Origin of the sequence: Streptomyces sp. NPDC014733, from assembly GCF_043083385.1 — a bacterium.
Taxonomy (GTDB): Bacteria; Actinomycetota; Actinomycetes; order Streptomycetales; family Streptomycetaceae; genus Streptomyces.
The window spans coordinates 569716-626393 of sequence record NZ_JBIBYO010000003.1 but is presented as its reverse complement, the minus strand read 5'-3'; the positions used below and the strand labels follow the sequence as shown (position 1 = coordinate 626393).

At 73.8% G+C, this 56678-nt stretch carries 48 protein-coding genes and 1 pseudogene (1 of these 49 running past the window's edge); 27 read left to right on the top strand and 22 right to left on the bottom strand.

What is annotated here, in order from left to right; genetic code table 11:
• The 7 genes in view from ACF1BH_RS11005 to glyA are tightly spaced (at most 40 nt apart) and all read left to right on the top strand, a layout consistent with a single transcriptional unit that may run on beyond the window.
• On the top strand, positions 1–2456 hold the 3' portion of the coding sequence (locus ACF1BH_RS11005; RefSeq protein WP_391642109.1) for a condensation domain-containing protein. 1489 nt of this gene lie to the left of the window's left edge; only the last 2456 of its 3945 coding nucleotides appear in the window; its start codon lies beyond the left edge, outside the window; the stop codon is at positions 2454–2456.
• A gap of 35 nt (positions 2457–2491) precedes the next feature.
• Complete coding sequence (locus ACF1BH_RS11000; protein ID WP_391642108.1) at positions 2492–6427, top strand: amino acid adenylation domain-containing protein; 3936 nt, start codon at positions 2492–2494, stop codon at positions 6425–6427.
• Entirely contained in the window at positions 6424–6603 is a 180-nt protein-coding gene (locus tag ACF1BH_RS10995; RefSeq protein WP_391642107.1) for an MbtH family protein, read from the top strand. The genes ACF1BH_RS11000 and ACF1BH_RS10995 overlap by 4 nt, the downstream gene beginning before the upstream one ends.
• Positions 6600–7370 carry a thioesterase II family protein gene (locus tag ACF1BH_RS10990; protein ID WP_391642106.1) on the top strand — a complete coding sequence of 257 codons (771 nt, stop codon included), beginning with the start codon at positions 6600–6602 and terminating at the stop codon, positions 7368–7370. The genes ACF1BH_RS10995 and ACF1BH_RS10990 overlap by 4 nt, the downstream gene beginning before the upstream one ends.
• Positions 7367–8644 (top strand): acetyl-CoA carboxylase biotin carboxylase subunit family protein, encoded by a 1278-nt coding sequence (locus ACF1BH_RS10985; protein ID WP_391642105.1) that lies wholly within the window; start codon positions 7367–7369, stop codon positions 8642–8644. The genes ACF1BH_RS10990 and ACF1BH_RS10985 overlap by 4 nt, the downstream gene beginning before the upstream one ends.
• Positions 8645–8684: 40 nt before the next feature.
• A complete protein-coding gene (locus tag ACF1BH_RS10980; RefSeq protein WP_391642104.1) occupies positions 8685–10283 on the top strand; it encodes a condensation domain-containing protein in 1599 nt (532 codons plus the stop codon).
• Between the two features lie 16 nt (positions 10284–10299).
• Positions 10300–11652 carry a serine hydroxymethyltransferase gene (gene glyA / locus ACF1BH_RS10975; protein ID WP_391642103.1) on the top strand — a complete coding sequence of 451 codons (1353 nt, stop codon included), beginning with the start codon at positions 10300–10302 and terminating at the stop codon, positions 11650–11652.
• 121 nt (positions 11653–11773) lie between these two features.
• On the opposite strand, the gene ACF1BH_RS10970 is transcribed toward glyA, so the two are convergent.
• The 3 genes from ACF1BH_RS10970 to ACF1BH_RS10960 all read right to left on the bottom strand — a co-directional run bounded on the left by ACF1BH_RS10970 (position 11774) and on the right by ACF1BH_RS10960 (position 13814).
• A complete protein-coding gene (locus ACF1BH_RS10970) occupies positions 11774–12265 on the bottom strand; it encodes an NUDIX domain-containing protein (RefSeq protein WP_391642102.1) in 492 nt (163 codons plus the stop codon).
• Positions 12266–12319: 54 nt separating this feature from the next.
• Positions 12320–12925 (bottom strand): hypothetical protein, encoded by a 606-nt coding sequence (locus ACF1BH_RS10965; protein ID WP_391642101.1) that lies wholly within the window; start codon positions 12923–12925, stop codon positions 12320–12322.
• Positions 12926–13016: 91 nt separating this feature from the next.
• A complete protein-coding gene (locus tag ACF1BH_RS10960; protein ID WP_391642100.1) occupies positions 13017–13814 on the bottom strand; it encodes a glutamate racemase in 798 nt (265 codons plus the stop codon).
• 138 nt (positions 13815–13952) lie between these two features.
• Here ACF1BH_RS10960 and ACF1BH_RS10955 point away from each other — a divergent pair, with 138 nt between their 5' ends.
• On the top strand, positions 13953–15101 hold the full coding sequence (locus ACF1BH_RS10955) for a glycosyltransferase (RefSeq protein WP_391642205.1): 1149 nt from the start codon (positions 13953–13955) through the stop codon (positions 15099–15101).
• An 18-nt stretch (positions 15102–15119) separates the two neighbouring features.
• Here ACF1BH_RS10955 and ACF1BH_RS10950 read toward each other — a convergent pair whose 3' ends face one another.
• Positions 15120–16502, bottom strand: coding sequence for a TerD family protein (locus ACF1BH_RS10950; protein ID WP_391642099.1), 1383 nt, complete (start codon positions 16500–16502; stop codon positions 15120–15122).
• A 287-nt stretch (positions 16503–16789) separates the two neighbouring features.
• Between ACF1BH_RS10950 and ACF1BH_RS10945 the strand changes: the two genes are divergently transcribed.
• From ACF1BH_RS10945 to ACF1BH_RS10930, 4 genes are all read left to right on the top strand, one after another.
• Complete coding sequence (locus tag ACF1BH_RS10945; protein WP_391642098.1) at positions 16790–17233, top strand: DUF6643 family protein; 444 nt, start codon at positions 16790–16792, stop codon at positions 17231–17233.
• A 66-nt stretch (positions 17234–17299) separates the two neighbouring features.
• On the top strand, positions 17300–18124 hold the full coding sequence (locus ACF1BH_RS10940) for an MOSC domain-containing protein (RefSeq protein ID WP_391642097.1): 825 nt from the start codon (positions 17300–17302) through the stop codon (positions 18122–18124).
• Positions 18125–18331: 207 nt separating this feature from the next.
• The gene (locus tag ACF1BH_RS10935) at positions 18332–18937 is read left to right on the top strand and encodes a hypothetical protein (RefSeq protein ID WP_391642096.1); all 606 of its coding nucleotides are present in this window, start codon (positions 18332–18334) and stop codon (positions 18935–18937) included.
• 231 nt (positions 18938–19168) lie between these two features.
• Positions 19169–21610 (top strand): right-handed parallel beta-helix repeat-containing protein, encoded by a 2442-nt coding sequence (locus tag ACF1BH_RS10930; protein WP_391642095.1) that lies wholly within the window; start codon positions 19169–19171, stop codon positions 21608–21610.
• On the opposite strand, the gene ACF1BH_RS10925 is transcribed toward ACF1BH_RS10930, so the two are convergent.
• On the bottom strand, positions 21580–24021 hold the full coding sequence (locus ACF1BH_RS10925; protein ID WP_391642094.1) for a hypothetical protein: 2442 nt from the start codon (positions 24019–24021) through the stop codon (positions 21580–21582). The genes ACF1BH_RS10930 and ACF1BH_RS10925 overlap by 31 nt on opposite strands.
• A gap of 264 nt (positions 24022–24285) precedes the next feature.
• Between ACF1BH_RS10925 and ACF1BH_RS10920 the strand changes: the two genes are divergently transcribed.
• From ACF1BH_RS10920 to ACF1BH_RS10910, 3 genes are all read left to right on the top strand, one after another.
• On the top strand, positions 24286–24918 hold the full coding sequence (locus ACF1BH_RS10920; protein ID WP_391642093.1) for an AAA family ATPase: 633 nt from the start codon (positions 24286–24288) through the stop codon (positions 24916–24918).
• 178 nt (positions 24919–25096) lie between these two features.
• Positions 25097–25948 (top strand): DeoR/GlpR family DNA-binding transcription regulator, encoded by an 852-nt coding sequence (locus ACF1BH_RS10915; protein ID WP_391642092.1) that lies wholly within the window; start codon positions 25097–25099, stop codon positions 25946–25948.
• Between the two features lie 263 nt (positions 25949–26211).
• Positions 26212–26694, top strand: coding sequence for an SRPBCC family protein (locus tag ACF1BH_RS10910; protein WP_391642091.1), 483 nt, complete (start codon positions 26212–26214; stop codon positions 26692–26694).
• A 32-nt stretch (positions 26695–26726) separates the two neighbouring features.
• Here ACF1BH_RS10910 and ACF1BH_RS10905 read toward each other — a convergent pair whose 3' ends face one another.
• On the bottom strand, positions 26727–27902 hold the full coding sequence (locus tag ACF1BH_RS10905; RefSeq protein ID WP_391642090.1) for a PLP-dependent cysteine synthase family protein: 1176 nt from the start codon (positions 27900–27902) through the stop codon (positions 26727–26729).
• Positions 27903–28142: 240 nt separating this feature from the next.
• On the opposite strand from ACF1BH_RS10905, the gene ACF1BH_RS10900 reads away from it, so the two are divergent.
• The gene (locus ACF1BH_RS10900; protein ID WP_391642089.1) at positions 28143–28430 is read left to right on the top strand and encodes a hypothetical protein; all 288 of its coding nucleotides are present in this window, start codon (positions 28143–28145) and stop codon (positions 28428–28430) included.
• Positions 28431–28797: 367 nt separating this feature from the next.
• A complete protein-coding gene (locus tag ACF1BH_RS10895; protein ID WP_391642088.1) occupies positions 28798–29304 on the top strand; it encodes an ATP-binding protein in 507 nt (168 codons plus the stop codon).
• Between the two features lie 379 nt (positions 29305–29683).
• On the opposite strand, the gene ACF1BH_RS10890 is transcribed toward ACF1BH_RS10895, so the two are convergent.
• Positions 29684–30073, bottom strand: a complete 390-nt coding sequence (locus ACF1BH_RS10890; protein WP_391642087.1) for a PPOX class F420-dependent oxidoreductase — start codon at positions 30071–30073, stop codon at positions 29684–29686.
• Positions 30074–30258: 185 nt separating this feature from the next.
• Positions 30259–31488, bottom strand: coding sequence for an ROK family protein (locus ACF1BH_RS10885; protein ID WP_391642086.1), 1230 nt, complete (start codon positions 31486–31488; stop codon positions 30259–30261).
• 302 nt (positions 31489–31790) lie between these two features.
• On the opposite strand from ACF1BH_RS10885, the gene ACF1BH_RS10880 reads away from it, so the two are divergent.
• Together ACF1BH_RS10880 and ACF1BH_RS10875 are read left to right on the top strand one after the other, a co-directional pair.
• Positions 31791–32552 carry a maleylpyruvate isomerase family mycothiol-dependent enzyme gene (locus ACF1BH_RS10880; protein ID WP_391642085.1) on the top strand — a complete coding sequence of 254 codons (762 nt, stop codon included), beginning with the start codon at positions 31791–31793 and terminating at the stop codon, positions 32550–32552.
• 201 nt (positions 32553–32753) lie between these two features.
• Positions 32754–33356, top strand: a complete 603-nt coding sequence (locus tag ACF1BH_RS10875; RefSeq protein ID WP_391642084.1) for a LysE family translocator — start codon at positions 32754–32756, stop codon at positions 33354–33356.
• 35 nt (positions 33357–33391) lie between these two features.
• On the opposite strand, the gene ACF1BH_RS10870 is transcribed toward ACF1BH_RS10875, so the two are convergent.
• Complete coding sequence (locus ACF1BH_RS10870) at positions 33392–34150, bottom strand: TetR/AcrR family transcriptional regulator (protein WP_391642083.1); 759 nt, start codon at positions 34148–34150, stop codon at positions 33392–33394.
• 199 nt (positions 34151–34349) lie between these two features.
• On the opposite strand from ACF1BH_RS10870, the gene ACF1BH_RS10865 reads away from it, so the two are divergent.
• Together ACF1BH_RS10865 and ACF1BH_RS10860 are read left to right on the top strand one after the other, a co-directional pair.
• Positions 34350–34790, top strand: coding sequence for a nitroreductase family deazaflavin-dependent oxidoreductase (locus tag ACF1BH_RS10865; protein WP_391642082.1), 441 nt, complete (start codon positions 34350–34352; stop codon positions 34788–34790).
• A gap of 184 nt (positions 34791–34974) precedes the next feature.
• A complete protein-coding gene (locus tag ACF1BH_RS10860) occupies positions 34975–35613 on the top strand; it encodes a class I SAM-dependent methyltransferase (RefSeq protein WP_391642081.1) in 639 nt (212 codons plus the stop codon).
• Positions 35614–35646: 33 nt separating this feature from the next.
• Here the strand turns inward: ACF1BH_RS10860 and ACF1BH_RS10855 are convergent, their stop codons facing one another.
• Complete coding sequence (locus tag ACF1BH_RS10855) at positions 35647–36870, bottom strand: geranylgeranyl reductase family protein (protein WP_391642080.1); 1224 nt, start codon at positions 36868–36870, stop codon at positions 35647–35649.
• A 183-nt stretch (positions 36871–37053) separates the two neighbouring features.
• Between ACF1BH_RS10855 and ACF1BH_RS10850 the strand changes: the two genes are divergently transcribed.
• Positions 37054–38415 carry a dipeptidase gene (locus ACF1BH_RS10850; RefSeq protein WP_391642079.1) on the top strand — a complete coding sequence of 454 codons (1362 nt, stop codon included), beginning with the start codon at positions 37054–37056 and terminating at the stop codon, positions 38413–38415.
• Positions 38416–38498: 83 nt separating this feature from the next.
• On the opposite strand, the gene ACF1BH_RS10845 is transcribed toward ACF1BH_RS10850, so the two are convergent.
• Complete coding sequence (locus ACF1BH_RS10845) at positions 38499–39536, bottom strand: NUDIX domain-containing protein (RefSeq protein ID WP_391642078.1); 1038 nt, start codon at positions 39534–39536, stop codon at positions 38499–38501.
• Positions 39537–40187: 651 nt separating this feature from the next.
• Here ACF1BH_RS10845 and ACF1BH_RS10840 point away from each other — a divergent pair.
• Positions 40188–41429 (top strand): annotated as a pseudogene (locus ACF1BH_RS10840) (glycoside hydrolase family 27 protein); the annotation flags it as partial.
• Positions 41430–41486: 57 nt separating this feature from the next.
• Here ACF1BH_RS10840 and ACF1BH_RS10835 read toward each other — a convergent pair.
• On the bottom strand, positions 41487–43310 hold the full coding sequence (locus tag ACF1BH_RS10835; RefSeq protein WP_391642204.1) for a protein kinase: 1824 nt from the start codon (positions 43308–43310) through the stop codon (positions 41487–41489).
• Between the two features lie 351 nt (positions 43311–43661).
• Entirely contained in the window at positions 43662–44618 is a 957-nt protein-coding gene (locus ACF1BH_RS10830; RefSeq protein ID WP_391642077.1) for an ROK family protein, read from the bottom strand.
• 140 nt (positions 44619–44758) lie between these two features.
• Here ACF1BH_RS10830 and ACF1BH_RS10825 point away from each other — a divergent pair, with 140 nt between their 5' ends.
• Together ACF1BH_RS10825 and ACF1BH_RS10820 are read left to right on the top strand one after the other, a co-directional pair.
• Positions 44759–45799, top strand: a complete 1041-nt coding sequence (locus ACF1BH_RS10825; RefSeq protein WP_391642076.1) for a LacI family DNA-binding transcriptional regulator — start codon at positions 44759–44761, stop codon at positions 45797–45799.
• Positions 45800–45859: 60 nt separating this feature from the next.
• The gene (locus ACF1BH_RS10820) at positions 45860–46090 is read left to right on the top strand and encodes a hypothetical protein (protein ID WP_391642075.1); all 231 of its coding nucleotides are present in this window, start codon (positions 45860–45862) and stop codon (positions 46088–46090) included.
• Between the two features lie 42 nt (positions 46091–46132).
• Here ACF1BH_RS10820 and ACF1BH_RS10815 read toward each other — a convergent pair whose 3' ends face one another.
• Positions 46133–47416, bottom strand: a complete 1284-nt coding sequence (locus tag ACF1BH_RS10815) for a DUF6986 family protein (RefSeq protein WP_391642074.1) — start codon at positions 47414–47416, stop codon at positions 46133–46135.
• Between the two features lie 196 nt (positions 47417–47612).
• Between ACF1BH_RS10815 and ACF1BH_RS10810 the strand changes: the two genes are divergently transcribed.
• On the top strand, positions 47613–48134 hold the full coding sequence (locus ACF1BH_RS10810; RefSeq protein WP_391642073.1) for a DinB family protein: 522 nt from the start codon (positions 47613–47615) through the stop codon (positions 48132–48134).
• A gap of 77 nt (positions 48135–48211) precedes the next feature.
• Here ACF1BH_RS10810 and ACF1BH_RS10805 read toward each other — a convergent pair whose 3' ends face one another.
• The 4 genes from ACF1BH_RS10805 to ACF1BH_RS10790 form a co-directional block, all read right to left on the bottom strand.
• On the bottom strand, positions 48212–49174 hold the full coding sequence (locus ACF1BH_RS10805; RefSeq protein ID WP_391642072.1) for an electron transfer flavoprotein subunit alpha/FixB family protein: 963 nt from the start codon (positions 49172–49174) through the stop codon (positions 48212–48214).
• 72 nt (positions 49175–49246) lie between these two features.
• Positions 49247–50032 (bottom strand): electron transfer flavoprotein subunit beta/FixA family protein, encoded by a 786-nt coding sequence (locus tag ACF1BH_RS10800; protein ID WP_391642071.1) that lies wholly within the window; start codon positions 50030–50032, stop codon positions 49247–49249.
• A 212-nt stretch (positions 50033–50244) separates the two neighbouring features.
• Entirely contained in the window at positions 50245–50751 is a 507-nt protein-coding gene (locus ACF1BH_RS10795; protein ID WP_391642070.1) for a flavin reductase family protein, read from the bottom strand.
• 229 nt (positions 50752–50980) lie between these two features.
• Positions 50981–51310 carry a TlpA family protein disulfide reductase gene (locus ACF1BH_RS10790; protein WP_391642069.1) on the bottom strand — a complete coding sequence of 110 codons (330 nt, stop codon included), beginning with the start codon at positions 51308–51310 and terminating at the stop codon, positions 50981–50983.
• 300 nt (positions 51311–51610) lie between these two features.
• Here ACF1BH_RS10790 and ACF1BH_RS10785 point away from each other — a divergent pair, with 300 nt between their 5' ends.
• Positions 51611–52327, top strand: a complete 717-nt coding sequence (locus tag ACF1BH_RS10785) for a lysophospholipid acyltransferase family protein (RefSeq protein ID WP_391642068.1) — start codon at positions 51611–51613, stop codon at positions 52325–52327.
• Between the two features lie 52 nt (positions 52328–52379).
• Here the strand turns inward: ACF1BH_RS10785 and ACF1BH_RS10780 are convergent, their stop codons facing one another.
• From ACF1BH_RS10780 to ACF1BH_RS10765, 4 genes are all read right to left on the bottom strand, one after another.
• On the bottom strand, positions 52380–52955 hold the full coding sequence (locus tag ACF1BH_RS10780) for a transglutaminase domain-containing protein (RefSeq protein ID WP_391642067.1): 576 nt from the start codon (positions 52953–52955) through the stop codon (positions 52380–52382).
• A gap of 84 nt (positions 52956–53039) precedes the next feature.
• On the bottom strand, positions 53040–54131 hold the full coding sequence (locus ACF1BH_RS10775) for a threonine aldolase family protein (protein WP_391642066.1): 1092 nt from the start codon (positions 54129–54131) through the stop codon (positions 53040–53042).
• Complete coding sequence (locus tag ACF1BH_RS10770) at positions 54110–54871, bottom strand: SDR family NAD(P)-dependent oxidoreductase (protein ID WP_391642065.1); 762 nt, start codon at positions 54869–54871, stop codon at positions 54110–54112. Before ACF1BH_RS10770 ends, ACF1BH_RS10775 begins: the two co-directional genes overlap by 22 nt.
• A gap of 68 nt (positions 54872–54939) precedes the next feature.
• Complete coding sequence (locus tag ACF1BH_RS10765) at positions 54940–56337, bottom strand: DUF6421 family protein (protein ID WP_391642064.1); 1398 nt, start codon at positions 56335–56337, stop codon at positions 54940–54942.
• Between the last annotated feature and the right edge of the window lie 341 nt (positions 56338–56678).

Sequence of the window (56678 nt, the reverse complement as noted above, 5' to 3'; positions counted from 1 at the left end):
TGGCCGTGGGCCGCGAGCACCCGGCGCACTTCGCCCACCGGCAGGCGTGGACGGTGCACGACACGGCCGGGCTCCTCACCGCACTGGACTCGTTCCTGTCCACCCCGTCCGCCGGCGGCCCCGCGGCCCCCGTCGGGGAGGGCGGCCCCCGTCCTCTCGTCCTGGCCCTCGGCTCCCCCACCGACGCGTACCCGACGCCCTCGGCCGCCCACCTGCGGACGCTGGCGGGCCGGTATCCGGGCTTCGCCCGCGTACGGGACGAGGCCCTGGGCCGGCTCCCGGCGGAGCGCTGGAGCCCGGTGCAGCGGCAGTTGCTCCACCTCGCCGGGGTGCGGGCGCTCCTCGCCGACCTCGGGGTCACCCCGGACCTCGTCCTGGCGCACGGCGTCGGCGCGGTCGTGGCCCGGTACGCGCGCGGCGCGGTGGAGCTGCCGGCCGCCTTGGAGCAGGCGGCCACCGAGGCGCGCGCCGCGGCTCCCGACGCGGAGCGGCTGGAGGCGGCGCTCGCCGCGTTCACCGAGGGGGCGGTCCTGCTCGACCTGGCACCCGGCAGCGCCCTGTCGGCGCTGCTGCCGGACCGGCGCGCCCCCCGCGTCGAGACGCTCACCGCCGTCTCCCCCGCCGAACTGCTCGGCGTCTGCCATCGCCACGGCTTCCCCCTGGACCGGCGTACGGCCCTGGGGCGGGTCCCCCGGCGCCGCGTGGAGCTGCCGCTCGCACCGTTCGCCGAGGAGCACTGCTGGCCGGACACCGCGTCCGCGCCGCGGGCGGTGGCGGCGGAAGCCGAAGGGGCGGCGCCGGCCGACGCGGCGCCGCCGGTCACCGCCGGCGCCCCGACCCCGGAGGCAGCGGTGCTGGAGGTGGCCGGGGAGGTGCTCAAGGAGCCCGGGATCGGCCTGGACGACGACTTCTTCGAGCTGGGCGGCAACTCCCTCAACGGCGTCCAGCTGGTCACCCGGCTGAACGCGCTCCTGGGCACCGAGATCGAGGTGCTGGACCTCTTCGACTTCGGCTCCCTGCGCGACCTGGCGGCATCGCTCACCACCGCGGCGCCCGCCCCGGCCCGGGCAAAGGCCCCGGCCGACGCGGAGCCCGAGGCCGCCGAAGGTCCGCTCTCCGGGCAGCAGGCCGCGATCTGGGCCGCCGCGCAACTCGCCCCCGAATCCGCCGCGTACAACGTGCCGGGCGCCTTCCTCTTCGACGGTCCGGTGGACGCCGACTGGCTCACCGGGCGGCTGGCGGCGGTCGTGCGCCGCCACCCGATGCTCCGGGTCGGTCTGCGCGACGGCCACGACGGCCCCGTCCAGGTGATCACGCCCCCCGAGAAGGCCCGGGTCGCCCTGGAGCGCCTCGACGCCGATCTCCGGCCGCACACCGTCGCCGACGGCCGCGAACCCCTGCTCGCCCGGCTCAAGGAACTGGTCGACAGGCCGCTGGACCTGTACGCCCCGAACCCTTCCCGCTACCAGCTCCTCCGCGCCCGCTTCGCCGACGGTGACCGGTACGTCCTCGTGATCACCCTCCACCATCTCTTCTTCGACGGCTGGTCCTGGCGCGTCCTGATGGACGACCTGGGCGGGGCCGGCGACCGTGCGGCGCCCGGGAAGACGTATCTGGACTTCGTCCGGGAACAGCGGGAGATGCTGGCGGGCGAACGCGGCCGGCAGCTGGTCGCCTTCTGGACCGAGCGGCTCGCCGGGGTGCCGACCGTGGCGCTGCCCGCCGACCGCGCGGACGCCGACTTCCGCGAACCGCCCGGCCGCGGCGCGGACCTGCCCCTGACGATCGAGGCCGAACTCGCCACGGAATTGCGGGAGATCGCCCGCCGGGAGCGCGGCACGCTCAACATGGTGCTGCTCGCCGGGTGGATGGCGCTGCTGTGGAAGCTCGGCGGCAACCGCGATCTGGCCGTCGCCGGGCCGGTCACCGGCCGGGTGCCGGGCCATGAGGAGGTCCTCGGCTGCTACGCCAACACCATCGTGGTCAGGGCCGCGCTGGACCCCGGCGAACCCTTCGCCGTGCTGCTCTCGGCGGTCCGCGACGCCCAGTTGTCGGCGCTGTCGCACGGCGATCTGCCCGCGGACCGGATCATCCGGATCGCCCGCCCGCACTCGGCCGAGCCGGTGGCCACGACCAACTTCGGTTTCCAGAACGAGGTCGAGCCGATCAGGACGCTGGGCCCCGGCGGTCCCGGCGTCGAGCTGCTCGACGTCGACCCCGAGGCACCCACGTTCGCGCTCAGTGTGTCGGTCCTGGAGTACGGCGACGCGCTGTGGGCCCGGCTGAAGTACGCCACGGACCTGTTCCGCGAGGAGACGGCCGCCGCGTGGCTGGCGGAGTACCGCGCCCTCCTGGCACGTCTGGCGGAACTCGGCCCCGGCGCCACCTTGTTCGAGCTGTTCGGCTCCCCGCCCGCACGGGTCGGCCCGCCGGCGATGCCGGACTTCACCTTTTGAGCGCCCGCACGCCCGCGAAGAGGAGAAACCTGCCCGTGGACACCACCACCGACCAGATCAGCCTCGCCTCCCGCGAGTTCTGGCGGCAACGCCGGGACGCGCTGCGCGAGGGGGCGCTCGCGACGGCGGAAGCCCTGGGTGGCTCGCCGGACACCGTCAGCGGCGGCCCGACGACCGCCCGGGCGGCCCTCACCCCCGCCGCCCGCGCACACCTGGACCGGATCACCGGCGGCGAACCCCTGCTCCGCTGGACGGCCGCCGCGGCCGCCGCCGCCCTCGTGCTGCGCCGCTTCGGCGCCGAGGACGCGGTCACCCTGCTGGCCGGTGCCCCCCTCGGCGACGGCCTGCCCGTACTCCTCCGGCCGGACCCCGCGGCGACCTTCCGCCAGTGGCTGGGGACCGTGCGGAACGCGGCCGCCGAGACCCGCGCGCACGGCGATGTCGACGAGACCACCCTCAAGGACCTCCTGGAAGGACACCCGGCGCTCGGCGTCGAGGTGTCCCCGCAGGACGCTCCGGCGCAGGAGGCCGCGCCGGGGCCCGGGACACCGGCGGCCGTCTCCCTCGGCATCGGCGCCACGGAGATCACGGTGACCTCCGGGCTGCTGTCCGCCGCCCGGCTCCGGGCGCTGGCATCCGGTGTGTCCGCGGCCCTGGAGGCAGGGCTGGCCGAACCGGACCGCCACCTCGCGGAGATCGGTGTCCTGGACGACGCCACCCGCCAGCAGGTGCTGGTCACGTTCAACGACACCGCGGAGCTGGACAGCACCACGCCCTACCGGGAACTGCTCCTGGCCCAGCTGGCGACGCGTCCGGACGCGCTCGCCCTCCACGACGGCGAGAGCGCGTTCACCTACCGCCGGCTGTGCGCCCACGCCACCGCCGTCGCGCTGCGGCTGCGGCGCGCGGGCGTCACCCGCGAGAGCCAGGTGGCGCTGGTCGCCCCGCGCAGCGCCTGGTTCCTCGTCATGGCCGTCGGGGTCCTCTTCGCCGGTGGCGTGTACGTCCCGCTGGACCCCACGATGCCGGCCGAGCGCCGCGACAAGCTGCTGCGCGGCGCCCGCGTCGTGGTGGCGCAGGACGGGGTGGAGGTGCCGCGGGACCTCGACGCGACGCTGCTGAGCCCCGAGGAGCTGCGCGCGGAGGCCGAAGCGGCTCCCGGGACGTACGACCCCGGGACCGTACGGAACCTGCTCGGCCCACCGGCGGCGCCCACCGACCTCGCCTACATCATCTTCACCTCGGGCTCGACGGGCACGCCCAAGGGCGCCGGGGTGGAGCACCATTCGTTCCTCAACCTGCTGGCGACCCGGGTACCGGACTACGGTCTGCGGCCCGGCGTGGAGGTCCCGCAGACCGCGCCGCTCACCTTCGACCTGTCCATCTGGCAGATGTTCGCCGGCCTCACGTCGGGCTCGACGGTCTGTGTGGTCCCCGACGACGTGGTGCGTGACCCCGCGGCGCTCGCCGCGATGGCGGTCGGCCACCGCTTCGGCTGCCTCGCCCTGGTGCCCACCTACATCGATGTCCTCCTCGGTCACTTCGAGGACGACCCGGCCGCCGCGGCCGCCGTGCGGACGACCCTGCAACGCCTGATCGCCACCGGCGAACCGCTCAGCGGCGAACTGGCCCGGCGCTGGCACACCGTCATGCCCGGGGTGGAACTGCTCAACGCCTACGGCCCCGCGGAGGTGGCCGACGACAGTACGGGCGGGCCGGTCACCGCCGACGAGGGCGGGTACACCTCCGTCGGGAAGGTGCTGCCCCGCGTCCGGGTCCACATCCTGGACGCGGATCTGCAGCCGGTACCGCCCGGCGTCACCGGTCAGGTGTACATCGGCGGCGAGAGCGTGGGCCGCGGCTACATCGGGCAACCCGCCCTGACCGCCGCCGCGTTCCTGCCCGACCCGTTCGCCGCCGAGCCCGGACGGCGCATGTACCGCACGGGAGACCTCGGCCGGTGGCGGGCGGACGGCGGTGTCGAACTGCTCGGCCGGGCCGACAACCAGGTCAAGATCCGCGGCCGCCGGGTGGAGATCGGCGAGATCGAGCACGCCGTGGAGGGCCACCCCGACGTGGCACGCGGCGTCGTCGAACTGCTCAAGGACGACGGTCCGGAGCGGCTCGTCGCCTTCGTCACCGCACAGCCCGGTGGCGCACCGGACGCCACCGCGGTCAAGGAGTACGTCGCCGGCCGGCTGCCCGCGTACATGGTCCCCCAGGAGGTGCTGCTCCTCCCCGTACTGCCGCGCAACCCCAACGGCAAGATCGACCGCAGGGCGCTGCGGGCACGCGCCGCCGACCGGCGCGTGGACACCCTCGCGTACACCGCACCGCGCACCCCGCTCGAAACCGCGCTCTGCGAGCTGTGGCAGAGCTGTCTGCGCCGTGCGCCCGTCGGCGTCACGGACGACTTCTTCGCGCTCGGCGGCGACTCCATCACCGGTATCCGTATCGTCCAGGCGGCCGGACGCCGCGGCATCGAGCTGCGCCCCCGGCACCTGCTGGAGCACCGGACCGTCGAGGCGCTGGCGAGGGTCGCCCGGTGGCGCGGGCCCGGGACCGGCGCGGCCGACCCCGGCGAGCGGCACGCCGCCGCGCCCCCGCCCGCGGAAGCCGAGTCGGCCCCGCTCACCCCCGCCCAGCTGGCGTTCTTCGCCCGCGGCGTGCCCCGGCCGGACTACTGGAACCACGGGGTGCTGTACGCCGTGCGGCGGCCGGTGACCACCGAGGAGACCGCACGCGCCGTGCGGCTGCTCGCCGAACGGCACCCCATGCTGCGCGCCCGGACGGCGGCGGCGGACGGCGAGCTGACCCAGACCATCGCCCAGGAGGCGCCCCCCGTCACCGAGTTCGACCTGCGGGAGGTGGCGGCGGACGCGCTGGAGGGCCGGATGCACGCCGCGGCGACCGAGCTGCACGCGGCCCTCGATCTGCGGACCGGGCCGGTCTGCCGCGCCGGTCTGCTGCGGCTGCCGGACGGACGGCACGACCGGCTGGTGCTGATCGTCCACCACGCGGTGGTCGACCTCTACTCCTGGAACGTGATCACCGAGGAGCTGTCGGCGATCCTGCGCGACGGCGGCACCCGGTCCCTCGCCCCGGCCGGTACCCCGTACACCGAATGGGCCCGCCGCCTGCACGAACTCGTCCGGTCCCGGCCGGAGCGGCTGGACGCGGAGTACTGGCTCTCCCGCGACTGGGACGCCTGCACCCCGGTGGCGCGGAGCGCGCCGCAGGGCCTCGAAGGCAACACCGAGGAGATCACCTTCACCTTCGACCGGGACTGGACCCGCCGGTTCACCGGCGGGGCGACCGACGCCGGGCTGACGGTGTACGAGCGCCTGCTGGCCTGCCTCGGCACCGGGTTCAAGGACTGGCTCGGCCTCGGCGGCGGCACCCTGCAGGTCCAGCTCGGCGGGCACGGCCGGGAGGACCTGTTCGACGGTGTCGACCTCGGCCGTACGGTCGGCTTCTTCAACACCGCCTACCCCTTCGCCCTGCCGATGCTCGCCGACCCCGCCGACGCCGTACAGGCACGGTCGGTCGCCGGCCTGATCAGGGAGATACCGGGCCGCGGCCTCGACCACGACCTGCTGCGGTACCTCCACCCCGACCCTGAGGTGCGCGCCCGGCTCGCCGCCGTCCCGGTCCCCCAGGTGCTCTTCAACTACTGGGGCGAGCCCGCCTATCTGCACACGGACGACGGGGCGGCCGACGCCGCGCCGGGCCCGCTCGGCGAGGTCCGTATCGACATCTCCGGCGACGACCGGCCCGCGGACATGCCGCGGCCGTTCCCGATCGAGATCTACCCCAGCATCGTCGCCGGCCGGCTGTCGATCCTGTGGCGCTTCAGCGGTGAGGTCTTCACCGCGTCCCGGATGCGCGCACTGGTGGACGCCTACGCCGCGGCGCTGCGCTCCAGCTGCCCCCGTACCGATCCGTCCGACTCCGAGGAGATGTCCCGATGACCTACGCCGTCGTGGTGAACGCCGAAGCACAGCACTCCGTCTGGCCGGAGGCCAAGGCCCTGCCCAGCGGCTGGGAGCGCACCGGGTTCACCGGCTCCCGGGAGGAGTGCCTGGCCCACATCGCGGAGGTGTGGACCGACATCCGCCCCCGTTCCGTGGTGAGCGGCGCCTCGTGAAGCGCTCCGAACCCACCCCCCTGGTCTGGCGCTACGGCGCCGAGCGGGCCACCCGCACCTACGTCCTGGCCCCGTTCGCCGGCGGCAGCGCGTACGCCATGGGCGACTGGCCCCGCCGGCTGCTGCGCGGGAACGAGTCCGCCCTGGTCCTCCAGTACCCCGGGCGCGGGCCGCGCGCCGCGGAGCCACCGGCCACGTCCCTCTCGGCGCTCGCCGCCGAGGCGGCGGAGGCCGTCCTGAAGCACTCCACCGGCCCGGTCGTGCCGGTCGGCCACAGTCTCGGCGGGGTCCTCGCCCACACCCTGGCGCTGCGTCTGGAGGACGCCGGGCGCCCGGTCGAGCTGCTGGTCGCCTCCGCGGCCCGGCCGCCGGCCTCGGTCCGCCTCGACGCCGGCCAGGTCCTCGCGATGACGGACGCCCAGTGGCTGGCCGAGCTCACCCGCTTCAGCAGCTACGATCCCCGGCTGCTGGAGGACCCCGACGTCCTGGACCTGATCGTGCCGGTCCTGCGGGCCGACTACCTGATGCTCGCCCGGCACGTCCCCGAGAACCGCCGGGTGTCCTGCCCGGTGGTCGCCGTGGGCGGCGCGGACGACACCTGGGTCGGCGCCGGTCACCTGGCCGCCTGGGGCAGGTGGACCGCGGCCGGTCTCACCACCCGCACCCTGCCGGGGGGCCACTTCTACTACCGGGACGGCCTGACGGCCCTGACCGGCCTGATCCACGACGCGCTGGACGGCGTCCACGGGCGAAAGGTGTACCGGTGAAACCCCTCATCGTGGTGTACGACTTCGGTGCCGCACAGCCGGGAGACATCGCGGTGGGCCTGGGCGACTGGGCCACCTGGGTCTTCGCCGCCGAGCGCAACGAACACACCCGTCGCATGGCACCGCTGCTGGAACAGTTCGCCCCCGTCGTGTGGATCGACTCCCTCGACGACGCGGTACGCGAGCTCGGCGGCCACCACCCCGGCGGCATCGTGACGTTCAGCGAGAAGGCCCTGCGGCTCACCGGCGAACTGGCCGACCGGCTGGGGCTGGTCCAGCACAGCCCGGCCACCACCGCCCTGCTGACGGACAAGTGGAAGCAGCGCGGTGCGCTGCGGGCGGCGGGCGTCGACTCGGTGCGTTTCCGCCGTGTCGACTCCGTGCACGACTGGGCGGACGCCGTCGCGCACGTCGGGCTGCCCGCGGTCCTCAAGCCCGCGTTCGGGGGCGCCAGCCGCAACACCTTCTTCGTGTCCGACGAGGCGGACGGGCGCTCCCTCGTCGGGCGTCTGCTGGCCGACGGCGCGCCCGGATACGGCTCCGACCGCTCCCTGGTGCTGGAGGAGTACCTGGTCGGGCGGGACTGCGCGCCGTTCGGGGACTACGTCTCGATCGAACAGCTCGTGCAGGGCGGCGAGATCACCGATATCGCCGTCACCGGCAAGTTCCCCATGGTGCCACCCTTCCGGGAGACCGGGAGGTTCTGGCCCGCGCCGCTGGACCCCGAGGAGACCGCGCGGGTCTTCACGCTGGCCCGGCGGGCCGTGGCGGCACTCGGCATCACCACCGGCCTGACCCACACCGAGGTCAAACTCACCCCCGCCGGGCCCCGGTTCATCGAGGTCAACGGGCGGCTGGGCGGCGGCATCAACGAGCTCGCCGGACGGGCCGTCGGCCGCAACCTCATCGAGCTGGCCGGCCGGGTCGCCCTCGGCGAGCGGGTCACCGTGCCCGCGCTCCCGGCCGGCCGCCTCGTCTACCAGATCACCCACCCCGCCCCCCGCGAGGCGTGCGAACTGCTCGACGTGACGGGTGTCGACGAGATCCGCGCACTGCCCGGAGTGACCCTGCACCGCCCGTACACCCGGCCGGGTGCCCGGCTGCCGGGGGGCGTACAGACCCAGGATCTGGACGTCGTCATCGGTGAGACCACGGGTCCGGAGGAGCTCGCGGTGGTCGTCAAGGAGGTGGAGTCACGGCTGCGGTTCACCTTCGCCTTCCCCGGCCGACCCGGCCCGCAGACGGTCACCGGGGCCGAGCTGGGCCGGCTGTGACACCGGCCCGGACGCCACGACAACACGAAGGAGCGGATACGTGAGCGGCACATCCACCGACGGGCCGGCCCGCCAGGAGCAGCTGTCCGACGCGGGCGTCCTGGCCCGCATCTGGGAGGAGGTCCTCGGCGTCGGCCCGGTCGGCCCCGACGACGACTTCTTCTCCCTGGGCGGGGACTCGCTCCTCGCCGCGCAGGTCATCGGCGTGGCCAAGGAACGCGGCCTGCGCCTGACCCTCCTGGACCTGTTCAAGAACCCCACCCCGCGGGGCACCTGCGCCGGCTCCGCCGCCGCGGCCGGCCCGGAGGCGGGCGACCCGGAGGACGGGCTGCTCCGCGCCGAGGACCGGGCCCTGGTCCCCGAGGGCGCCGAGGCGGTACACCCCGCCACCCGCCTCCAGCTCGGTCTGATCTACGAGAACCTGATCAGCGGCGGCGAGCTCTACATCGATGCCGTCTCCCGCACGGTCACCCTCCCCCTCGACGTGTCCGTGCTGCGGCGGGCCGTCGACCGCGTCGCCCGTCGCCACCCGGTGCTGCGCTCCCGTTTCGACCTCACGACGTTCAGCGAGCCCATGCAGGTGGTGGAGCGGGAGGTGGAGGTGCCGCTGGAGACGGCGGACCGCTCCGGCCCGGACGCGGCCGAGCAGCACGAGAAGGTCATGCAGACGCTGCTGACGCCCTTCGACCCCGAGCAGGCCCCCCTGTGGCGCGTGCACGCCGCGCCCGTCGGCGACGCGGCGTTCCGGCTCTCCTACGCCTTCCACCACGCCGCGCTGGACGGGTGGAGCGAATCGGTCCTCAGCAGCGAACTGATCCGCCTGTACGCGGGTCTGCTGCGCGGCGAGCCGGTCGAACTCGCCGCGCCCGCCCCCGCGCAGGAGTACGTCCGCCTGGAGCGGGCGGCGCTGCGCAGCGAGGAGTCACGGCGCCACTTCGAGCGGCTGGGCGCCGACCGGGGTGCGGTGCCGCCGGAGCGGGGCGACGGGTCCGGCGACCCGTTCCGGAAGGTGTGCGCCCCGATTCCCACGGCGGACATCGAGCGGCTCCGCCGGCTCGGCGCCGACTGGGGCCTGCCGGTCAAGAGCCTCCTGCTGGCGGCGGACTGCACGGCGCAGGCGGCGCTGGCCGGCGGCTCCGCGGTCACGGTCGGGCTGACCGTGAGCGGCCGGCCGGAGCGGGTGGGCAGCGAGCTGACGCTGGGGTTGTTCCTGAACACCCTGCCGCTGCGCCTGGACGTGGCCGGGGTGTCCTGGCGCACCGCGGCCCGGCGCGCCTTCGATGCGGAGAACGCGCTGCTGGCGCACCGCCGGTTCCCCGATGCCGAGGTGCGGTCCCTGCTCGGGGGCCCGCCCTTCGCCACCGTCTTCAACTATGTGCACTTCCACGCCCGCGACCGGCTGCTGGACGCCGGGCTGGTCACCGCCGACGAGGACCTGCGGGACCGTTCCAGCTTCCCGGTCCGCGTCGAGGTGATCGACGATCCGCGTGGCCGGGGCCCTCTCCTGGAGGTCACGGTCGACGAGGCCCGGTACGGCGCGGGGACCGCCGAAAAGCTGCTGCGGTACGTACTCTCCGCGCTGCATCTGATGGCCGAAGGTCCCGACGAACCGGCCCTCGCCGGTCTCCCGCACGCCTAGAGAGTGGATGCCCCTCATGCCTTCCAGCCCCCTGGCCTCCTACGCGCAGCTCGGCATACGTGAACTGCACGATCAGGACCCCGAGTTGTACGAGCTGTTGGACCTGGAGCACCGGCGCCAGTCCGGGACGCTCGCCATGATCGCGGCCGCCGGTGTCGCCCCCGCCTCCGTGACCGCCTGCGAGGGCACGGTGCTCGGCAACGTCACGGCCGAGGGCTACCCCGGCGCCCGGTTCCACGCGGGCTGCGAGGTGGTGGACGAGGTGGAGCGCCTGGCGGTGCGCCGGGCGAAGGCCGTCTTCGGCGCGCGGTACGCCAACGTGCAGCCGCATTCCGGCAGTACGGCCAACCAGGCCGTCCTCTTCAGCCTCCTCAAGCCCGGCGATGTGCTGCTCGGGATGGAGCTGAGCGCGGGCGGCCACCTCACCCACGGTTCGCGTGCCTCGGTCTCCGGGCGCTACTTCACCTCGGTGGGGTACGGCACCGACGCCTCGGGGCTGATCGACTTCCACGAGGTCGAACGCCTCGCCGAGGAGCACCGGCCGAAGCTGATCGTCTGCGGGGCGAGCGCCTACCCGCGCACGCTCGACTTCGCCCGCTTCCGCGCGGTGGCGGACAAGGTGGGCGCGGTCCTCCTCGCCGACATCTCCCACATCTCCGGCCTGGTCGCGGCCGGACTCCACCCGAGCCCCATCGACCTCGCCCATGTGACCACGACCAGCACCTACAAGCAGCTCTACGGGCCTCGCGGCGGTCTCATCCTGATGGGCCGGGACGCCGACCTGCCCGTACCCGGCTCCCGCCGTACCTTCGCGGAAACCCTCCAGAGCGCGGTCTTCCCCTTCGTCCAGGGCACCCCGCAGATCCAGGCGATCGCGGCCAAGGGCAGGGCGCTGGCGCTGGCGGCGGAGCCCGGGTTCAAGGAGCTGGCCACCCGCATCCTCGACGGGGCCGCCACCCTGGCCGCGGCGCTGACCGCCGCGGGCCACCGCGTCCTGACCGGCGGTACCGACAACCACATGGTGCTCATCGACGTCAGCCACAAGGGGCTGACCGGTGTCATCGCCGAGCAGGCGCTGGAGTCCTGCGGGATCATCGTGAACAAGAACAAGATCCCCGACGACCCGCACGGCCCGCACATCACCAGTGGGCTGCGCCTGGGCACCAACATCCTGGCCGCCCGCGGTATGGAGGGCGACGCCATCCGCCGGTGCGCGGCCCTCGTCGACCGGGTCCTGACGTCCGTACGGGCGCTCGGCGCGGACACCTGGCACCTCGACGACGCGACGCGGGCCGCCGCCCGGGCCGAGGTCGCCGAGGTGTGCGCCCGCCACCCCCTCCCCCACGGGGGACTCGGCCCCGCGGTGTGAGAGCCGCGTTCCGGACAAGCGGCGCGCGGTGGCTCCCGGGGCGCGCCCCGGGCGGCTGCCGCGCGCGGCCCGCCCCCGGGCGCCGAGCGTCACGGCCCCGCGAGGAGCGGGAAGACACCCCCTAGGACAGCGCCGGCACCTCGCCCCGCCCCTCGAACCACGCCTCGCCCTCCTCCGCCGCGCGGCGGATCCGGGTCAGCGCGAACTCCTCCAGCTCAGGGAGCGCGTCCAGTGCGAACCACGCGACGTCCAGCGACTCGTCGTCGTTGACGCGCGCCTCACCGCCGACCGCCCGGCAGCGCAGCGTGGTGTCCATGAACTGGCAGATGTCGCCGTTCGGGTAGGTCAGCGGGGGCAGCGCCTCGACGAGGACGACGCGCTCGGGGACGACCCGGACCGCCGTCTCCTCGAAGACCTCGCGCACCGCGACGGCCGCCGGCTGCTCGCCGGGCTCGGCGATGCCGCCGATCACCGACCAGCCGCCGGTGTCCGCCCGGCGGCCCAGCAGCACCCGGCCGTCGTCGTCGAAGACCACGGCGGTCACCCCGGGCAGCCACAGCAGCCGGTGTCCGATGGTGGAGCGCAGGTCACGGATGAAGTCGGGGGTTGCCATGTCTGCACTGTAGAGGACCGGCGACCGTCCCCAGGGGTGGCCGTGGGGGTGTCCCTAGGGTGTGGCCGTGGGGGCCGGGATGCGGCTGCGGATGCAGCGGGCCGCGCCCTCGGCGTCGTCGACGGTGACCGTGAAGGTCCGGCCGTCGCGGAGGGTGAGGACCACCGCCTCGCCGCGCCGGACCACGATGGCCATGCCCTGCTCGGGACGCCAGCGGTAGCCCCAGCCGCCCCAGTGGCGCGGTGTGACCCAGGGGGCCGTCTCGACGCCGACGACCCCGGAGAGCGGGATACGGCGGCGCGGCACCCCGATGTGCCCGCAGCGCACCTCCATGGACTCCCCGTCGACCTGTACGTCGACATGGACGAAGGCGAGCGTGCCGAAGAGCACCAGCAGACCGGCCGCGACACAGCCGACCACCGCCATCACCAGCGGCACCACCGAGGAGGCCCACCGGCTGTCGACGGCCAGCTGCACGCCGAGCGCCAGACAGGCCACCCCGATCGCGGCAAGCAGCCACTGGACGCGGTTGGTGGCGCTGCCGCGCCACACCTCGGGGAGTTGCGCGTGCGCGCCGGACAGGTGGGCGTCGTCGCCGGTGCCGGAGGGGTGGGGGTGCGCGTCGGGGGCGGCTGCCCCGTCGTGGGGGTGGTCCCTCATGCCACGCAGCGTACGCGCCTTCCCGCCCACGGGCAGCGTGTCGCCCGCCACGTCAGCGGGGACCGGCGGACGGCGCCGGGCTCCGGTGCGGTCAGCCGCGCCCGGCCGTCGCGGCGGCGCCGGAGGCGAGCAGGCGGCCCTCGGCGTACGCCAGGGCGAAGGACGGCAGTACGCCGGGGCGGCCGCTCTCGATCATGTGCAGGCCGCCGGTCGGCGCGGCGTCCGGCGCGGGCTCGGCGCCGATCCGCCGCAGCGCCTGGGCGGCGACCGCGTCGGCCGAGCCGTACAGCACGAGGGCGGGCGCGCCGGGCTGCTGGAGGGCGTCGCGGATGGCGTCGGCGACCAGTTCGTAGTGGGTGCAGCCGAGGACGACGGCGCGGACGCCGCGCGGGGTGCGGGCGGCGGCGGCCGCGACCGCCTCGGCGACGGCCCGCTCGTCGGCCGCCTCGACGGCGTCGGCGAGGCCGGGGCAGGGCACCGCGGTGACGTCCACGCCCGCGGCGAACCGCTCGATCAGCCCGCGCTGGTACGGGCTGCCGGTGGTGGCCGGGGTCGCCCAGATGGCGACCGGGCCGCCGGAGGCCGCGGCGGGCTTGACCGCCGGGACGGTGCCGATGACCGGGATGCCGGGCTCCAGCTCGGCGCGGAGCGCGGGCAGGGCGCTCACGGAGGCGGTGTTGCAGGCGACGATCAGCGCGTCCGGACGGTGCTCGGCGGCGGCGCGGGCGCAGGCCAGCGCGTGCGCCACGATGTCGTCGGGGGTACGCGGCCCCCAGGGCATGCCGTCGGGGTCGGTGGAGAGGACGAGATCGGCGTCCGGCCGGAGCCGGCGCACCGCGGCGGCCGCGGGAAGCAGGCCGGTACCGGAGTCCATCAGCGCGATCTTCACCCGGGCACCCTACTCGGCCGGTGCCCGACTTGTCATACCGCACCGGGCGCTCCGGACGGGCGCGCCCCCGCCCCGCCGGGCGCCCGGAACACCCCGCCACCGCGCCCGCCGTGCGGCAGACTGCGGCCCGTGGGAGCGATGGAGTGGATCGGTGCCGGGTCGCTGGCGGCCTGGGTGTGGCTGCTGCTGGGGCAGGGTTTCTTCTGGCGTACGGACGTCCGGCTGCCCGCCCGTACGGAGCCGGAGCGGTGGCCGTCGGTGGCCGTGGTGGTGCCCGCCCGGGACGAGGCCGGGGTGTTGCCGGAGAGCCTGCCGTCGCTGCTGGCGCAGAAGTATCCGGGCCGGGCCGCGATCTTCCTCGTCGACGACGGCAGCACGGACGGCACCGGCGCACTGGCCCGCGCGCTCGCCGCCGAGCGGGGCGGGCTCCCTCTGACCGTCGTCTCCCCCGGCGCGCCGGAGCCCGGCTGGACCGGCAAGCTGTGGGCGGTGCGCCACGGGATCGCGCTGGCGCGGGAGCGGACGGACGCGGAGTATCTGCTGCTGACCGATGCCGACATCGCCCATGAGCCGGACGGTCTGCGGGAGTTGGTGGCGGCGGCGCGGTCGGCGCGGCTGGATCTCGTGTCGCAGATGGCCCGGCTGCGGGTGGCCACCTTCTGGGAGCAGCTGATCGTTCCGGCGTTCGTGTACTTCTTCGCGCAGCTCTACCCGTTCCGGTGGGTGAACCGGCCGGGCGCCCGGACCGCGGCGGCGGCCGGCGGCTGTGTGCTGCTGCGCGCGGACGCGGCGGAACGGGCGGGCGTCCCGGAGTCGATCCGGGGCGCGGTGATCGACGATGTGACGCTGGCCCGTGCGGTCAAGGCGTCCGGCGGGCGGATCTGGCTGGGGCTGGCGGAGCGGGTGGACAGCGTGCGGCCGTACCCGCGACTCGCCGAGCTGTGGCAGATGGTCGCCCGCAGCGCCTACGCCCAGCTGCGCCACCAGCCGCTGCTGCTGCTCGGGACGGTGCTGGGGCTCACGCTGGTGTACCTGGCGCCGCCCGCCGTGCTGCTGGCGGGAGCGGTGGCGGGCAGCGCCGTGGCGGCCGGGTGCGGGGGCGCGGCGTGGGCGGTGATGTGCGGGACGTTCCTGCCGATGGTGCGGTACTACCGCCAACCGTGGTGGACGGCGCCGCTGCTGCCGTTCACCGCTCTGCTGTACCTGCTGATGACGGTGGACTCGGCGGTACGCCACCACCGGGGCCGCGGGGCGGCGTGGAAGGGCCGGACGTACGGCGCGCCGTGAGGGCCGCGCCGCCGCCGGTCACTTCCTCGCGGGCGACCACTTCAGCCCCCAGCCGTACGCCTGGTCGACGGTGCGCTGCGGGCTGACGCCGGGCTCCGGGACGAGGTAGCGGGCCTCGCGCCGGACGACGAGTTCGCCGCCGGTGTTGGTGATCAGGGCGAGGGCGCAGACCGTCGAGGGCACCGTGCAGGCGTCGAGGGTGAACTCGACGGGCGCGCCGTGCTGCGGCTGAAGGGTGACGGACGCGGTCAGCCCCTCGAAGCTGCGGGCGCCCGCGTAGACGGTGACGAAGAGCAGGATGCGGCGGATGTGGCTCTGGTGGTCGAGGTTGACGGTGAGGTTCTCGCCGGTCGCGACGGCGCCGGTGCGGTCGTCACCGTCGAGCTGGATGTAGGGCGGGGAGTGCAGCGCGCCGAAGCTGTTGCCGAGCGGGTGGACCACTCCGGCGCTGCCGTCGGTGAGTTCGTAGAGGGCGCACAGGTCGAGATCGAGGTCACCGCCGGGCGGCAGCAGCGCGCCGCGCGCGCCGAGCGCCTCCATGGCCTTGCGCCCGAGCTTCCTGCCGAACCGCTTGGCGGCCCCGGCGCCGGTCCAGTTGAGGTTGACCCGCATCGCCCCGCCGGTACCGCCCTGCTTGGTGAGCGAGACCGACGGCGCCTCCTTCGTCAGCGTGACCTTGGTGAGGCTGACGGGGGCCGGGGTCACGGGAGGTGCGGGCGGCGGGCCCACGGGGGCGGCCGCCGGTGCCGGGGGCGGGCCGCCCGGGGCCGCACCGTACGCACCGTCCGGTGCGGGGCGCGCGGGCACCGGCGGGGCCACCGGAGGCACCGGCGCGACCGGCTCCGACGGCTCCGACGGCTGCGACGGCTCCGACGACTGCGCCTCGATGCTGATGCCGAAGTCGGTGGCGAGGCCCGCGAGGCCGGTGGCGTACCCCTGGCCCACGGCGCGGAACTTCCACCCGCCCTGGCGGCGGTAGAGCTCGCCCAGGACGAAAGCGGTCTCGGCGGTGGCGTCGGCGCTGTCGAAGCGGGCCAGTTCGGCACCGTCCGCCGCGTCCAGCACCCGGATGTACAGGCCGGGAACCTGCCCGAAGGTGCCGCCGTCGGCGGAGGCGGCGAGCACCACGGCGTCCACCGCGCCGTCGAGGGCCGCGAGGTCGACGGCGAGGGTGTCGGTCCGTACGTCACCGGAGCCGTTCCCGCCCTCGTACCGGACGGCGCCCGAGGCGTGAACCGGTTGGTTGTAGAAGACGAAGTCGCCGTCGTCGCGCACCCGTCCGGAGACCAGGAGGAGGGCGGAGGCATCGACATCCGGCACCCCCGGCGCGGCCCGCCAGCCCAGCTCGACCCGCACGGCCCCCGCCGCCACCGGAACGTTCCCGCCCTTGAGCATCGCCATCTCGGCACCCTTCTCGCGCTTCCCGCACCCCACCGACCTCACGGAACACTCCCGTCCCGCCAGTCACCCCGTCAGTCACGGCTGTACCCAACCTACTTGGCCGGAACGAGGTGTGAACGTCCCCTGTTCACTTGCGAGAAGCGAGGTCTTTACGCATTTTCTACGGGTGATCTCGACCGATTTTCACCATTTAGCCACCATTACGGGCAGGAGGTCACCACCGCCCCGCGAAACAACCCGCATTCCAGGCTCCCCAATCGGCACATCGTGGGCTTAACTTAAGAGGTATGACCTCCCCCCGCTCTACCTACGGCGGCGGCTACTACGCTTCGCCGTCCTTCCCGGACACCCCCATCTACGACAGTCTCGTCGCCGAACGCGGGACGCCGCAGATCGCCCCGATCCGGGTCAACCCGGCGCCGTACGACACCGGCTCGTCGTACCTTCCGGCGCTCCCGGCGGCGCTGCCCGCCGCCCCGTCGTATCCGTCGCCCGGAGTGGGCCACCCCGGTGCCGCGGCGCCGGTCGCCCCGCTCCAGCACACGCCCGCGCCGTACATCCCGCAGCAGGCGGTCACCCGCAGCCACCCGGCCGCCCCGCAGCCGCCGCGCCCGCCCATGGGCACCGGCTACGAGGCGATGCGCCCGGCCGCCCCCGTCGCCCCGGCCCCCCAGCGCCCGGCGCCGTACGACGACCCCTACGGCCGCTCGTACCAGCCCCGGGGCTACTGACCCGGAGCGGGGGCACGGGACCGGCCTCCCGGGTGGGCTGTCGGTGGTGGCTGGCAGGATGGGGACATGCCCGAGCCAGTACTGCGTGACATTCATCTGTACCCGGTCAAGTCCCTTGCGGGGGCCGGTCCCGGCGAGGCGGTCGTCGAACCGTGGGGCCTCGCCGGGGACCGGCGCTGGATGCTGGTCGACACCGAGCGCCGACTGGTGACCCAGCGGCCGCATCCGAAGCTGGCGCTGGCCGCCGCCGAGGGCCTGCCGGACGGCGGCGTACGGCTCACCGCACCCGGGATGGAGCCGCTGACCGTCGAGGTGCCGGAGCCCGGCCGGACGATCACGGTCGGGATCTGGCGGGACGAGGTCGAAGCGGTACCGGCCGGCCCCGCCGCGGCCGCCTGGTTCAGCCGGTATCTGGAGACGCCGGTGGAGCTGGTGCACCTCGACGCGCCCGGCGAGCGGCGGCCCATCGACCCGCAGCACTCCCGGCCGGGCGACACCGTCTCCTTCGCCGACGGCTATCCGCTGCTGCTCACCACCACCGCGTCCCTGGACGCCCTCAACTCCCTCATCGCCCAGGGCGATCACCCCGACGAGGGCCCGCTGCCGATGGACCGTTTCCGTCCCAACGCGGTCGTCGACGGCACCACCCCCTGGGACGAGGACACCTGGCGCACGGTCCGGATCGGCGCCGTGGTCTTCGACGTCGCCAAGCCCAGCAGCCGGTGCGTCGTCACCACCACCGACCAGCGCACCGCCGAGCGCGGCAAGGAGCCGCTGCGCACCCTGGCGCGCCACCACCGCATCTCCGAACGCCCGGTCTTCGGCCAGAACCTCATCCCGCGCAGCACCGGCACCATCCGCGTCGGCGACCCCTTCGAGATACTCGGCTGACGGCACCGGGCCGGACGTCGGCGCGGACCGTACGGCCCCGCGGGGCGCTCCGGCCCGGAGGCGGTGGGTCGGTGCGCGCCCGCGCGCGGCACGGCCCCCGGCGCCCGGCCGGGCCGCGGGGATGAGCCGGAACGCCGGTCGCGGTGGGCCGAAGCCGCGCACGAGCGGCGTCGGATGGGGTATTCAAGGAGTCGGAGAGGGGGCCCGGTGAAGCCAGTGAAACCCGGTCTGCGCGCGCGGTGGTGCAATCCGCTGCGCCGCCGTACCGACCATGTCGAGTCCTTGCTGACCGTGCTCGCCGTCCTGCTGATCGCCCTGGGAGCGCCGTGGGCAGGGGTGGAGACGGGCAGCGCGGTGCACGACACGTTGCTGGCGACGGTGCGCTCCCAGGCCGCCCACCGCCATCTGGTGTGGGCCACCGTCGACCGTCTCGCCACCCGCGCGCCGATGGACCCCGACCCGGAGACGTCCTCCCGGCACGACTCCCATCTACGGGTCGTCGCCCGGTGGACGGCGTGGGACGGCAGCCCCCGCACGGGCCGGATCGGCGCGCCCCGGCCCGTCGAGCCCGGCGACCGCTTCCGGATCTGGACCGACGACCGCGGCATGGTCATCCCCCGCCCGATGGACGAGTCCACCGCCGCCACCCACGCGACCCTGGCCGGCCTCGGCGTCGCCGCCTGCGCCGGCGGACTGGTCGAGGGTGCCCGCCGGCTGGCCGTGCGGCAACTGATGGTGCGCCGCTACCGCCGCTGGGACGAGGCGTGGGCGCGCGCGGGTCAGACCTGGGGCCGCGCGGACGCCGGGAACTGACCCGTTCCGGAGCCCCGCGGCGCACGCCGCGGACGTCTGCGCCGGGCCCGTGCGTCCGTGCGTCCCCGTGTCCGGCCGATGCTGTCCGACCTCGTCAACTACCGCCCGCCGGGCGCGCTACGGTGGTGCAGCCAGCCACTCGGCTGGGGCCCGGGCACCCGTATGCGGACATCAGCGGACGGAACCTGCCGGGCCGTCAACAGCCGCACGAGGTGGGGGCACGACAGCACCATGGCACAGGGCTCGGTCCAGGTGACGCACTCCGGAACATCCCGCTGGCGACGCCGCACGGGCGAGTACAGCTCGCTCTCCGCAGCGCTGGAGGCCGCGGGGGACGGTGATGTGCTGACCGTGCCGGCGGGGACGTACCGCGAGAATCTGGTGTTGCAGCGCGCGGTGACGCTGCGCGGCCCGGACGGGGCGCGCGGCTCGGTGCGGATCGTGCCGGCCGACGGCGTCGCGCTGACGATACGGGCGTCCGCGATCGTCCACGATCTGCACCTGGAGGCGACGGATTCGGCGTCGCCCGCCGTCCTGGTGGAGGACTCCGCGCCGGAGTTGGTGGGCCTGCGGGTGGTGACCCGCTCCGCGGCCGGCGTCGAGGTGCGCGGCGGGGCGCGGCCGACGGTACGGCGCTGCACGGTGGACAACGCCGGGGGCGTCGGCATCAGCGTGCTGGACGGCGCGGGCGGCGTCTTCGAGGAGTGCGAGGTGGTGGCCGCGGGGCAGGCCGGGGTCGCGGTGCGCGGCGGCGCCCATCCCCGACTGGAGAGCTGCCGGATCCACCACGCCTCCGGCGCCGGTCTGTCGCTGCACGGCGAGGGCAGCGCCCTGGAGGCGGTGGGCTGCGAGATATACGAGATCAAGGGCACCGGGGTGCAGGTCGCCTCACGCGCGACCGGGCATCTGACGGACTGCACCGTCCACCGCACCTCGGCCGACGGCGTCACCCTCGACACCGACGCGGTGCTCACCCTCGCCGACAGCGACATCCACGACATCCCGGAGAACGCCGTCGATCTCCGTTCCCGCTCGGTCCTCACCCTGACCCGCTCCACGGTGCGGCACTTCGGACGCAACGGCCTGTCGGTGTGGGACCCGGGCACCCGCGTCGACGCCAACCAGTGCGAGATCCACGACAGCACGGGCGACTACCCCGCGGTGTGGGTGAGCGACGGCGCGACGGCGGTGCTGGACGCCACCCGCGTCCACGACGTGCCGGACGCGCTCTTCGTCCTCGACCGCGGCTCGCGCGCCGATGTCGTCGACTGCGATCTGTCGCAGGTACGCAACACCGCGGTGTCGGTGAGCGACGGTGCGACGGTGCAGCTGGACGACTGCCGGATCCGGGAGGCGGCGACGGGCGCGTGGTTCCGCGACCACGGCAGCGGCGGCACCCTCGCCAACTGCGTCATCGAGGGTGCGCAGACCGGCGTCATCGTCACCAAGGGCGCCGACCCCACCGTCGAGGGCTGCACGGTCGGTTCGCCCACCGAGGCCGGTTTCTACGTCTCGGCCGAGGGGCGCGGCACCTTCCAGAACTGCCGGGTGACCGGCAGCTCCGGCTTCGGCTTCCACATCATCGACGGCTGCCGTACGACGCTGACCCGCTGCCGTACGGAGCGGTGCGCCCGCGGTGGCTACGAGTTCGCCGACGGGGCCTCCGGCGACGGCACCGGCGGCCCGACCGTCACGGACTGCACCAGCGACGAGAGCCGGACCGCGGCGCCCGCGCCGTCCACGGGGGCGGCACCGGCGGTGCAGCAGGCGACGCAGACCACCGGGCTGCTGGGCGGGGTGCCGGCACAGGCCGCCGCGCGCCCGGAGACGCCGCCGGCGGAGGCGGAGCCCGAGGCGCCGCGACGGCCGTCGGAGGAGGTGCTCGGCGAACTCGACACCCTGGTGGGGCTGGAGAGCGTCAAGCATGAGGTCCGCAGCCTGATCAACATGATCGAGGTGGGGCGCAGGCGCCAACAGGCGGGCCTGAAAGCCGCGTCCGCCCGCCGCCATCTGGTGTTCACCGGCTCCCCCGGCACGGGCAAGACGACCGTCGCGCGGCTGTACGGGGAGATCCTGGCCTCCTTGGGGGTGCTGGAGCGCGGGCATCTGGTCGAGGTGTCACGGGTGGATCTGGTGGGTGAGCACATAGGCTCGACCGCGATCCGCACCCAGGAGGCGTTCGACCGGGCGCGCGGCGGGGTGCTGTTCATCGACGAGGCGTACGCCCTCTCGCCCGAGGACTCGGGGCGGGACTTCGGCCGGGAGGCCATCGACACGCTGGTGAAGCTGATGGAGGACCACCGGGACGCCGTGGTGGTGATCGTCGCCGGCTACACCGCCGAGATGGAGCGCTTCCTCGCCGTCAACCCCGGGGTGGCGTCCCGTTTCTCGCGGACCATCACCTTCGGCGACTACGGCGCGGAGGAGCTGCTGCGGATCGTCGAGCAGCAGGGCGAGGAGCACGAGTACCGGTTGGGCGAAGGGTCCGACGAGGCGCTGCTGAAGTACTTCACGGCGCTTCCGAAGGGCCCGTCGTTCGGCAACGGCCGTACGGCACGGCAGACTTTCGAGGCCATGGTCGAGCGGCACGCGGGCCGGGTCGCCCAGCTCACCGACCCGAGCACCGACGACCTCGCCCTGCTCTACCCCGAGGACCTTCCCGAACTGCCCTGAGACGGACGGGGTGGGGCGCCCGTCCCCGGCTCTGCGGAGGCGGGCGCCGTCGTCGCGCGTTGTCCCGGCAGGGTGGTGCCGAGGCGGGCGAGGAGTTCCCCGCGGACCCGGTCGAAGACGGGGTCGGCCTGGTAGTCGCCGTGGCCGAGGATCTGGGCGGGCAGCGGGTGCTGGAGGGTGCGGCCCAGGGTGAGCGGGTCGCGCAGCGGCCCCTCGTCGACCCGTCGGCCTTCCTCGGTGGTGAGGCGGATCGGCCCGCCGATGGGGTCGGTGAAACGCCAGAGGTTGCGCCAGTCGTCCATCTCGCGATGGAGCCCGGTCAGGAACGCCGGGCCGAAGAACGCGGGGAACCAGCGGCCGTAGAGGCGCTCCAGCGGGGATCCGCAGGTGAGCAGCGCGACACGGCTGCGGGTGACGAGGTCGAGCTGCCAGACGGCCGCCGCGGCGAGCACGCTGCCCTGGGAGTGGCCCGAGATCACCAGCCGCCCGTCGAACCGCTCGGTCCAGGTGGCCATCCGCCAGGTGAGGTCGGGGACGGCACGCTCGGCGTAGCAAGGGGGCGCGAAGGGGTGGGCGGCGCGCGGCCAGAAGGTGCCGACGTCCCAGAGGATGCCGATGGTGCGGCGGGCCGAGCGGTCGCGGTAGGCCCGCCGTCCGGTGGCGAGCAGGAGTATCACCCCGGCACCCATCAGCCAGGAGCCGAGGGCGGACGCGGTCTCGGCGGCGGCGTGCACGGCGGGCGGGGCGCCGTCGGTGGCAGGGCCGGGCGCGCGGCCGGTGCACCAGGCGCCGAGGACGGCACCGGCGCCCAGCAGGAGGGTGACGGCGGCGGTCGCGGCGACCAGGACCGGCGCGGAGTCGGTGAGTCCGGCACGGGCGATGGTCCCGGCGATCTTCCCGGTGAGCCAGGCGTCGGGCTTCTCCCGGTCGTCGTAGAGACCGGGGACGTCGGCGGCGACGCGGCGGCTGACGGCGCGCACCCGCACCGCGGCGAGCAGGGCGACGGCGACCACGACGAGCAGCAGGACGGGGATGACCGACGCCTGCCAGGAGAGCAGCACCGGCGGCCCGGCCATCGCCGCTCCGGGGTCGCCCGGGGTGGCGTCGCCGTCGATCCAGTCGGCGAACCGCTGGGCCGCTCCCCCGGACAGCACACCGCCGACCGCGCAGGCGAGCAGGGCGACGGCGGGGCCGCCCATACCGTTCAGCGCGGCACGGGCGTCGCCGCGCGAGGCGCGGTGCAGGACCCGGGCGGTGAGCACGAGGGCGAGGACCAGGACTCCTTGGAGGACGGTGAGGAGGCCGAAGCCGGAGACGCCGGGCAGCGCGCCCGAGGTGGCGGCCATGGGGCGCTGCCATGCGGCGTGGACGGCGGTGAGGGCGAAGGCCCCGAGGGCGGCGTAGGGCAGGGCCCGGACGACGGCGCGGTCCCGGTCGTCGTCGGGCACCGCCTCGCTGCGGGCGGTGCGTCCGACGACGGCGAGGGTGGTCGCGGCGAGCCCCGCGAGCAGGGCGAGGAGGGCGTCGCCGGTGACGGTGAGCGCCGTTCCGGCGCCGCTCCGGGCATCGGTGGTGCGGACGGCCCAGAGCACGGCGGCGGCGATGGTCAGGACGCCCGCGGAGGTGTGGGCGGTGCGCAGCCGGGCCACGACGCGGCGGCCGTACCAGAAGCCGTCGAGACTGAGGGCGGTGCGCTCGTCGGGCGGGGTGTTACGGGAGGTGCCGGGGCGGCGGGGCGGCGGCGACGCCGATTCGTAGGCGCTCCAGGTGCGGTGGGAGAGCCAGGTCAGGAGGGCGATGACGAGGAGCGGCAGGGCGGCGGCGAGGACCAGCCGGCGGCCGGGCAAGCTCCACCAGCCGCCCTGGGCCGGGCTGACGAACCCCATCCAGGACCTGCCGGCGACGCAGGAGGCCGTCCCGGCGCACTGCCAGGCGGTGAGGTCGAGGGCGATCTCGCAGGCGGCGGCCGTCAGCAGGACGGTGAGGCTGAGGGCGAGGGCGCGGACGAGGATGTCGTAGACCCGGTGGGCCGGGTGGCGCGGCGGGCCTGCGGGGCGCATCCAGTGGGCGAGGTTGGCGACCATGAAGGGCAGCAGGACGAGCCAGAGGGCGCGGGCGCCGTTGCCGGAGGTGAGGTTGGACCAGCAGTACGCCTCACGCACCGGGGCGTCGCGGTAGTCCTCGGGGTGCTGTTCCGCGTCGGCGTCCTCGCTGCGGCGGTAGCAGGCCGCGGTGTCGTCGCCTGTGATCAGGGTGGTGCGGGGCTCGCCGAGCATGTCCTGCGGTGTGGTGCCGCCGACGCCGTGCACCAGCAGTTCCAGGGCGAGTTGGGGTGGGCGGTCGGCGGTGGTGTCCGTGGTGCCGTGTGGGCGTGGCGGTTGCGTGTGCGGTGTCGTGTCCGCGGTCTCCACTGTGTCCCCCGTAGTCCGAGCGGCGCCGGCGGCGCCAGGTCCTCACACAAGGATCACCTTTCCCCGCCGTGGAGTTGCACTCCCCTCTCGAAAGAGCACTCTTCGCCCGATAAATACCCCCGTGGCCCCAAGGAGGCCCGATTCCGCGCTTCCCGACCGGCTGCGGTCCGCGCCTGCCACGCCTCACGCAACGCCTCCTCGCCGAGCGACCCGCTCGCCCTCTCCACTCCGTGCGCAGCAGCGGGCGCCCTCTAAAGTCGGACCATGCTTCTGTGGCTCAACGGCCCTTTCGGGGGCGGCAAAACGCAAACGGCGTTCGAGATCCGACGGCGGCTGCCCGGCAGCGTGGTCTGCGATCCGGAAGAGGTGGGGTTCGGCCTGCACCGGATGACCCCGCCGGGCGTCCGCGGCGACTTCCAGGACTTCCCGGCCTGGCGGCAGGGGGTGTTTGAGGTCCTCGACCTGGCGCTGTCCCGCCATCCCGGCCCGGTGATCGCGCCGATGACCGTCGTCGAACCGGCGTACTTCGACGAAACGGTGGGCCGGTTGCGCGAGCGCGGCCACGACGTACGGCACTTCGCGCTGCTGGCCGAGCGTGAGACGGTGCTGCGGCGGCTGGCCGAGCGGGGCGTGGGGCAGGCCCTCCGCTTCGTCATCGGTAAGGAGCGGCAGCTGCTGCGGGAGAGCTTCGCGGTGCGGAAGCTCGATCTGTGCCTGGAGCGGCTCCAGGGGCCGGAGTTCGCCGAGCACGTCCGGACCGACTGGATCACGGTCCCGCAGGTCGCCGACCGCGTCGCCGCCTCGGCCGGCCTGACCCTCACCCCGAACACCGACGGCCCGGTACGGGGCCGGCTCCGCCGTGCGGGGACGGGGCTGCGGCACATCCGGCTGTACTGAACGGGCCGGACCCGTGTGCGGCGCCCTCCCGCCCTTGTGCCGTCACGCCGCCCGGGGGAGGCGGCGAGCGCGTCCGACGGCGTTGTCGGTGGCTCGTGCGAGGATGGGCACCACAGTCGGGACGGGCGGCGGAGCGCAGATGACGCGCCGGTGAGCTGGGCGGAAAGGACGGGCCGGGGTGAGTGACAACCAGAATCTGCTGGCCGAGCAGCGGCGGGCCCTGATCCTCGAAGAGGTCAGGCGGCGCGGTGGCGCGCGGGTCAATGAACTCACCCGCAGGCTCAGCGTCTCGGACATGACGGTCCGCCGCGATCTGGACGCGCTGGCCCGGCAGGGCATGCTGGAGAAGGTGCACGGCGGCGCGGTTCCGGTCGGTGAGCCCAGTGCGCACGAGCCGGGTTTCGAGGCGAAGTCGGCGCTGGAGCTGAGCGCCAAGGAGGACATCGCGCTGGCGGCGGCGCAGCTGGTCCCCCCGGGCAGCGCCATCGCGCTGGCCGGCGGCACCACCGCCTATGCGCTGGCCCAGCAGTTGGTGGACGTGCCGGATCTGACGGTGGTGACCAACTCGGTGCGGGTCGCCGATGTCTTCTACACCGCGCAGCGGGCGACGGCGAGCGGCGGCGCGGGCCCCCGCGCCGGTGCGGCAACGGTGGTGCTGACGGGCGGGGTGCGGACCCCGTCGGACACCCTGGTCGGGCCGGTCGCCGATGCCGCGATCCGCTCCCTCCACTTCGATCTGCTCTTCCTCGGGGTGCACGGCATATCGGTGGAGGCGGGGCTGTCCACGCCGAACCTCGCGGAGGCGGAGACCAACCGCCACTTCATGCACTCGGCGCGGCGGGTCGTGGTGATCGCCGACCACACCAAGTGGGGCACGGTGGCGCTGAGTTCGTTCGCGCCGCTGGAGCAGGTCGACGTGGTGGTGACCGATTCCGGTCTCACCGCTGAGGCGCGGGAGCGGTTCGCGGAGCTGCCGCCGGAGCTGGTGGTCGCGGGCGAACCGTGGCAGGACGCCGAGGGAGAAGAGTGACGGGCCGGCCCCCGCGCGCACATCACAGGGCGATGGACGCCAGCGGACCGCGCATATACACCAGTTGACTTGCCACCGGGACACGGAAGCGAGCCGCACGCCCGGTGTGAGCGGAGGCGGGGCCCTCCGTGAACGCGACACCGCAGACATCTGCGGCCGGGGCCTCTAGGATCCGCGACGCCGGTCCACCCGAGGACCGGGGCTTCGCGGGCGGCCCGTGGTGTCCGCGAAGCCGTACCGCTCTACCCGTTGGGGGTTGCTCCATGCGTCGGCTCCGCCCCGTAGAACTGGACTTCGCCCGGTCCGCGCCGCTGCGGCTGGTTTTCTCCGCCCGGCTCGGTGCGCCGCCCTCGGCGGTGTATGCGGCGTTGGCGGAGGACACCGGAGGGTGGGCGCGCTGGTTCACCGGGGTCGCGGAGGCCGTGCCGACGGACGGTGGCGCGGGCCGGGAGGTGCGGCTGACGGGCGGCACCCGCTTCCTGGAGACGGTGCTGGCCGCGCAGCCGGAGACGCGGTACGCCTACCGCGTGGACCGCACCAACGCCCCGGTCCTGCGGGCCCTGTTGGAGGATTGGCAGCTCACCCCGGAAGGCGACGGAACCCGGCTGCGATGGACGTTCGCCGCCGACGGCCCGGGCCCGCTGCGTCTCGTCCTGCTGCTCGCACGGCCGGGCCTGGGCCGGGCCTTCCGGGGGTCGGCCCGGGCGCTCGACCGACGGCTCACCCGGGCGAAGAGCAGCAGCTGACCGCCCCGGGCGGGCCCGGGCGGCCGTCCGGGTCAGTCGGGCCAGACGCCGGTGCTCAGGAAGGTGTCGAGGGTGCGGGCGTACGGTGCGATGTCCAGGCCCTGGGCGGCCAGCCAGTCGTCCGAGTAGTACTTGTCGAGGTAACGGTCGCCCGGGTCGCACAGCAGGGTGACGACGGATCCGGTCCGTCCGGCGGCGCGCATCTCGGCGACGATCCTCAGGGCGCTCCACAGGCCGGTGCCGGTCGAGCCGCCCGCCTTGCGGCCGATGGCCGTCTCCAGGGTGCGCACGGCGGCCACGCTGGCGGCGTCGGGGACCTTCATCATCCGGTCGATCGCGCCGGGTACGAAGCTCGGCTCCATCCGGGGGCGGCCGACGCCCTCGATCCGGGAGGGGGTCGTGCAGTGCGCCGAGGCGTCGCCGGTGAGCCAGCCGTCGAAGAAACAGGAGTTCTCCGGGTCGGGGACGCAGATACGGGTGTCGTACTGCATGTAGTGGACGTAGCGGGCGATGGTGGCGGAGGTGCCGCCGGTGCCCGCGGTGGCCACGATCCAGGCCGGTTCGGGGTAGCGCTCCAGGCGCAGCTGCTCGTAGATCGACTCGGCGATGTTGTTGTTGCCGCGCCAGTCCGTGGCCCGTTCGGCGTAGGTGAACTGATCCATGTAGTGGCCGCCGGACTCCGCCGCGAGCTGTGCGGAGACCTCGTAGACGGTGCGCGGGTCCTGCACGAGGTGACAGGTGCCGCCGTGGAATTCGATCAGCCGGGCCTTCTCGCGGCTGGTGGTCGCCGGCATCACCGCGATGAACGGCACCCCGATCAGCGACGCGAAGTACGCCTCGGAGACGGCGGTGGAGCCGCTGGAGGCCTCGATGACGGGCTTGCCGGGGCGGATCCAGCCGTTGCACAGCCCGTAGAGGAAGAGGGAGCGGGCGAGGCGGTGCTTGAGGCTGCCGGTGGGGTGCGTCGACTCGTCCTTGAGGTAGAGGTCGATGCCCCACTCCTCGGGGAGCGGGAAGCGCAGCAGATGGGTGTCGGCGGTGCGGTTGGCGTCCGCCTGGACCTTGCGGACGGCTTCCTTCAGCCAGCTGCGGTAGTCCGGGTCGGTGCGGTCGACGTCGACGGTCGGCGTCGGGGCGTGGACGGCCGTCCGCGGTGCGCCGTCGGCGCCGGCGCGGTGCGGGGTGTGCGGCTGCTGTGCGGTGCTCACCGAAGCGCTCCTCAAGGGTTGCGAGCCCGTACGAACAGGCGGGCCGAATTCGACTATAACCACCTTGCGCACGCTTCTCACCTGCATAAACGCACCTTTGGGAGGCTCCAAGGAGGGCCTGGGAGACAGGCGTTCGCGCGGACCGGGCCCGAGGGCACTGGTGCCCGGCGCGAAGGCCGTGCACACTGCCCCCATAGGGGGCGGTGAGGGGCACCTGCCCATGGCGAGGAGGTGGCGGGCATGGCCGAGCCCGAGTTCAATGCGACGGGTGTGCACATCGAACGATCGCTGCGGTCCCTGACCCGGGCCGGGCAGGTCGTCATCCGGGACGGCAGGCTCGCGTTGCTGACGAGCTACGGCAAGGAGATCGACAGTGCGCCACTCCGGGCGGTCCAGGTGCACAAGCCCCTGTTCGCCGCCCGCGACCGGGCGTTGGCCCGCCTGAACGGCAACCGCTACTCCCTGACCCTGGGCGCGCCCGACCGCTTCCTCGACGCCGTACAGGCGGCCCACGCCCCGCGGACCTGACACCGCGGACGACCTGCTCTCCCGTGACGGCCCCGCCACCCGGCCGGGCCGTCAGCGTGCGCGCCCGGAGGAGGCCCGGGCCCGTAGCCGGGCCGCTGCGCCGTTCGGGGGACGGCCGGTGACGCGGCGCGCACGGGCCCGCGGATACCGCCCCGGAAGGGGCGCACAGCGCTTTCCGCGCGCCGGGGTGCGGGCGGATGGCGGCGACGCGGCGGGGCTGCGGTTGCGGGAACATCGCCGCGGGCCGACCCTGGACCTGTATCACTGAGGGTTCACCGGCGATGACGCTGCGGTGTACGGCGGGCGTCGCCGGTTTCGGTCTTCGCCCCGCCCCGCGGGACGCCCGGCCTCGTCAGGGAGTCGCGTCGTGATCAGGCAGCCCAGCAGACACTGCACGGTGGAGCTCCAGGCCCTCCCGGCCCGCATCGGCCAGGTGCGCCGCATCATCTCGGCCCAACTGCGGTACTGGCACCTCGATCCCCTGGTGGACCCGGCCACGCTCGGCCTCACCGAACTCCTCGCGAATGTGCACCGGCACGCCCGCCCCAGCAAGCAGTGCACCATCCAACTCTGCGTCCTGATAGATCAGTTGACGGTATCCGTGCACGATCACGACCCGCACCTTCCACAGCTGCGGGCCGCCGGCACCTGGGAGACCTGCGGCCGCGGCCTGGCCCTGATCGCCGCGCTCAGCGAGAGCTGGGGCGTACGCCCGGACGGCGCCGGGAAGGTCGTGTGGTTCACGCTGCCCGCCCTCTCCCTCGCGCCCCGGGAGCCGGTACCGGCCCCACCTCCCTGGACCGGCGGCCCACTGGAGCACACCTGGACAGCAGCCGACCCACGCATCCGGATTCGGGGCGCAGGGGTCGGCTGAGCGCTTTCCGGCCTCAGAGGACCACCCCTGAAGGCCGGAAAGCGATGCCGACCGACGCGGGGAGACCCGTAGCTCCCGCGTCGCCGAACGCATCCGGCATGCCGCGCCGGACCGCGGGGGCGGGCGCGTTCCCGGCGCCCGACGGACCCTCGCGCGGACGCCACGCCACCGGCGGCGGCTGCCCGACACACTCCGGTCGCCGACCGACGCGGGGCACGGCGCTCATCTCCTGCCGGGCGGCGACCTCACCCCGGCCACCGCCCGGCCACCGGAGCGCGGCGGGCGCCGAACCGCCGACGGCTCGGACGGCTGAGCGCGGAGCGGCGGGAGACCGGGCAGGAGGCGCGGACCGCGCCGGGCGGCGGGGCGCCCCGAAGGCTCAGCGCGGGAAGGTGACGGCGATGCCCACATGGGGGCGCTTGCCCCGGCGGAGCAGGGCGCCGCCGGTGTCGAGGATGCGGAAGCGCAGTCCGTACTTGCCGGCCATCGCGCGTCGCACCCGGGCCAGCCCCTGAGGTTCCTCCATGAGGCGGGCGGTGCCTTCGAGGGTGTCCGCGCCCTCGGTGAGGTTGCCCCGTACATCGCAGGGGGTGACCGTGACCCGGGTGTCGCGGCGCAGCCGTTTGACCTTTCCGCTGTCGCTACGCGTCCACACCAGCAGTTCGTCCCCCTGGGCGACGGCCCACACCGGGGTCGCCACCGGGGCGCCGCTGCGCCGGTACGTGACGAGGCTGACGTAAGGGCTGCGGGCCACGGCTTCGGCAATCATGGCGGCAGCCTACGGGCGCGCGGCGGCGAAGCGTCGGCGCCGGGCTCCCGGGTGGCGGCCGGGTCGCGACGGACGGCCCGGCCGGATCGCGTCCGCCCGAGCTTCCCCCTGCCCCGCTCGGCCAGCGCTTGCGGCCCGGCCTTCGCGGATACCGCGCACAGGCCCGGCGGGAGCGGCGGATCCGTCTACGCCCGCCGGTCCTCCTGAACGACCAGCGGGTCGTCCAGCACCGGCTGCCAGGCGAGTTCTGCCGCACCGACGAGGCTGTTGTGGTCGAGACCGCAGGGCAGGATCGGCACACCGCCGCTGCGGCCCCACAGGCTGCGGTCGGCGACGACGGCGCGGAGCCGTTCCGGATCGGTCTCCAGAAGGGTGCGGTGCAGTCCGCCGAGGATGATGCGGTCCGGGTTGAGGATGTTCACCAGTCCGGCCAGGCCCAGCCCGAGGCGGTCGATGAGGAGGTCGGCGGCGGCACGGACGGCCGGGTCGTCGTAGGCGGTGCGCAGCAGGTCGGCGGCCTGATGGAGCAGTGAACCCTCGGGCCCCGGGGGGCGTCCGGCCGCGTTCAGGAAGGCCAGGGGGTCGGCTTCGACGTCCAGGCAGCCCCGGCTGCCGCAGTGGCAGGGGGTGCCCTCCGGGTGCACCGTGAGGTGGCCCACCTCCAGGGCGAGTCCCGAACTGCCGCTGTGCAGACGCCCGTCGAGGACCAGGGCGCCGCCGACACCCCGGTGCCCGGAGGCGACGCAGAGCAGGTCGCGGGCGCCCCGTCCGGCGCCGTGCCGGTGTTCGGCGAGGGCCATGAGGTTGACGTCGTTGCCGCTGAACCCGATCGCCTCGGTGACGCCGGGGATCGCGGCGTCGGCGAGCGCGCGCTGGAAGATGTCCCGGACGGGGGCGCCGGCGGGCCAGGCGAGGTGGAGCGGGTTCAGCGCCTCGCCGTCCGGCTCGGCGACCGCGGACGGCACGGCGAGGCCCGCCCCCAGGCAGCGGCGGCCGGTCTCCCGCAGCAGCCCGGCGCCCGCGCCGACCGCCTCGGCGAGGACATGGGCCGGGTCGGCGGAGATGGTGCCACTTCCGGTGGTGGTGGCCACGATGCGCCCGCCGAGCCCCACCAGTGCGACGCGGAAGCCGTCGGCGTGGATCTGTGCGGCGAGCACCACGGGCCCGCGCTCGTCGACGAACAGGCGATGTGACGGCCTTCCTTGGGAACCGGCGGAGGCGGTCGGGCGGGAGTCGACGGTGATCAGGCCGAGGGCTTCCAGCTCCGCCGCGACGGCTCCGGCGGTCGCGCGGGTCACGCCGAGTTCCGAGGTGAGGACCGCGCGGGTGGGGGCGCGTCCGGTGTGTACGAGCTCCAGTGCGGGTCCGAGGGAGGCACGGCCCCGCTCCAGCCTGGTTGTCCGAGTCTGGGTCACGCCTCCATTCTGGCTTTGTATCGCGTCGGAACAAAACACGGTGGGTCCCCGCGCCGGATTCGGGACGAACGGTCGCCCGCCGATCCTCGCCGGAGAGCCCCGAAGTGCGTCAACGCGCCGCCGCCGGAGGGCCGGTCACGCGCGGAGCCCCTGTGCCCTACATGCGGATATGGGCCGGGAAAACGGGTGACGGGCGGGGAAGCAGGAAACGGACGTCGGGCCCGGTCCCGGATGGTGGGATCACAGACGGACGGACGGGGGCGTCGGGTTCCGTTGTCAGTGGTGGCTGGCAGACTCGGGGCATGGAGATCACCGAATTCGTCGAAGCACTGCGGCTGGACGGAGCGCTGCTCGCCGCCGCCGCGGAGGAGGCCGGCCCCGAGGCCCCGATTCCGGCGTGTCCGGAGTGGCGGATGCGCGATCTGGTCACCCACGTGGGCCGGGTGCACCGCTGGGCCACGCGGTATGTGACCGAGGGTCTGGAGCAGCCGTCGGCACCGGAAGCCGCTCCGGACCTCGCCGACGAGGAGCTGGTGCCGTGGCTGCGCGAGGGGCATCACCGGCTGGTGGTGGCGCTGCACGAGGCACCGGATTCGCTCACCGCGTGGACGTTCCTGCCCGCCCCGTCGCCGCTCGCCTTCTGGGCCCGGCGGCAGGCGCACGAGACGGCGATCCACCGCGCCGACGCCCAGCAGGCCCTCGGCGCCACCCTCACCCCGCTGCCGCGCGCCTTCGCCGCGGACGGCATCGACGAGATACTGGCCGGGGTCCACAGCCAGAAGCGCAGCCGGGTACGCACCACGGAGCCGAAGACCCTGCGCGTGCGGGCGACGGATGCCGCCGACGCGGAGTGGACGGTCCAGCTGTCCGAGGCGCCGCCGCGCACCGTACGGACCTCCGGGGAACATGCCGGCACGGAGGCGGGCGAGCCCGCCGACCTGAGCGTCGAGGGACCCGCCGAAACGCTCTACCTCACCCTGTGGAACCGCGCACCGTGGAAGGACCTGACGGTGAAGGGCGACGAGAGCCTCGTACGGCTCTGGGAGGAGCACGGCGGGATCTGACGGGGCGCAGACCGGAGGAGAGCCGTCTCGCGCAAGCCGCGGCGGCTCGCCCCCATGGCCTGCCCGGCAAGCGGCGGGAGGCGCACACAGGCTCCCCACCACGGGCTGCTAGGTTGCGTGGCGCCGAAGGAACGCGTGTACGGGGGTTGTGCTGTGATCGGGTGGGGAGCAATAGCGGGGATCGCCGCGGTGGAGTTCGGCATGGTGCTGACGCCGGGGCCGAACATGATCTACCTGGTCTCCCGCTCGATCGCCCAGGGCCGTCGGGCAGGGCTGATCTCGCTGGCCGGGGTCTTCCTCGGCTTCCTGGTCTACCTCTTCGCGGTGTCGGCCGGTATCGCCACCGTCTTCGCGCTGGTGCCGGAGATCTACCTGGCGATCAAGCTGGCCGGGGCGGGCTACCTGCTCTGGCTGGCCTGGAAGGCCGTCCGGCCGGGCGGCCGGTCCGCCGTCGCGACCGAGGAGCTGGCGCAGGACAGGCCCCGCAAGCTCTTCCTGATGGGCTTCCTCACCTGCCTGCTCAACCCCAAGGTGGCCATCCTCTACATCTCGCTGCTGCCGCAGTTCGTCGACCCCGACCGTGGCCATGTCGGTCTGCAGGGGCTGCTGTTGGGGCTGGTCCAGATCGCGGTGGGGGTCGCGGGAAACGCGTTCTTCATCGTGACGGCCGGATCCGTCGCCGGGTTCTTCGCCCGGCACCCGCTCTGGCAGCGCCTGCACCGCTATGTGATGGGAACCGCGCTGGCGGGCTTCGCCGTCAAGATCGCCACCGAACGGACGGGCGCGGCGGTCGCCCTGCGCTGACGGCGGCGTAGCCCGCCCGGGGGCCGGCCGCCGGCTCAGGCGGCATCGCCCGGCTCGGCGACCAGCCCCACGCCCTCCGCGAGCCGTCGGGTCGCATGGGCGAAGAAGGTGTCGCGGCCCTCCACCACCCGGTGGAACTGGCCGAACAGCTCGAAGCTGATGAGGCCGAAGAGCTGCGCCCAGGTGGCGACGAGGGCCGCCATGACGGACGCGGGCAGCGCGATGTCCAGCTCCGCCATGAGGGCGCGTACATCGGCCGCCACCTCCTCGGGCAGCGGTCCGGGCGGCTCGTGGAGGACCCCGGCGGCGTGGGCGTCGCCGACGACGGCGATCAGTGCGCGGGCGACCCGTCCGGCGGGCGCCGTTGTCGTCTGCGGGGCGTGGTAGCCGGGGACGGGCGTGCCGTAGAGCAGGGCGTACTCGTGCGGATGGGCCAGCGCCCAGGCGCGGACCCCGCCACAGACGGCGACCCAGCGCTCGACGTATCCGGGCGCCGCGGCCGTCCCGCCGGGTGCGGCCGATCCGCCCGTACCGACTCCGGCCGTACCGGGGTCCGCCGCTTCCGCCGCCGCGCCGATCGCGTGGTACGCGTCGAGGATCAGGGCGGTGAGCAGCTCGTCACGGCTGGGGAAGTAGCGGTAGAGCGCGGAGGAGGCCATTCCCAGGGCGCGGGCGACCGCGCGCAGGGAGAGCTTGGCGGCGCCTTCGGCCGCGAGTTGTGTGCGGGCCTCGTCCTTGATGGCCGCGGTGATTTCGCTGCGGGCCCGTTCCCTGGCCCCTCGGATCGCCGTCATGGGAGGGAGTCTGCCATCCATCGGATCACCGCACCACAAAGCGACCGGTGAACAAAAACGAGAGCACTGCTCTTGCGTGCACGCAGCCCACTCGTGCACACTGATCTCAAGCGAGAGCAGTGCTCACATTTGTGTGATCGGGCCTGCTCTCCACACCGCGGCACTGCCGCCTCACTCCACGAACGCCCTGGAGGGCCAGATGTCCCGCTACCTCAAGCCCGGCCGCACGACCGCCCGTTTCAACGCCGCCGTCGGCTGGCTGGCCCGCCGCGGCATCAGCCTCGCGGGCGCGGCGGACCTCTCCGTCCGGGGCCGTAAGAGCGGCGCCTGGCGGCGGGTCCCCGTGAACCCGATGACGTACCAGGGCGCGCGCTATCTCGTCTCCGCGCGCGGGGAGTCCGACTGGGTGCGCAACATGCGTGCGGCCGGCGGCGGGCAGCTCCAGGTCGGCCGCCGCACCAGCGCGTTCACCGCCGTGGAGCTGTCGCCGGAGGAGACCCCGGAGCTGCTGCGGGCCTATCTGCGGCGCTGGGGCTGGGAGGTGAAGGCGTACTTCGGCGAGATCACCGCCGACTCCTCGGACGAGGCGCTGCGCGCCGCGGCCCCGCGCCACCCCGTCTTCCGCCTCACGGAGTCGTGAACCGGCCCCCGGTCGGCAGCGACGACGGACCACACCCACGGCACACGTAGCGGCAGGGCACCGGCGCACCGGCGCGATGCGGGACCGCACAGCGGACGGACCGGAACCGCCGGACAAACGCCCCTCGCCTCCGTCCAGTTGGCCCGTCGGCGGTCCGGCGGGCGAGGCCCTAAGGTTCTCGCTTGTGACCCATACCTCCGCCCACCTCGAAGCAACGGCGAGCGCCTACGGCGCCATCGCCGACCTCTACGCCGACCTCACCCGTAACGCGCTGGACGGCTTTCCGCTGGACCGCGCCGTGCTCGCCGCGTTCGCCGAACTCGTCCGGGCCGCCGGCCCCGGGCCGGTCGCCGAGCTGGGCTGCGGCCCCGGCTACCTGACCGCCCATCTGCGGGAGCTGGGGCTGGACGCCTTCGGCATCGATCTGACGCCGGCCATGATCGACCTGGCCCGCGAGGCCTATCCCGGCCTGCGGTTCGAGGTCGGTTCGATGGACGCGTTGGACATCGCCGACGGCACCCTGCGCGCCGTCGTGTCCTGGTACTCGGTCATCCACACCCCGCCCGAGGAGCTGCCCGCTTACTTCGCGGAGTTCCGGCGGGTGATCGCGCCCGGCGGCCACCTTCTGCTCGGCTTCTTCGAGGCGGAAGGCGGGCCGCTCACACCGTTCGACCACAAGGTGACGACCGCCTACCGGTGGCCGATCGACGACCTCGCGGAGCTGGCGGGGAAGGCCGGGTTCACCGAGGTGGGGCGGATGCTGCGGGAGCCGGCCGAGGGGGAACGGTTCCGCCGGGGCCATCTGCTGATGCGCCAGGGCTGACCGGTCACCGGTCAGCCCTGTACGCCCCCGGGGTCACCCCTCCCTGGCCTGCTGCCGCCGGTCCATGACGTCCAGCGCGCGGCGGGCCAGCGGGTGGCTGCGGACCAGTTCGCCGAGGGTGGTGGTGCCGCGGGTGATGTCGGCGAAGGCGTTCCAGGCGGGGCGGAAGCCGGTGAGGACGGCGTGCAGCACTCCGGGGCGGCGCGCGAAGACCGCGTGCATACGGCGGCCGACACTCATCTCGACGCCGAGTCCCGCCTTGATGGCGAAGGCGTAGTTGAGGGCCTGGCGGCGGGCGTCCACGGCGTCGTGCGCCTCGGCGACGCGGGCCGCCCACTCCCCCGCCAGCCGGCCCGAGCGCAGCGCGAAGGAGATGCCCTCCCGCGTCCACGGCTCCAGCAGACCCGCGGCGTCCCCGGCGACGAGCACCCGGCCGCGGGAGAGCGGCGAGTCGTCGGTGCGGCACCGCGTCAGATGCCCGGACGAGATCGCCGGTTCGAAGCCCGCGAGGCCGAGCCGGGCGATGAAGTCCTCCAGGTACCGCTTGGTCGCGGCGCCCTCGCCGCGGGCGGAGATCACGCCGACGGTGAGGGTGTCGCCCTTGGGGAAGACCCAGCCGTAACTGCCGGGCAGCGGGCCCCAGTCGATGAGGACCCGGCCCTTCCAGTCCTCGGCGACGGTCGGCGGCACCGGGATCTCCGCCTCCAGACCGAGGTCGACCTGGTCGAGTTTGACGCCGACGTGCGCGCCTATCCGGCTCGCGCTGCCGTCCGCGCCGACCACCGCGCGGGCGAGGATCACCTCACCGCCGGCGAGGACCACGGCGACCGTCCGGCGGTCGGGCACCTCCGCACCGTGCTGCTCGACCCGGGAGACCGCGGCGCCGGTACGGATCTCGGCGCCGGCGTCCTTGGCCGCCTTGACCAGGCCCTCGTCGAACTCGGGGCGGTTGATCAGCCCGAACAGCATGCTCTTGGAGCGCCGGGTGCGGGTCAGCTTGCCGTCGAGCGAGAAGGTCACCGCATGCACCCGGTCGCGCAGCGGCAGGATGAAGCCGGGCGGCAGGGAGTCGCGGGAGGGGCCGATGATGCCGCCGCCGCAGGTCTTGTAGCGGGGCAGTTCCGCCTTCTCCAGGAGCAGTACGCGACGCCCCGCGCACGCCGCCGCGTGTGCCGCCGAGGCGCCTGCGGGACCGGCGCCCACCACCACGACGTCCCACACCTGCTCGTTGTCCTGGGCTGCCTGCTCGCTGCTCACCGGTGCTTCTGCTCCCGTTCGAATCCTCGCTGCGCCTACCGTCCGCATCCTACGGGCCGCACTCCGCTCGAACGTCTGTGGGAAGATCGGGGCGATTCACACCCGTACCTCCGGGTCGCCCGCGGTACCCCGCCGGTCGGACCGCAGGTCCGGAACAGCTCACCGCGCCCACAAGGAGCGACCATGTCTGACAGCCCGCTGGCCCGTACCGTCGCCGCGTTGCAGCCCCGCGCCCGCACCGAACTGGCCGAGCTGGTGGCCTTCCGTTCGGTCGCGGATCCGGAGCAGTTCCCGAAGAGCGAGTGCGAGGCGGCGGCCGGCTGGATCGTCGAGGCGCTGCGGGCCGACGGTTTCCAGGACGTGGCGCTGCTGGACACCCCGGACGGTACGCAGTCGGTCTACGGCTTCCTGCCCGGCCCCGAGGGCGCGCCGACGGTGCTGCTCTACGCGCACTACGACGTGCAGCCGCCGCTGGACGAGGCCGCCTGGGACTCCCCGCCGTTCACGCTGACCGAGCGGGACGGCCGCTGGTACGGCCGCGGCGCGGCGGACTGCAAGGGCGGCGTGATCCTGCATCTGACGGCGCTGCGGGCGCTGCGGGAGCACGGCGGGGTGCCGGTGAACGTCAAGGTCATCGTGGAGGGTTCGGAGGAGCAGGGCACCGGTGGCCTGGAGCGGTACGCCGAGGCGCACCCGGAGCTGCTGACCGCGGACACCATCGTCATCGGGGACGCCGGGAACTTCCGCGTCGGCCTGCCGACGGCGACCGCGACGCTGCGCGGGATGACGCTGGTGCGGGTCTCCGTCGACACCCTGGCCGGCAATCTGCACTCCGGTCAGTTCGGCGGCGCCGCGCCCGACGCGCTGGCCGCGCTGATCCGCGTCCTGGATTCGCTCCGCGCCGAAGACGGCTCCACCACGGTGGACGGACTGGCCGCGGACGCCACCTGGCAGGGGCTGCAGTACCCGGAGGAGGAGTTCCGCAAGGACGCGAAGGTGCTGGACGGCGTCGGGCTGATCGGCGACGGCACGATCGCCGACCGGCTCTGGGCCCGGCCCGCGGTGACCGTCCTCGGCATCGACTGCCCGCCGGTCGTCGGCGCCACCCCGTCCGTCCACGCGGGCGCCCGGGCGCTGATCAGCCTGCGGGTGCCGCCGGGCACCGACGCCGCCGAGGCGACCCGGCTGCTCACCGCCCATCTGGAGAACGCCGCGCCCTGGGGCGCGCGGGTCGCCGTCGAACAGGTCGGCCAGGGCCAGGCGTTCCGCGCCGACACCGGCAGCCCGGCGTACGCGTCGATGGCCGCGGCGCTTCGGGAGGCGTACGACGGCCAGGAGATGCAGATCGCCGGGATGGGCGGCTCCATCCCGCTGTGCAACACCCTGGCCTCGCTCTACCCGGAGACGGAGATCCTGCTGATCGGGCTGAGCGAGCCCGATGCGCAGATCCACGCGGTCAACGAGAGCGTCTCGCCCGAGGAGCTGGAGCGGCTGTCGCTCGCCGAGGCGCTGTTCCTTCAGCGGTACGCGGCCGAGCGGAGCTGACGACCGGAGCGACGGTGTGTCCACCGGGCGTCCGCGAGCGGTGCGGACGCCCGGGGCGGCGCGACCGGGCATTCCCGGCGCGTTCATCCGCCCGCCGGAACGCCCCGCTCCAGAAGCATCGGGCAGCCGCGCTCGCGGGCCCGCAGCGCCCAGCGCAGCCGGCGGAAGCGGACCGGCGGCAGCAGGTGTTCCGCCTCGGTCTCGGTGACGAAGCGCCACTGCCGCAGCTCGGCGCCGGGCAGCCGCAGGTCACGGGTCTGCTCGGCGGTGAGCCGGCCGCCGTCGAACAGCAGCCGCAGCCCGCCGAACCCAGGCGGTTCGGGCGCCTCCCAGTCCAGGACCAGCAGGCGCGGGGTGCGCGGCAGTCGGAGCGCCAGCTCCTCCACGACCTCGCGGAGTCCGGCCTGGGTGGGCGGTTCGCCGTGCTCTACGATGCCGCCGGGGAACTCCCAGCCCGGTTTGTAGGTGGGGTCGACGAGAAGGACACGGTCGGCGTCGTCGAAGAGCAGGACCCCGGCGGCGAGGGTTTCGGCGGTGGGCTCCGGGGTCTGCACGATGCCGCAGTCGGCGGTGCCGGAGCGCACCGCCTCGGCTATCTCCTCCGCGGCCCGCCGGGGCGTCAGCCGCCCGGTGTCCACCGTGTACGCGTCGTCCTTGAGCCAGCTCAGCGCCTCGGCGTACGAGGTGAGGGCGTCCAGGCCCCAGCGGCGGACCTGCGCCGCGCTCGCCGCGTCGGCGGCGGTTTCCTCACGGTGCGCGATTCGCTCTCGCAGGATCGTTTCCTCCGCATCCAGGAGAAAATGCCGGACCGGAATGCGGCGGGCGGCGAGCGCGCCGAAGATTTCGTCGCGGTATTCCTGACGCAACAACGTCATCGGGGTCACCAAGGGGCCGGGGACCTCGGTCAGCAGCGCCGCCGCGGTGTCCACGACCAACCGGCGCCAGGCGGGCAGGTCCTGGAGGTCGTCGATTTCCTCCAGGCGCTTGGCGGGCAGCATCATCCGCAGGCCCTGACCGAGGAGTTCGGGGTCGTAGAGCGTGCTCCCCGGAAGCAGGTCGAGCAATTCCTGCGCCGCTGTGGTCTTGCCCGCACCGAACGTGCCGTTCAGCCAGACGATCACGGTGTCCCCTCTTCTCCGGAACCAGGTGAGTTGCCCGCACCAGCCTGCCACGGAAAACGCTCGAATCCACGGGCCGCGCGCACAGCCGCGGACGGTGCACCGCGCGGCGGCGACGTGGACACGGGGCGCCGCGCGGGCCCTGTGCACGCGCCGGTCGCACCATGCGCCACGGTGGGGACACCACCTCGTATCCCGCCCGCGAAGCCCTCGGCAACAAAGCGCTCCCCAGCGCTTCTCGGGCCGAAACCCCCGCCCGCGCACGGGCCCGGGGAACCTCGGCATCCGCATATGACGGCGGCCCATCGCACCGGTAACACGCGAAACGGCTCTCCCGGGCGGCCCCTTCGTCGCCTGTGACGGAAAGGGAAATCCGGGTCATCTCGGGCTTCCTGCGCCGCCGCCCCAGGGCGCGGCCGACGCCCCGGCCGGACGCCCCTGCCCGCCCCGCGAATCACACACGAACGAACGCATCCGCGCAGAGGTGAGAGGGGGTGCGACACCTGTCACCGCCAATTCGCCGGAAATACAGGCAGTTCGCGGCCTCGCTACGGCGTTACGCGCCTCTTCCAACAGAGTTCAACAGGCTCTACCGTCACTTCACACGAGCGACCGGTCCATCCCCATCCATCCCCCGAGGACGGAGACCTGTTCATGCGTCAGCTCCTGCGCTTCCCCGCCGGCCCGCGAGGGCGGCACGCCGCGCTCGGCGCGCTGGCCGCCGCGCTGCTCTGCGTCACCGCGGCAGCCGCCCCGCCGACCGGCGCCCGGAATCCCGCCGCGCCCGCCGCCGGCACGGTGGCGGACGGGCTCGCCGCCACTCCCCCGATGGGATTCAACAACTGGAATTCCACCCACTGCGGCCTGGGATTCAACGAGAAAATGGTCAAGGAGATCGCCGACCTCTTCCTCGACAAAGGGATGAAGGACGCCGGATACACCTACGTCAATCTCGACGACTGCTGGGCGATGCCCACTCGCGATCCGAACGGAAAACTCGTCCCGGATCCGATCCGTTTTCCGCACGGCGTCAAAGCGGTCGCCGACTACGTCCACGCCAAGGGGCTGAAGTTCGGCATCTACACCAGCGCGGGCACCAAGACCTGCAGCGACATCGGATTTCCCGGGGCGCTGGGCCATGAGAAATCCGACGCGCAGCAGTTCGCCGACTGGGGCGTGGACTATCTCAAGTACGACAACTGCAACAACCAGGGCGTGGACGCCCGGCAGCGCTACACCGCCATGCGCGACGCACTGCGCGCCACCGGCCGCCCGATCACGTACAGCATCTGCGAATGGGGCGAGAACAAGCCCTGGGAATGGGCCGCCGAGTTGGGGCAGTCGTGGCGGACCACCGGGGACATCAGCGACAACTGGTCGAGCATGCTCAGCATCATGCAGAAGAATCTGCCGCTCGCCCCGTACGCCGGTCCCGGGCACTGGAACGACCCGGACATGCTGGAGGTCGGCAACGGCGGGATGACGGACACCGAGTACCGCAGCCACTTCACGCTCTGGGCCATGATGGCCGCACCACTGCTCATCGGCACCGATCTGCGCACCGCCTCGCCGCAGACGTACGACATCCTGCGGAACAAGGACGTCATCGCCCTCGACCAGGATCCGCTGGGGCGCCAGGCGACCGTGCTGAGCAGCGACGACGGGCGGTGGACGCTGGTCAAGGAGTTGGCCGGCGGGGACCGGGCCATCGCGCTGTTCAACGCGAACGACAGCGAGCAGCAGATCACCACCAGCGCGACCGACGCCGGACTGCCCGCGGCGCGCGGCTACCGGCTGCGGGACCTGTGGCAGCGCACCGACCGGCACACCACCGGCGAGATCACCGTGACGGTGCCCGCACACGCCACCGTCGTCTACCGGGTGACGCCGGAGCAGGGCGCCTGACCCCGCACGCCTCGTGCCGGGCGGCGGACCCGCCCGGCACCGCGGCGGTCAGCAGACCGGCAGCCCCGGAATCGGCTGGTCGTTGGCGCCCCCCTTGAGGTAGACGACGCTGACGTAGACGTCGGTGTTGCCGCTGTCGTCATCCGTCCTGGCCCACCAGACGTTGGTCCACCGGCCGTCGGTCTCCCGGCGGCCCAGGTTCGCCTGGCAGTAGAAGTAGTTGGTACCGCCGTTGACCACACCGACCTTCTGACCGGAGGCGGTGTACGAATCGGCGGTCCGCCACACCACGCAGTTGGTCTTCCCGGCACCCCCGGGGGTGCATGACGTCTCCGGCGGCGGGGTGCTGCCGCCGCCGGTCGGGGCACCGGATCCGCCGCCCGCGCCCCCTCCGTGGTGGCCGCCGCCGGTGCTCGGACCGTCCGCCGGGGAGGAGGCGGCGTCGGACGGCTCGTCCGTCCGCGACGGCTCTCCGCCCGGGCTCTCGCCGGCGTCGTCCCCCTTGCCGGTGTCCGTGCCGCCGTCCTTGTCCCTGCTGCTCGCGTCCGGGGAGACCGGCGCCCCGGACCGCGTGGCGCGGCTGGCGTCGCCGTCGACCGGCGCGGCCGAACCACCGCGTGCGGAGGGCTCGCCCCTGTTGCCGACCAGCAGGTAGGTGAGGCCGCCGCCGGTGGCGAGGACCACCAGCACGGCGGCGACGGCGAGCGCGATCCGCCCGCCGCGGCGCGGGCGCGGCAGCGGCGCGGTGTCGCCCGCGCCACGGGACGCCGCCACCGCGCCGACCACCGCGGTCGGCTGGTCGTGCAGCGGCTCCGGACCACCGGGCGGCGTCCGCCCGGCGGAGCCGGCCGTGCCCGGGCCGGAGAGCCAACCGGTGGGCGCACCCGAGGCGTTGCCGCCGGTGGCCGCCGCCCCGAAGGGCTGCGGCGGCGGGGGCGGGCCGACCGGCTTGATGTCGGTGGCGGTCGGCAGATGCGGTGCGCCGGGCACCGGCATCGCCTCCGGGTCACGTCCGTCGGCGACCGCCTGGAGCATCTCCCGGGCGCGCGCCGCGTCCGGCCGGTCCGCCGGGCTCTTCGCCATCAGCGCGTGCAGAACGGGCGCGAGCGGTCCGGCGCGCCGCGGCTCGGGGAGCGGTTCGGTGACGATCGCGGTCAGCGTGGAGTACACCGACGTCCGGCGGAACGGCGCGGTGCCGCCCTCGACCGCCGCGTACAGCGTCATACCGAGCGACCAGATGTCGGACGCCGGGCTCGGGCCCATGCCCTGGGCGCGCTCGGGCGGGAGGTAGTCGAGCGAGCCGACCAGTTCGCCGCTGCGGGTGATGTGGGTCTCGGCACCGTCGCCGGGCGCCTCGATGCTGGCGATGCCGAAGTCGGTGAGGACCACCCGGCCGCTGCTGTCCAGCAGGACGTTGCCGGGCTTCACGTCGCGGTGCAGCACCCCGGCGCGGTGCGCGGCGTCCAGCGCGTCCATCACCCGGGCACCGATCGCGGCCATCTCGCGCGGCTCGATGCCGCCCCGGCGCCCGACCGCGTCGTCCAACGAGGGCCCGTCCACCAGCTCCATCACGATGACCGGGCGGCCGCCCTCGTCGATGACGTCATGGACGGTGATCACGCCGGAGTGCCGGATCCGGGCCGCGGCGCGCGCCTCACGCTGCATCCGGGTGCGCAGATCGGCCAGCTCCGGCGCCGAGGCGTCGGTGTAGGCGCGCAGTACCTTGACGGCGACCTCGCGGCCCAGCACCTCGTCCACGGCGCGGCAGACCACGCCCATACCGCCGCGGCCGATCCGGCCGGTGACGCGGTAGCGGCCGCCGAGCAGACGGCCCGTCAGATCGTCGTCGGCCCGGGTGCCGGAGGCGCCCACCCGCGGTCCGGCGTCCGGGGCCGGCGGCCCCGCCGTCACCTCGTCCGGCCCGGCGGCACCCGCCCCGCCCGCGCCGTTGCCCTCGTCCGCCCCGCGCTGTCCGCGCTCCCCCGAAGCCACGTCGTCGTTCCTCCCGCTGCCCGACGTCGCCGTCGGCCGTCTCCCTGCCCGCCTCTTCCGACGTGCACCAGGGTAAGGCGCCGGATGCGTGCCGGGGACGCCCCGGGGCGGCGAATCGTCCGCCGGAACGGTGCGGTTCGCGGCGTCCGGAGCGTACGTCCGCACACGGAAGGGCCACCCGGTGCCGGGCATACCGGTGCGATCCGGGCGATCCGGCAGCTGGACGGGGCGTCAGAATGCCGCGGCGAAGGTGTCGAGGCGGGACTGGTGTGCGGCGGCCGCGGCCGCGCCGACCAGGCCGGCGTCGGTGCCCGTCTCGGCGGGGACGACGGTCAGCCCGGAGACGAAGGAGAGCGTCGCGTACTCCCCGAGCGCCCGGCGCAGCGGCGCGAACAGCACCTCACCGGCGCCCGCCACCCCGCCGCCGACGACGGCGAGTTCGATCTCCACGAGCGCCGCGGTGGCGGCGATCCCGGCGGCCAGCGCCTGCGCGGCCCGTTCGAAGGAGCGCCGGGCGACGGGGTCACCGGCGCGCGCCGCGGCCGCCACCGCCGCCGCTCCGTCCTCGCCGCCGGGCCCGGGCCGCCAGCCGTTCGCCAGGGCGCGGCGGGCGATGTTCGGGCCGCTGGCGATGCGCTCCACGCAGCCACGGGCGCCGCACGGACAGCGGTCCCCGTCGAGGTCGACGCTGATGTGACCGATGTGCCCGGCGTTCCCGGTGGGTCCGGGGTGCGGACGGCCGCCCAGGATCAGGCCGCCGCCGACGCCCGTGGAGACCACCATGCACAGCGCGTTGGCCCGGCCTCGCGCCGCGCCCTGCCAGTGCTCGGCCGCCGCCATCGCCACACCGTCGCCCATCAGCACGACGGGGAGCTCGCCGGTGAGCGCCCGGACGCCCGCGACCAGCGGGAAGCCGCGCCAGCCGGGGATGTTGACGGGGCTGACCGTACCGGCCGCCGCGTCCACCGGACCGGCGCTGCCGATGCCGACCGCGCCCACCCGCGCCCACTGGGGCGCCGCGGTCAACTCGCCGACCACGGCGGCCACCGCGCGCATCACCGTGGCCGCGTCCCGGTCGGCCGGGGTGGGCCGGGAGGCGCGTACGAGGAGTCTGCCGCGCCCGTCCACCAGCGCTCCGGCGATCTTGGTGCCGCCGATGTCCAGCGCTGCGCTGAGGTCCTTCTGCATCGGTGTCGGTTCTCCTGGTGGACGCGGGGACCGACGGCGCCGGTCCGGTGACGAGGAGGTCAGTCTCACCCCAGGTGACAACGTTGTCCAGCGACTATGCTCGGCGGAACACGCCAGCCGCAGCCGAGGGGACCCCGCACGTGACCGACACCGCCCGGGGCAGCTCCCGCCGCTACGGCACCCGCCCCACCATGAAGGATGTCGCGGCCCGCGCCGGGGTGGGGCTCAAGACCGTCTCCCGGGTGGTCAACGGCGAGCCGGGGGTCACCCCGGACACCGAGAGGCGCGTCCAGGAGGCCATCACCGCCCTCGGCTTCCGGCGCAACGACTCCGCCCGGATCCTGCGCAAGGGCCGCACCGCCAGCGTCGGACTGGTCCTGGAGGATCTCGCCGACCCCTTCTACGGTCCGCTCAGCCGCGCCGTGGAGGAGGTCGCCCGCCGCCACGGCGCACTGCTGATCAACGGCTCCAGCGCCGAGGACCCGGCCCGGGAGCAGGAGTTGGTGCTGGCGCTGTGTGCGCGGCGGGTCGACGGCCTGGTGGTGATCCCGGCCGGCGACGACCACCGCTATCTCGCACCGGAGCTCGCCGCGGGCGTCGCCACCGTCTTCGTGGACCGTCCGGCCGGGCGGATCGAGGCGGACACCGTGCTGTCGGACAGCTTCGGCGGCTCGCGGGACGCGGTCGCCCATCTCATCGCGCACGGCCACCGCCGGATCGGCTTCATCGGCGACCGGCCGCGTATCCACACCGCGAAGGAGCGGCTGCGCGGCTACCGCACCGCGATGGGCGCCGCCGGGCTGCCGGTGGACGGTGCCTGGGTCTCGCTCGGCACCACCGAACCGGAGCGGGTGCACACCGCGGCGCGCGCGATGCTGGACGCGCCGGAGCCGGTCACCGCGCTGTTCGCCGGGAACAACCGCGTCACCGTCACCCTCGTACGCGTACTGCGGCAGCGCACCGCGCCGGTCGCGCTGGTGGGGTTCGACGACTTCGAGCTGGCCGATCTGGTGAGCCCGGCGGTCACCGTCGTCGCGCAGGACCCGGCCCGGATGGGGCGGACCGCCGCCGGGCTCCTCTTCCGCCGCCTGGAGGGCGCCGACGAGCCGCCGCGCCGGGAGGAGATCCCGACCCGGCTGATCGCCCGCGGCTCGGGCGAGATTCGGCCGGGGCGGGGCTGACTCCGCCCGGCCGTCCCCGTCCGGGAGGCCGCGGCCCTTCGCGCCGGCTCACCGACACGGATGTCAGAGTTCGGCGTCGCCGGCATGGCCACCTCGTCCGCACGTCCCGTTCCCCGCCTCGACGTCGCCGTACAGGGCAACGGCCCCGCGCTGCTGCTCACCCACGGCGCCGGAGGGGGCATCGAGGCCGACTTCGGTCCGTCCTCGACGGCCTCGCCCGCGACCACACGCTCGTCGGCCCCCATCACCCCGGCTCCGGCGGCACCCCGGTCGCGGCCCGCCGAAGGGTGAGCGGGGCGGGCCGCCGCTCCCCGGTGGCGGCGGCCCGCCGTCTCACGCCTCGCGGACCGGGCGCCCCGCGAGAGCGTCCAGTTCGACGCGGGTGAGTCCGGTGAGCCGGGCGACCTCGGCGATGTCGAGGGCGCCGCAGTCCAGGCCGCGCAGCAGGTAGGAGCTGAGCGCCTTGGCGGTGGCGGGTTCGTCCATGACCGCGCCGCCGGCCTTGCCGACGTAGGCGGCGAGCCGGACCGCGGCCTGCTCCAGGCCCTCGCGGTAGAAGGCGTAGACCGCGGCGTAGCGGGTCGGGAGGTGTCCGGGGTGCATGTCCCAGCCCTGGTAGTAGGCGCGGGCGAGGGAGCGGCGGACCAGTCCGTGGTGGAGGCGCCAGGCGGCGTGGACCTGTTCGGTGGTGCCGACGGGCAGGACGTTGGTCGAGCCGTCGGAGAGGCGGACGCCCGTTCCGGCGGCGGCGACCTGCATGACGGCCTTGGCGTGGTCGGCGACCGGGTGGTCCAGGGACTGGTGGGCGGCGCTGACGCCGCAGGAGGCGCTGTAGTCGAAGGTGCCGTAGTGGAGCGAGGTGGCGCGGCCCTCGGCGGCCTCGATCATGCGGGCGACGGTGGCCCGGCCGTCGGCGCCGAGGATGGACTGGGTGGTCTCGATCTGGATCTCGAAGCCGATCCGGCCGCTCGCCAGCCCGTGTGCCTTCTCGAACGCCTCCAGGAGCCGGACCATCGCGGTGACCTGCTCGGCGTAGGTCACCTTGGGCAGCGTGAGGACCAGGCCCTCGGGCAGGCCGCCGGCGTTCATCAGGCCGGTGAGGAAGATGTCGAGGGTGCGGATGCCGCGGTCGCGGACGGCGGCCTCCATGCACTTCATCCGGATGCCCGTGTAGGGGGCGGCGCTGCCGTCGCGGTACGCGGCGGCGACGAGGGCGGCGGCGCGGGCGGCGGTCTCGTCCTCCTCGGCGTCGGGCCGGGGTCCGTAGCCGTCCTCGAAGTCGATGCGGAGGTCCTCGACCGGCTCGCGGGTCAGCTTCTCGCGGACGCGGTCGTGGACGGGTCCGGCGAGGTCGTCGGGGATGCCGAGGACGCGGGCGAGCGCGGCGGCGTCCGGTGCGTGCGCGTCGAGGGCGGCCAGCGCCTCGTCGCCCCAGTTCCGCAGGGTGGTGGCGGTGAAGGCGTCACCGGGGACGTAGACGGTGTGGACCGGCTGGCGGGTACCGGGGTCGCCCGGGTACCGGCGGGCGAGGTCCGCGTCGACATCGGCGAGGGAGGCCCCGATGCCCTCACGTACGGTGTCCGCAAGGCTGGTCGCCACGGTCTCCTGCTGCCCCATTCCGACATCCTCCCGAGGATTACGCGCCATACGCGAGCCTTCCGCGTAACGGAATCAACAATCCGTATAGCGAAGCTAACCGCGGCGCACGGCAAGGTCAACACCTCTTTGCGACGGGGCGGACCGCCGCGGTCCGGCGGCCCATGCCCCCGCAAAGTGCCTGGCACCCCGTGGCGCGGCCCGGCAGACTCACCCCATGACGACTTGGATCGCCCCCACCGTGGAACGCCGCCCGATGCCCGCCGCCGTCGGTGAGCGCGAGATGCTGCAGGGCTGGCTCGACTGGCACCGCGACACCCTGCTGACCAAATGCGCGGGCCTGAGCGGCGAGCAGCTGACGCTGCGCAGCGCGGCGCCCTCCACGCTCAGCCTCCTCGGGCTGGTACGCCACCTCACCGACGTCGAACGCGCCTGGTTCCGGCAGCGCTTCAACCGCGAGCTGCTCCCCTCGGTCCACATCACGGACGAGAACATCGACGCCGACCACGACGACGGCACCGCCGGGAGCGCCGAGGCCGACCTCGCCGCGTTCCGCGCGGAGACCGCGGCGTGCGATGCGGCGGTGGCGGACCGCGGCCTCGACGAGACCTTCGCCGCCCCGCGCGGCCGGGAGCTCAACCTGCGCTGGATATACACCCACCTCATCGAGGAGTACGCCCGGCACAACGGCCACGCGGACCTGCTGCGGGAGCGGATCGACGGCACCACCGGCGACTGACCGCACGGCGAAGGCCCCGTACGCGCGGTGCGTACGGGGCCTTCGCCGTGGGCGCGGACCGGCCGGCCCGGATCGGCTCAGCCCTTGCGGGTCTTGACCTCTTCGGTCAGCGCCGGGACGACGTCGAAGAGGTCGCCGACGACGCCGTAGTCGACCAGGTCGAAGATCGGGGCCTCGGCGTCCTTGTTGATGGCGACGATCGTCTTCGAGGTCTGCATACCGGCGCGGTGCTGGATCGCGCCGGAGATACCGGCGGCGATGTACAGCTGCGGCGAGACCGACTTACCGGTCTGGCCGACCTGGTTGGTGTGCGGGTACCAACCGGCGTCGACGGCGGCACGCGAGGCACCGACGGCGGCACCGAGCGAGTCCGCCAGCGCCTCGATGACCGGGAAGTTCTCGGCGCCGTTGACGCCGCGGCCACCGGAGACCACGATCGCGGCCTCGGTCAGCTCCGGACGGCCGGTCGACTCACGCGGGGTGCGCGAGACGATCTTGGTGCCCTTGGAGGAGTCGGCGACGGTCACGGCGAGCTGCTCGACCGTACCCGCGGCCGGAGCGGCCTCGGGCGCGGCGGAGTTGGGCTTGACGGTGATGACCGGGGTGCCGGTGGTGACACGCGACTTGGTGGTGTACGAGGCCGCGAAGACGGACTGGGTGGCCACCGGGCCCTCGTCGCCGGCCTCCAGGTCGACGGCGTCGGTGATGATGCCGGAGCCGATGCGGACCGCGAGGCGCGCGCCGATCTCCTTGCCCTCGGCGGAGGACGGCAGCAGCACTGCGGCCGGGGACACGGCCTCGTAGGCGGCCTGGAGCGCGTCGACCTTGGGGGCGACGAGGTACTCGGCGAACTCGGGGGCGTCGGCGGCCAGCACCTTCACCGCGCCGTGCTCGGCGAGGGTGGCGGCGGCGGTCTCCGCGCCGGCGCCGAGGTGGACGGCGACGGGCTCGCCGATGCGGCGGGCCAGGGTCAGCAGTTCAAGGGTGGGCTTGCGGACGGCGCCGTCCACGTGGTCGACGTAGACAAGGACTTCAGCCATGGGGTGACTCTCCTGCGGGAAGAATGAGGGCGGTTGCGGGGCGGCCGGGGTGCGAGGCCCCGGCCGAGGGCCTCAGATGAACTTCTGGCCCGCGAGGAACTCGGCGAGCTGCTTGCCGCCCTCGCCCTCGTCCGTGACGATCGTGCCGGCCGTACGGGCCGGGCGCTCCGCGGCGCCGTCGACCGTGGTCCAGGCGCCCTCCAGGCCGACCTCGTCCGCGTCGATGTCGAGGTCGTCCAGCTCCCAGGACTCCACCGGCTTCTTCTTGGCGGCCATGATGCCCTTGAAGGAGGGGTAACGCGCCTCGCCGGACTGGTCGGTGACGGACACGACGGCCGGGAGCGACGCCTCCAGCTGCTCGCTGGCGGTGTCGCCGTCACGGCGGCCGGTCACCTTGCCGCCGTCGACCGCCACCTCGGAGAGCTGGGTGACCTGCGGGACGTTCAGCCGCTCGGCGAGCAGGGCAGGCAGCACGCCCATCGTGCCGTCGGTGGAGGCCATACCGCAGACGACCAGGTCGTAGCCGGCCTTCTCGATGGCCTTGGCGAGCACGAGGGAGGTGCCCAGCGCGTCGGTGCCGTGCAGGTCGTCGTCCTCGACGTGGATGCCCTTGTCGGCGCCCATCGACAGCGCCTTGCGCAGCGCGTCGTTGGCGTCCTCGGGGCCGACGGTCAGGACCGTGACCTCGGCGTCGTCGGCCGCCTCCTTGATCTGCAGGGCCTGCTCGACGGCGTACTCGTCCAGCTCCGAGAGGAGGCCGTCCACGTCGTCGCGGTCGACGGTCAGGTCCTCGGCGAAGTGCCGGTCGCCGGTGGCGTCGGGCACGTACTTCACACAGACAACGATCCTCAAGCTCACGCCGGCTCTCCTACCTGCTTCGTCTCTTCAGAACTGCCTTGTGCTGGCAGCATAGGCGCCTGTGGGGGCGGCTCCGGGTCGGTTCGGGTTCCCCGCGCCGACCCCGATATTACTCACCAGTACATACAGTGTCGTCCCCGGAATCAAGGCCGCTGAACTGTGACCTACCCAACGGCCCCGACCCGGGGATGACGAAGCGTTACGGGAACCCGTCAGTCGCGCAGCGCGTTGAAGCGTCCCTGGTGGTACAGGAGCGGACGGCCCGGTCCCGCCGGATCGCCGAGGAGCGGCTGGGCGAGGACGATGCGGTGGTCACCGGCGGGGACGCGGGCGACGACCCGGCACACCAGCCAGGCGAGGACGCCGTCGAGCAGCGGTACGCCCTCCGGGCCGGTGCGCCAGGAGGTGCCGGGGCCGAAGCGGTCGGCGCCGCTGCGGGCGAAGGTGGCGGCCAGCTCCTGCTGATGCTCGCCGAGTATGTGCACGCCCAGGTGGTCCGTCGCGGCGAGCGCGGGCCAGGAGGAGGCGGTGGTGGCGACGCCGAAGGAGAGCAGCGGCGGTTCGGCGGCGACGGAGGTCAGGGAGGTCGCCGTGAAACCGACGGGGCGCTCGCCCCGCGCGGTGATCACCGCGACGCCCGCGGCGTGCTGCCGGAAGACGGAGCGCAGGAGTTCGGGGGAGGCGGTGCGGGGCGTGCCGAGATCGGGCGATGCCGTCATGGAATTGTCCTTCTGCTGAGGTCTACGAGCCGTGGCAGGGCCGCCGGCCGCCCTGGCGGAACCGGCAGCGGTGGTGTCGTCGCTGCTCACGCGCCCGGACAGCGCGCGCTGGCGGTCCTCAGCAGATCCACGTGCGCGCGTCCGTACAGCAGGGTTCCTGGCCGCATCACGTCAGCGTGACGAGCTTCGGGGCGGAGCGTCAAGGGGCGCCCGGTATCTGGGAGATCCCTCACCGGACCGCCTCGCCGAGCGCCGCGATGACATCGGCCTTACGGGGCTGACCGGCGGCGCGGCGCACGATCGCGCCCTCGGCGTCGAGCACCAGGACGGTCGGCGTACCCGTGATCCGCAGCTGCCGGACGAGGCCGAGCCGGGATTCGGCGTCGATCTCGGTGTGGGTGACGCCGTCGACCATGGCGGCGACCTCGGCGAGGGTGCGGCGGGTGGCGCGGCAGGGCTGGCAGAAGGCGCTGGAGAACTGCACCAGCGTGGCGCGCTCCCCGAGCGGCGCCCCCAGACTCTCCGCGTCGAGCCGTGCGCCGTCGTCCTGCTGGGGCACCGTCGGCCTCCTGGATGTGGGGTGGTGCGGGTGGTCGTCCGAAGGTGCAGCGCACGCGGCGCCGGAATGATTCCCACGGGCGTCCCACCACTCCCGGAACGGCGGCGCGAACGGTACGCCCGGGGCGCGCGCGGCGCGACGGGAGCGGGGCATACGTGATGAGAATCTCCCGCTCCGGGGGGCCCGTGTGGTAGCCGCGACGCCTGTGATCGGGCACGATCTCCCGAAAGCCGCTTCTTACGGCTGCGTAGGTTTCCGCCGGGAGAACCCTCCCCGGGCACAGAAAAGGGGCCCCCCGACATGGCCGAACTGGTCTACCCGCCGGTGATCGGTGCCGCGCGCACACTCTTCAAGTCACTCGACCTGAAATTCGACATCGCGGGCGCGGAGAACATTCCGCAGCACGGCGGCGCGGTGCTGGTGAGCAACCACATCGGGTACCTCGACTTCGTCTTCGCAGGTCTCGCTGCGCGTCCGGCGAAGCGTCTGGTGCGGTTCATGGCCAAGGAGTCGGTGTTCCGGCACAAGGTGTCCGGGCCGCTGATGCGGGCGATGAAGCACATCCCGGTGGACCGCGCGCAGGGTGTGCACGCGTACCGGCACGCGCTGTCGGCGCTGCGGTCGGGCGAGGTGATCGGCGTCTTCCCGGAGGCGACGATCTCGGAGTCGTTCACGCTGAAGGGCTTCAAGTCGGGCGCGGTGCGGCTGGCGCAGGAGGCGGGGGTGCCGCTGCTGCCGATGGCGCTCTGGGGCACCCAGCGGCTGTGGACCAAGGGCCACAAGCGGGATCTGGGGCGTAACCACTTCCCGATCACGATCCGGGTGGGCGAGCCGATGGACGCGGACCCGGCCGAGCAGGCGGAGAAGATCACCGATCGGCTGCGCTCGCGCGTCCAGGACCTGCTGGAGGCGGCGCAGCGCGCCTACCCCGTGCGCCCCAAGGGGCCGGAGGACACCTGGTGGATCCCGGCGCACCTGGGCGGTACGGCCCCGGCGGCGCCCGGCTCGCCGGCCTGACGCCGAGGCCCGGGGCCGCGGGGCTCCCGGGCTCTTCCACGCTCTTTCGGCCTCAGAAGTCGGTGGGGAGCGTCCGCCACAGCTCGGCCCGGTCGGCCGCCCGCCGCAGACACCGGAGTACGACGGGCCGCGGCTCGGCGTACAGCACCGGTGAGTCCGCCTCGCCCAGATCCGTACGGACGGGCCAGGCGAGCTGTTCGCGGTCGGTGCGGAACTGTGCGTCCACGCCGGGTTTGTTGCCGCGCGGATCCTGGCGCGCCCAGTCGCCGCCGGGGAGTTTGAGCGCGATCAGTCCGTGCAGGGTGTCGAGCTTCTGGTAGCAGAGCGCGGTGGGGATGGACTCGGCACGCAACAGGGCGGCCAGGGCATGGGCCTTGGCGAAGCAGATACCGGTGCGCCGCGTCAGCACGTCGGAGGCGCGCCACGTGACGCGGGGGTCGTCGGCGTCGTGGGAGTGCGGGACGGTGTCGCGCACGAACTCGAAGGCGGCCTTGGCGTATGTGTATGCGTCGGTGGTTTCGGCGCGCAGCCGTGCCGCGGTGGCCCGGACCTGCGGATGATCGTGGTCGATGGCCTCGCTCACCGCCAAGTAGGCCGACAGCTCCGGGTTTTCCTGGATCAGCTCCATGCGCCGGGAGCGTAGCGATGCGCCCGACCGAGAGTCAATGACTTTTCGGTCGGACGCATACCTATTCAGTTCTACGGGGTGCCGTCAGGCGGCGCCGATCTCCTCACGGAGGGCGGCGAGGAAGCCGTCGACGTCCTCCTCCGTGGTGTCGAAGGCACACATCCAGCGGACCACCCCGGCCGCCTCGTCCCAGAAGTAGAAGCGGTAGCGCTTCTGGAGGCGTTCGCTGACGGCGTGCGGCAGGCGGGCGAAGACCGCGTTGGACTGCACGGGGTAGAGGATCTCCACCCCGGCGACCTCCCGGACGCCGGCCGCCAGACGCTGCGCCATGGTGTTGGCGTGCCGGGCGTTGCGCAGCCACAGGTCCTTGGCGAGCAGCGCCTCCAACTGCACGGAGACGAAGCGCATCTTGGACGCCAGCTGCATCGACAGCTTCCGCAGATGCTTCATCCCCCGCACCGCGTCGGGGTTGAGGACGACGACCGCCTCGCCGAAGACGGCGCCGTTCTTCGTGCCGCCCAGGGAGAGCAGGTCCACGCCCACCGCGTTGGTGAACGTCCGCATCGGCACGTCCAGCGACGCCGCGGCGTTGGCTATCCGCGAACCGTCGAGGTGCACCACCATGCCCAGCTCGTGGGCGTGCTCGCAGATCGCCCGGATCTCGTCCGGGGTGTAGAGCGTGCCCAGTTCGGTGCTCTGGGTGATCGAGACGACCTGCGGCATGGCGCGGTGCTCGTCGTCCCAGCCGAACGCCTCACGGTCGATCAGCTCGGGGGTGAGCTTGCCGTCCTCGGTCGGCACGGTCAGCAGCTTGAGGCCGCCGACCCGCTCCGGGGCGCCGCACTCGTCGACGTTGATGTGCGCCGACTCGGCGGCGATCACCGCGCCCCAGCGGTCGGTGACCGACTGGAGCGCGACGACGTTGGCGCCGGTGCCGTTGAAGACGGGGAACGCCTCGGCCCGCTGCCCGAAGTGGCTGCGGATCACCCGCTGGAGGTGGGCGGTGTACTCGTCCTCGCCGTAGGCGATCTGATGACCGCCGTTGGCGAGGGCGAGGGCCGCGAGGACCTCCGGGTGCGCGCCCGCGTAGTTGTCGCTGGCGAAGCCGCGTACCTGGGTGTCGTGGTGCTGCCGGGCGTCGGTCTTGCCGCCGCTCACGGCTCGGGGGTCAGCCACAGACGCTTTCCATTCACTTCCCGGGCGGGCCTGCCCCAGACCCCGGCGATGGCCTCGGCCAGCTCCGTGACATCGGTGAAGCCCGCGAACTTGGCGTTCGGTCGCTCGGCGCGCATCTGGTCGTTGACGAGCGCCTTGACGACCAGGATCGCAGCCGCGGCCCGCGGGCCCTCCTCGCCCCCCGCCTTGCGGAAGCCGTCGGCCAGCGCCAGCGTCCACGCCTCGGCCGCCGCCTTCGACGCGGCGTAGGCGGCGTTCCCGCCCGTGGGCTTGCTCGCCCCGGCGGCGCTGGTCAGCAGGTACCGGCCGTTGCCGGAGCGCTGAAGTCCTTCGTAAAAGGCGAGGGAGGTGTGCTGAACGGTGCGGATGAGGAGGTTGTGCAGCAGGTCCCAGTCGTGCAGGTCGGTCTCGCCGAAGGTCTTCGAGCCGCGCCAGCCGCCGACCAGATGGACGAGCCCGTCGACCCGGCCGAACTCCTTCTCCGTACGGTCGGCCCACTCCCGGGTCTGCTCCGGGTCGAGCAGATCGACCGTGTCGCCGATGACCGTGGCACCGCCGTGGGCGTAGCGGGCGGCGTCGACCGCCTCGGCCAGCCGGCCGGCGTCCGCGTCACAGCCGACGACCGTGGCGCCCGCCTCGGCCAACCGCAGCAAGGTGGCCCGCCCCGCGGGTCCGGCGGCGCCCGCCACCGCGATGACAGCGCCCTCCAACGACCCCTGGCCGCCCGTCGAAATACTCATCTCCGTCGCCTCCTCATCCTTCTGGACACCTGACTGACCTGCGGTTTCGGTGGTGGCGCGGTCCGTGGTCACGCCGCCGCCGGCATCTCGCGGCCGGCCGTGATGCCCTTGGTGGAAGCGATCACCGTACGCAGCTTCTTGGCAAGGGCCTCGTAGAACATGCTGAGCGGGAACTCGTCGGGCAACACGTCGTCCACGAGCTTGCGCGGCGGCTGGTCGAGGTCGAGGGCGTCGGGACCCTTCGCCCAGACCGATCCCGGGTGCGGGGCGAGGTAGGTCGAGACGAGGTCGTAGGCGGCGAACCAGTGGACCAGCTTGGGCCGGTCGATGCCGTCGCGGTAGAGCTGCTCGATCTCTCCGCAGAGCTGGTTGGTGACCTTCGGCGCCCGCTCCCAGTCGATGTGGAGAGTGTTGTCCGTCCAGCGTACGACGTCGTGCTTGTGGAGGTACGCGAAGAGCAGCTGGCCACCGAGGCCGTCGTAGTTGCGATTGCGGTCGCCGGTGACCGGGAAGCGGAACATCCGGTCGAAGATCACCGCGTACTGCACGTCACGGGCCTGCGGGTACCCCTCGGCCTCCAGCTTCACGGCCTCGCGAAAGGCGGTGAGGTCGCAGCGCAGCTCCTCCAGGCCGTACATCCAGAACGGCTGGCGCTGCTTGATCATGAACGGGTCGAACGGCAGGTCACCGTGGCTGTGGGTGCGGTCGTGGACCATGTCCCACAGGACGAACGCCTGCTGGCAGCGGTCCTGGTCGGCGAGGAGGGCGCGGATGTCGTCGGGCAGCTCGATGCCGAGCGTGTCGACGGCCGCCTCGCTGACGCGGCGGAAGCGCGCGGCCTCACGGTCGCAGAAGATGCCGCCCCAGCTGAACCGTTCGGGGGCCTCGCGCACCGCGATGGTCTCCGGGAAGAGGACCGCGGAGTTGGTGTCGTACCCGGCGGTGAAGTCCTCGAAGGTGATCCCGCAGAAGAGCGGGTTGTCGTAGCGGGTGCGCTCCAGCTCTGCCAGCCATTCGGGCCAGACCATGCGCAGGACGACGGCCTCGAAGTTGCGGTCCGGGTTGCCGTTCTGCGTGTACATCGGGAAGAGCACGAGGTGCTGAAGGCCGTCGGCGCGCTGCTGCGCGGGCTGGAAGGCCAGCAGGGAGTCGAGGAAGTCCGGTACGCCGAAACCGTCGTCCGCCCAGCGGCGCAGGTCGGCGGCGAGCGCCTCGTGGTAGGCGGCGTCGTGCGGCAGCAGCGGGGCCAGCTCGCCGAGGGCGGCGATGATCACGTCGACCTCGTGGCGAACCGTTTCCGCAGTGGGGGCGCCGTCGGCGGTCAGGTCGATCGAGCCGTCCTTGGACTGCCACGGCCGGATGGCCTCGACCGCGTGCTTCAGGGTGGCCCACGCCGGGTGCGCGGTCACCGGCTCCGCGGGCGCGGCACCTGTCCGAGCACCCACAGGCGAAAGGATTTCCGTCATGACTGCCCTCCGGCGGTAGATCGTGTGGTGCACCCACCGTAACCAGCCAAGGTTCTTTCGCTCAAGAGGGGCCGGTGAAAATTATTCCGTCGGCACCCCCAGATCACGAGGATTTTTCCTGCCGGCGCGGGGTGGAGCGACATGTTCTCACCGAATCCGCCGTTCCGTAGCCCGGGGCGCAGGACGGCGTCAGCCCCGTGGGGACGCGCCCACGCGCGGGTGAGCGGGTTCGCGGACGGCCGGGGCGGACAGATACCCCTGAGCGGGTGCTCCCGGCCGGCAGCCAGGGGTTCGCGTCCGGTGCGGGGCACGGTGGACGGCCTCCGCGGGCGACCCGGCCG

Bases quoted from the DNA above. Each gene is read 5' to 3' on its own strand.
- ACF1BH_RS10920 (WP_391642093.1), top strand. From the start codon at position 24,286: ATGCTTCTGTGGCTCAACGGCCCTTTCGGGGGCGGCAAAACGCAAACG.
- ACF1BH_RS10795 (WP_391642070.1), bottom strand. From the start codon at position 50,751: ATGACGGCATCGCCCGATCTCGGCACGCCCCGCACCGCCTCCCCCGAA.
- ACF1BH_RS10805 (WP_391642072.1), bottom strand. From the start codon at position 49,174: ATGGCTGAAGTCCTTGTCTACGTCGACCACGTGGACGGCGCCGTCCGC.
- ACF1BH_RS10865 (WP_391642082.1), top strand. From the start codon at position 34,350: ATGTCCCGCTACCTCAAGCCCGGCCGCACGACCGCCCGTTTCAACGCC.
- glyA (WP_391642103.1), top strand. From the start codon at position 10,300: ATGCCTTCCAGCCCCCTGGCCTCCTACGCGCAGCTCGGCATACGTGAA.
- ACF1BH_RS10810 (WP_391642073.1), top strand. From the start codon at position 47,613: ATGACGACTTGGATCGCCCCCACCGTGGAACGCCGCCCGATGCCCGCC.
- ACF1BH_RS10820 (WP_391642075.1), top strand. From the start codon at position 45,860: ATGTCAGAGTTCGGCGTCGCCGGCATGGCCACCTCGTCCGCACGTCCC.
- ACF1BH_RS10995 (WP_391642107.1), top strand. From the start codon at position 6,424: ATGACCTACGCCGTCGTGGTGAACGCCGAAGCACAGCACTCCGTCTGG.
- ACF1BH_RS10955 (WP_391642205.1), top strand. From the start codon at position 13,953: ATGGAGTGGATCGGTGCCGGGTCGCTGGCGGCCTGGGTGTGGCTGCTG.
- ACF1BH_RS10880 (WP_391642085.1), top strand. From the start codon at position 31,791: ATGGAGATCACCGAATTCGTCGAAGCACTGCGGCTGGACGGAGCGCTG.
- ACF1BH_RS10830 (WP_391642077.1), bottom strand. From the start codon at position 44,618: ATGCAGAAGGACCTCAGCGCAGCGCTGGACATCGGCGGCACCAAGATC.
- ACF1BH_RS10875 (WP_391642084.1), top strand. From the start codon at position 32,754: ATGGTGCTGACGCCGGGGCCGAACATGATCTACCTGGTCTCCCGCTCG.
- ACF1BH_RS10945 (WP_391642098.1), top strand. From the start codon at position 16,790: ATGACCTCCCCCCGCTCTACCTACGGCGGCGGCTACTACGCTTCGCCG.
- ACF1BH_RS10770 (WP_391642065.1), bottom strand. From the start codon at position 54,871: ATGAGTATTTCGACGGGCGGCCAGGGGTCGTTGGAGGGCGCTGTCATC.
- ACF1BH_RS10930 (WP_391642095.1), top strand. From the start codon at position 19,169: ATGGCACAGGGCTCGGTCCAGGTGACGCACTCCGGAACATCCCGCTGG.
- ACF1BH_RS10765 (WP_391642064.1), bottom strand. From the start codon at position 56,337: ATGACGGAAATCCTTTCGCCTGTGGGTGCTCGGACAGGTGCCGCGCCC.
- ACF1BH_RS10890 (WP_391642087.1), bottom strand. From the start codon at position 30,073: ATGATTGCCGAAGCCGTGGCCCGCAGCCCTTACGTCAGCCTCGTCACG.
- ACF1BH_RS10970 (WP_391642102.1), bottom strand. From the start codon at position 12,265: ATGGCAACCCCCGACTTCATCCGTGACCTGCGCTCCACCATCGGACAC.
- ACF1BH_RS10965 (WP_391642101.1), bottom strand. From the start codon at position 12,925: ATGAGGGACCACCCCCACGACGGGGCAGCCGCCCCCGACGCGCACCCC.
- ACF1BH_RS10900 (WP_391642089.1), top strand. From the start codon at position 28,143: ATGGCCGAGCCCGAGTTCAATGCGACGGGTGTGCACATCGAACGATCG.
- ACF1BH_RS10870 (WP_391642083.1), bottom strand. From the start codon at position 34,150: ATGACGGCGATCCGAGGGGCCAGGGAACGGGCCCGCAGCGAAATCACC.
- ACF1BH_RS10910 (WP_391642091.1), top strand. From the start codon at position 26,212: ATGCGTCGGCTCCGCCCCGTAGAACTGGACTTCGCCCGGTCCGCGCCG.
- ACF1BH_RS10950 (WP_391642099.1), bottom strand. From the start codon at position 16,502: ATGGCGATGCTCAAGGGCGGGAACGTTCCGGTGGCGGCGGGGGCCGTG.
- ACF1BH_RS10780 (WP_391642067.1), bottom strand. From the start codon at position 52,955: ATGGAGCTGATCCAGGAAAACCCGGAGCTGTCGGCCTACTTGGCGGTG.
- ACF1BH_RS10815 (WP_391642074.1), bottom strand. From the start codon at position 47,416: ATGGGGCAGCAGGAGACCGTGGCGACCAGCCTTGCGGACACCGTACGT.
- ACF1BH_RS10940 (WP_391642097.1), top strand. From the start codon at position 17,300: ATGCCCGAGCCAGTACTGCGTGACATTCATCTGTACCCGGTCAAGTCC.
- ACF1BH_RS10850 (WP_391642079.1), top strand. From the start codon at position 37,054: ATGTCTGACAGCCCGCTGGCCCGTACCGTCGCCGCGTTGCAGCCCCGC.
- ACF1BH_RS10785 (WP_391642068.1), top strand. From the start codon at position 51,611: ATGGCCGAACTGGTCTACCCGCCGGTGATCGGTGCCGCGCGCACACTC.